Genomic DNA, 57,671 nt, shown 5'->3' on the forward strand with positions numbered 1-57,671 from the left:
GTGTCATCATAACGTTTGTAGTAGCTACTCTGGCGACACCTTCTGCCATCCCAATTAACTCTAACATTGGTTTTACAACTGAAGGATAATTACGAGAATAACCGGTAATAACAGCATCTGCATCACCTTCATTTACCATCATTGCAGCATAATAATTACGCTCGCGCATTTTCTTTTCTGCTGAATAGATGGTTACACCTTGTCTTTTTCGTTTTTCCCAATAGGCTTTTGCATATCGATTTTTACGCTCTAGTTCTTCATCAGACTTAGGGTCTATGATTTGTACATCAGCATCGAACTCAATTTCATCCATCAGCTTAACAATCGCATCTTTTCTACCTAGTAATATAGGAATAGCGACACCTTCATCATGCGTAATTTGTGCTGCTTTTAAAACATCTAATTGATCTGCTTCTGCAAAAACGACTCTTTTAGGGTTTGTTTTTGCTCTACTTAAAAGCATTCTCACCAATTTATTATCAGAACCTAAACGCTCTAACAACGAATTTTTATAACGGTCCCAGTCTTCAATTGGCTCTTGTGCCACTCCACTTTCCATAGCTGCTTTTGCTACTGCAGGTGGAACTTCTGCAATTAATCTTGGATCAAACGGTTTTGGAATTATATAATCTTTACCAAACGTTAAGCGAGTTTCTGCATACGCAATATTCACTTGTTCTGGCACTGCTTCTTTTGCTAATTTAGATAACGCTTTTACAGCTGCCATCTTCATTTCTTCATTTATTTTAGTAGCTCTTACATCGAGAGCTCCTCTAAAAATAAATGGAAATCCAAGAACATTATTAACTTGGTTAGGATGATCACTACGACCAGTTGCCATAATAATATCTTCTCTTGTATCAATTGCTAACTGATAATTTATCTCCGGAACCGGATTTGCCATTGCAAATACAACAGGATTAGCAGACATTGATTTTAACATCTCTGGAGTAACTATATCTGGTTGAGATAAACCAATAAACACATCAGCATTTTCCATAGCCTCAGTTAACGTATCTATTTTACGATCTGTAGCAAACTCGGCTTTTTGAGTTGTAAGGTTGTCTCTGTCATCTCTAATAACACCCTTACTATCTAGCATTACTATATTTTCGCGACGCGCACCACAAGCTTGATATAATCTTGTACAAGAAATAGCTGCTGCACCAGCACCACTAACTACTATTTTTACATCCTCAATTTTCTTTTCTGCAATCTCTAATGCATTTATTAATGCTGCCGCAGAAATAATGGCTGTTCCATGCTGATCATCATGCATTACAGGAATGTCTAATTCTTCCTTTAATCTACGTTCTATTTCAAAGGCTTCAGGCGCTTTAATATCTTCAAGATTAATACCACCGAAAGTTGGTGCTATATTTTTTACAGTTTCTATAAACGCATCTACATCTTCTGTGTCTACCTCAATATCAAAAACATCTATATCAGCAAAAATTTTAAAGAGCAAACCTTTTCCTTCCATTACTGGCTTAGAGGCTTCGGGTCCAATGTTTCCTAACCCTAAAACAGCTGTTCCGTTAGAGATCACAGCAACTAAATTTCCTTTAGCTGTGTATTTATAAACATTATTAACGTCTTTTTCAATTTCTAAACAAGGTTCTGCTACACCTGGTGAATAAGCCAAAGACAAATCGCGTTGCGATGCATACTTTTTTGTAGGTACTACTTTTATCTTTCCAGGAGTTGGTTTAGCGTGATATACTAAAGCTTCTATGCGTTTGCTTTGTTTGCTCATAATCAAAAAGAATTAAGCTACAAATATAAGTAAATGAATGTCGGCTGTAATGGTCAATACTTATAAAAATTGTTTAATTTTCTAGACCTATTTCAAATTCAATAAATGAAAAAGTTATTAATTTTATTTGTCTTTTTTGTAAGCTTAGCTGCAAGTGCTCAAACTTTAAAGAAATTTAAACTGATTGATAGCGCCACAAAAGAGGTCATTCCCTTTGCTAATATTCTTTTTAGTAAAACGGATTTTAAAGGAACATCTTCAGATATTGATGGCGTTTTTTACATTCCGTCTCATCTTAAAACGATAACGATAAGTTATGTTGGTTATGAGACCAGAGTTGTTAATGTAGCGCAATTAAGGTCAGAATTGATAGAACTGACCTCAAAAGTTAGTCGATTAGATGAAGTATTTATAGATAGTGAAAACCCAGCACATAGAATTATTAAAAATGTAGTCAGCAACAAAGCGCTAAATAATCCTGAAAATTTAAACTCATTTACATATATCTCTTACGACAAAATATATGTTGACATGGATGATACCAAGCCACAAAGTGATACTTTAAAAACGACACAATCGGCATTTAAAGATTCTTACTTATTTATAACTGAAACAATAGCCAAACACAAATATTTAAAACCAAGGTTTACTGAGGACAGTATTATTGCGACTAGAACATCTGGTTTTAAAAACCCTAATTTCGCTCTATTAGCGAACAGCTTACAACCCTTTTCTTTTTATAAAGAACATCTTAATTGGTTTGAAATAAATTATCTCAATCCTATTTCTAAAGGAAGCACCAAAAAATATAAGTTTCGTCTAAAGGAAGAATTTATAAAAAATAATGATACCATTTTTGTAATTTCTTTTGAACCTAAAGCCAATCGAAATTTCGATGGATTAGAGGGTTTACTCTATATCAACTCCAACAAGTATGCTTTAGAAAGTGTAGATGCTAGAACCGTAAATTCCGGTAAAGTTGAGTTTAAACTACAACAAAAGTATAGTTATATCGACGGGAATTATTGGTTCCCAGAACAACTAAATTTTGAAATTGTTATTGGCGAAGGGTTTGGTAGTTTTAAATACATAGGTAAAAGTTACTTGTCAGAAATTAAACCAAATGCGTCATTATCTAAAAAAGATTTCCCTTTAGTTTCTCTTACATTATCTAAAAATGTTGGTAATAAGAATTCTAAATATTGGGATGAATATAGAAAAGGAATATTAGATAAAAAGGAATTAAGAACCTATGTATTTATTGATAGCATTGGAGACAAAGTAAATTTAGACAAGGTATTGGCTTTACCTCAAAAGTTACAAAAAGGACGCTTCCCCTTAAAGTATATAGATATTGATTTACTCAACATTTTTAGAGCTAATAAACATGAAGACACAAGACTAGGATTGGGTGTCTATACCAACGATAATATTCTTAAAAATATTTCTTTCGGTGCCTTTGCTGGCTACGGAATTAAAGATAAAGAATGGAAATATGGTGGATCTATTGCATTTGATGTCCCAGGAAAAAAAGATATTTCTATAGCTTTAGACTATAAAAATACAATTAGAGAAGTTGGTACGTTCTCTGGTAATGAAATTGAAAACCCATTTAATCCTCGCAATTGGATTGCTCGTGAAATGGATGCTGTAGAAAGCATTAGTTTTAGAACTGACATGAAATTGTTAAGAAACATTAACTGGTTTATTGGCTTCAATACAGCAGAAATTAAACCGCTCTATGATTATACTTTTAACCAGAATAATATATCAATTACTAACTACAATAACACTGAAGTTAATATTGGTATTAGTTACCATGTCAATGAAAAATTAATCAATAATTTTGGCATTATAACTCGTCTACCAAGTAATGCACCAATTTTAAATTTAATGTATTCAAGAGGGTTAAATGGCGCCTTAGATGGAGATTTTAATTATAACAAATTAAAATTTACACTTGATGATAGTTTTATAATTAAAGGCATTGGGGAAACCACTTATAAATTAGATTTGGGTTATATAGATAGCACTCTTCCATTTGGTTTATTGTTTACAGGAGAAGGCACTTTTGATAAAAAACTACCATTTATCGTTGAGAATTATTTTCAAACTGTAAAGCCTTATGAATTCTTGTCAGATAGATATGCACATTTATTTACAACACATAATTTTGGTAGATTATTTAACAACAAGGGCTATTTTCAACCAGATGTATTATTACACAACAATATTGGGATTGGTAGCTTAAAAGCAGCTTCTGATCATCAGTTCATAGATTTCTCAACAAAGGAAGAGTTGTTTTTAGAAACAGGTTTAGAACTTCAAAATATCTTAAAAATCCCTTATTTAAATATAGGTTATTTAGGACTAGGGTTTGGTGCTTTTTATCGTTACGGTTATCATCATTTAAATAATTCTAATGATAACCTTGCATTAAAATTATCTTTTGGGTTTAGCTTTCGATAGAAATTATTTTAAAAACTTAATATTCCTTTCTAAACCAGAAAACTTAGTGCGTTTCACTGCAGATTTCTGAAATACTTTTTTAAACGTATCTTCTGTGATTTCCTCCCAATCCTTTTTAGTCATATCTAATAACTCAGGATGTGGATTAAACAAAGGTTCGTTATGCGATTTAGAAAAACGATGCATAGAGTAAAATTAATGCTAATCGCTACTTAATATTATACAGTTAACGTTTTAAAACTTCTCTAAACTGATAAAAAAAACGTTCTATCAATCTCAAATCTTCTGTAATAATTTCGGCTGAACCACGCATTTCATGTTTGAAGTCTATTTCCTTTTTATAAGAAGTTATCATTTTTTCAGGAAGATTAACATCAACAAAGTATAATCCGTCTTTATCTGGTATAAGAGATATATTTTTAACTGTTCCATTCAACACACCAAATTCAGTATCTGGATAGTTTTCTAGTTTTATATTTACACTTTGTCCTGCTTTAATTTTACCAGAATTTTGAGATGGTGTAGTAAGCTTCGCAATATATGAACTATTCTCACTCGGAATTATAGTAAACACTAAATCTCCTTGATTAACCGTTTGATTAATATTCCAGTAATTTAAGAAAGAAACCTTGCCATTAATATTTGAACTTAACACAAATTGAAATTCCCAATCTTTAATGGCTTTTTTGAGTTGATTAAATGATTGAATCACATTTTTAAGCAATATCATTTCTTCCTTAACACGATTGATTTCTGTTCCTTTTGAAGTCATGTTGGCATTACTAATTCCTTCTCGAATTTGGGATATGGAAGCTTCAAAGTTTTTATAATTACGCTCTGCTTGTGCGTATTGCAATTGCTTATTTTCATAGTCTTGTGCCGAAATCACACCTTTTTCGAATAATGTGGTTTGTCTGTTTAGATCTTTTAAATTGAATTCTAATTCTGTTTTATTAAGATCGCGTTGTGATTTTAGACTTTGTAAACGTCTGTTGAGTTCTGATATGGAATATCGATTTGCCAAAGCTTCATTAGAAAACGGTTCTAATTCTTTATTTAATTTATATTGAATATAACTATTCTCAAACAAGGCAAATTGAGATTCTATATCTCCTAAAAATAAAATGGGTAAACTATCTATTGGAAAGTAAAAAGATTTACTATTTACTGTAATAGTGTCTATTATAGATTTTAGCTTAAAAACATCTTTGTAATTGGCTGTATTCTCCAATATCGCTAGTGGTTGATTATCTATTACACTTTCATTATCTGTTACTAAAAGCGTATTCAATTTTCCAGTAATTTTCGCATATTCTTTCTGCGGTGGCACTTGGGTTGTTACCAACGCTTCAGAAGCTATAATATCTGGGTATTTTACAAACCAAGACAAAAACAATACCATCAATATTAAAGATAAGAACAACACATTTCCCCAACGTATCATCCAATGTGGTACTCTGGTAAGTATTTCTTGTACTTCTTCGCTTCTCAGCTCTATATTATCTAGTTTGTTTTCCATTTATTCCTTTTTGACCTATCAACAAGCACCACTAATGTCCCCTCAAGGGGACAATCCTCCGTTTCAACTTCCATCTTATGCCTTCAAGCTTCCCTCGATTAACCAAATAATTAATTTCCAAGTTCTAACTGATTCTTAACTAAATGAAAGTAATTTCCTTTCTGCTTCACTAAAGCATCGTGATTACCTACTTCCACAATTTTTCCTTTATCTAAAACTACAATTTGGTGTGCATTTTTTACTGTACTTAAGCGATGGGCAATAACCACAACCGTTTTATCTTCAAAAAAGGTATTAAGTTTTTCCATAATCACTTTTTCGTTATTAGCATCTAAAGCTGATGTAGCTTCATCAAAAAACAAAAAATTAGGGTTTTTATAAACCGCTCTAGCTATTAACAATCTTTGTTTTTGTCCTGTGCTCACGCCAACACCTTCCATTCCAATTTTGGTATTGTAGCTTAATGGTAAGTTTTCTATAAATTCTTTTATATTGGCAACATCTACCGCATGTGCTAATTTTTTTTTATCTACGTAATCTTCGCCAACCGCAATATTATTAGCAATAGTATCATTAAAAATATAGCCTTCTTGCATTACCACACCACACTGGTGCCTCCATGTTTTTTGAGATACGTTTTGCAAATCGTGATTACCTATTTTAATTTGTCCACTGTTTGGATCATAAAACTTTAATAGCAGTTTCATTAAGGTGGTTTTACCGCTTCCACTCACACCAACAATTGCCGTGACTTTATTGGATGGAATGGTTAAATCTAAATCTTGTAAAACCATTTGGTCTGAGCCAATATAACGAAATGATACTTTAGATAATTCTAAGTTAGCTTCTAAAGGAATGTCTGTAATCTTCTCAGTATCTTGTTGTTCTTCATCTTCTTTATTATGGATTTCCGATAAACGGTCTAAGGATATTTTAGCATCTTGGACTTCTCTAATGAAGTTAATGAGTTGTGCAATTGGCGAGTTTAATTGCCCAACGATATAACTAATGGCTAACATCATACCCAAAGTTATATCACCATCAATAACCAACTTTGCAGATAATACCGTAATTAGTATATTCTTAACCTCATTTATAAAACCTGAGCCTACACTTTGGTATTGTTCTAATGCCAAACCTTCTATAGAGACTTTAAACAAACGTGCTTGCACAAACTCCCAAGACCAACGCTTTTGTTTCTCTGCATTATGCAACTTTATTTCTTGCATACCATTGATGAGCTCTATGACTTTACTTTGTTCTTGGCTAACTTCTGAAAAGCGTTTATAATCTAAATCTCTACGCTTTTTTAAGAAAATGATAATCCATAAGAAATACAAAAAACTACCAAATAGAAATATCCCAAACAGAATTAGATTATAATATGCTAATACAAAACTGAATACCAATAAATTTACCATTGAAAACAACACATTTAAAGACGATGTAGTTAATATCTGCTCAATACGTTTATGGTCATTGATGCGTTGAAGAATATCACCTGTCATACGCGTGTCGAAAAACGCAATAGGTAAATTCATTAGTTTAATAAAAAAATCTGAAACTAAGGAAATATTAATACGTGTACTGAGGTGCAATAAAATCCAACTTCTAATAACTTCAATGGCTGTTCTACCAATAAATAACGCTAATTGTGCAAATAGGATTAAATAAATAAAATGAATATCTTGGTTTTCTATACCAACATCTACAATACTTTGGGTTAAGAATGGAAAAATAAGTTGTAGTAAACTGGCTGCTATCAAGCCGATTACTAATTGCCATAAAAAGCGTTTGTATTTGAATAGATATTTTGAAAGAAACTTAAAACCAAATTCTGTTTTGTCCTTGTCAAAATCTGTTTCGTAAAATTTTGCTGTGGGCTCTAATAATAATGCGATGCCCTCCTCTGTATCTTCTGTAGCGTTATTACCAATCCAATGTTTTAAAAATTCTTTTTGGTTGTATTTTAAGAGGCCGTGAGCTGGGTCAGAAATATAAAAGGTGGAAGTTTTAATTTTATAAATAACTACATAATGGTTTTTATTCCAGTGAAGTATGCAGGGGAGTGGGGCTTCTTTAAGGTCATTAATAGTTATTTTAACACCCAAACTTCTAATTCCTAATTTTTCTGCTGCATTACTTAAATTAAGTAAACTACTACCGCTTCGAATTGTTTCAGAAATGTTTCTAATGTATTGTACAGAAAGAGTCTTTTTATAATGCTTTGCAATAATTTTTAAACATGTAGGGCCACAGTCTTTAAAGTCCGGTTGTTTGTAGTGAGGAAAATTTTTAATCATTCTTTTTCACTAATTCTTGCATTTCATAATGTTTAATAGCTTTTTGTTTTAATGGACTTGTGCTCCACTCTTTCCCCTTATTTGCATAAGGGCTATAACCACATCTTAAAGGTTTAGAATAAGTATTTTTAGGATTTTCTTTATACGCCCTGAAATCTGTACTAAAATATCTAATCTCGCAGTCATTGCAAACATCAATTTGATCTTTGGTTATATTCCAATATTTTTTAAAGTTTTTGATTAACACCTCATAGAGATTAGTTTTTTCAATATGTCCAAAATTTTCTTTCATTGATGGACAGTTTTTAATAATTCCATTTTTTCTATTGAAACTTTACGATTTAAACAGAAATTATGTTTGCCTAGTTAAATTCAGCTTTTAGGGCTATATTGTTCTGATTCAATATGACAATTTCAAAGTCGGATTTATCTAAAACTAATGTAACTTTTTTATCATCAGTCTCTTGTATATCATAAGGAACGGCTTTGCCGATTTTCTCACCTTTTTTGTAGGCAAGTACCAAACATGGGCATTGGATATTTTCTTCAACAAATGATATTTCGACTTCTTTACGATCACCATACACCATCCATTGCGGACGATCGTACTTTTTACTTCTTGGATGGAAAACTGCTATGTCATACCTGAATGTGCCCATAGGAGGTAAATCAATAGAGGTTTTCTTTCGTTGCTGACCAAATAGCTCACCAGATTCATTGACAAAAACACTAGGTCTTTCTAGATCTGTAATCTGATAATACGAGTTTTCGTAATCCCTATTACCCTTTTCAGAATAAATTGTCTGATTTATGGTTAATGGGTCAATTCCTGTAAATTCCGTCAATCTCCCTGCCATCGCCCTTCCCCAATCCATGGAATTGTTAGGCATATCTCCTTCGTACACATGATCAAAACCGCAATGAATTAATATCTTTTCGTTAGGGTATCGATTTAGATAGGATTCAATATTTCTGGCTTGATTAATTTCTCTTTCTTTCCCATTAGCATGTCCACTGCTTTCGTACCCAAATATATTGAACCCCATATCAAAGGCAGTTCTTATTAAATTGCCAAATTGAGGTTCTTGTGTATAATACCCGGAATCAAGAATAGGATAACCATTGGCTTGCATAATTGAATCTGCATGAGGCGTATTAAAATATCCTTCCATTCCTAAGTGCTTAAAGCCTCTTCTTTTTAGTCCTTCAAGTAGTCGAGTGGTAAAAATTCGATGTTGGGGCATTTGATGAGCTTCATTTATGATGACTACTTGGTATTCTTCAGCTTCATTTAATATGTAATCTATTGCATTCATTGGTTTGTAGGAGCCAAAACTATCTCGTTGTTTCTGCGTAAGTTCAACTTCAATTGACTCTTTCGTATCCCAAAACTCATGCATCCTTTTTATGTTTCCGATTTTGGCAAATTCCCATGCTGTTCTATCGACAATTGTAGGAAAGGTATCCCAATATGAAGAAAAATTGTACGGCATCTCATTTGACTCTGTATCAAAATGAAAGTCAAACTCCACAAAATCTAACTTTTTCTGATCTTCGTTTTTCATATTACAGGCAATGCATAGCAAAAAAATAGCAATAATACATAAGTGTTTCATTAATTAGTATTTTTATGTCCTATAAGTTAAATATATTCTCCTTGACTAAGATAAATACACATTAGAAAATGTCTAAAAATATATTAAATTACATAAAATTGATGCACAGTCATGTTCCAGCACGTCTCTTATGATTGTTCTAAAACACCAAAAACTAAATCCATACATTTTGATAAGGATCAAAATTACAAGAATCAATTTTAAAATATTTACCCTCAATTTCTTTAATATTCGAATTGCTTAAACACTGATAGCGGTATTGACAATCTTTGCACTTTTCTATTTTATCGTTTTTAATATACCATAACTTCTTAAAAGATTCGTCTTTCAATAGGTCATGAAAAGATCGGGTTTTAAAATTTCCAAAAGACTCATCAAAGGCAAGATCATTCTTGAAGTTGCCTGCCTTATCAATACAAACTTTTAAATTAAAAAAAGGGTTATGATTTTGAGATTCCAAAAATACATCTTGAGTCGGATAAAAATGTTCTATTCCGTACTTGGATTTAATGCGTAAATCAAAAGAGTCCGAAATATACTCAACAATATCAAATTTATGAGGACTCTCCTCAAGCCACCACCTATCTTTGATTGTTTTATCTTTAGGGGCATCGTAAATTTTATAAACAATTCTCATATCATGCGTTACCTGTTTCAATTCTTTAAAATCTAAATATGGCCTTTTCATTATTACTTGTACCCATTTAGCACGACTCTCTTTAAATATCCCCAATAGTTTTTCAAATTCCTCATGATCGTAAACATCTTCACTTACTATTAGACAAAAAAATTGACAATCAAAAGATAATAAATTTTCAATCAAAGCTTCATAGAGTTGAAGAGATTTAGTATCAAGTTCAATAACAGAACTATATATCCTCTTTACGTTGTTAAACTTTATGTCTAACTGAGGGAAGTTTTCTGGTTCATGAGTGAAAAAGGCGAAATCATTATCAATTAAAAAATTAATGAGTTTAATTATTGGCTCTTTCCATTGTTTATGGCTTTCCAAAACCTCATCATATGTATCAATTAAAAACCGAGATTCATATAGCATAGCAAATTGTAGCGAAATATCAATGGTTCTACTCTTAAACAAATCATACACTAATGCTTGAGTTGCTCCTTTTACAATAAAACAATTGCCATGGAATCTAAAATATTTCATATTTAATATTCTATTATTTTCTTATAAGGGTTTCTTACGAACATGTCTGCATTATATATCTTACAAAATTCTACAGGTATCATGCCCTCACTAATATCTTTTTTAGATTGATCTTCCTCCACGGAGATCAACGAATAGTTCAAGGGCAGTTCATTGCCCTTTTTTAGTGTAAGTTTACTGTCTTTCATGAAATTGTATCATTTTTTTAGCAATATCATCAGAAATTTTGAAATTGCACGCGCTATTAATAAAACCATATTGTCCGACTGGATTAACCTCAAGGAAATAAGTCTTACCATCTTGCCCTATAATAAAATCCAAAGATCCTGTATTTAGACCCACGACTTTCATCAATTTTATGATTTGCGATTTTGTCTTACTATTTAGATTATATGGTACAATCCGGCTTGGGTTTTCCATATCCTCACGTCGGTAATCTACATGTGAGGTATTGTTAGTTTGAGATAAGATAGCAGCGGAATAACATTTTCCGTCCAAGAAAAAAACGCGGACTTCGTAAGCTTTTTCTATGTTCTGTTGAAAAAAAGCAGGAAAGCAATGTTCTGGAATCATTTCTACGTCTTCTACTGGTTCAGTGTAAGACTTCAATATGAATCCTTCATCATTCCCATTATAACTTGGTATTATTGCATACAAAGATTTTGTTATTATATTCTCGTTACATTCTTGAAAAAATTTAATTATCTCTTCTCTATCGCCTGAAACTAGTGTATTAGGTACGTCCATTCCCAATTCTGACGCTTTTATAAGCACATCCAGCTTGTTAACTCTATGATCAATTTTGCAAATGGTATAATTGGGATTATTTAGAACTATCTCATAAAACCTACTTTGGTGTGTTAGGTAATTAGTTTTGAGTAATCGAAAATACCTTGAATCTTTTTTGAAGTTTGGATAAACTATATCTGTTTCCACTAATTCCCTTTCTAAAAGAAGGCTTATTAGTGTAGGTATGGGCCTGCGATGATAGATAGCTAATTTATTTCCTTTTATAGAAAGTTCAGAGTTTATAGTAATTTTCAGGCTCCGAAAAAAACCTGAAAGCTCTTTAAGTTGCGTTTCGTTAAAATCTTCGTTATAGCGGTTAACCTCTTTGTCATAAAAGAGAAGTCGATCTATAATCTCGTTTGTCTGTTTATCATCTTTTTCAGAAAATATAATATACATATCTTGGTTAATAAATGATCAAAAATTATAAATAATTTTAAAAAACATTACACTATCTAGAATACTAAATTGACTGCTAAGCATCTTAAACCACAAGAAATAGTATCCAATTAATTAGCAGTCAACATAAGTAAGATTTATATAGTCAAAAACTACATAATTTACGCCATAGCTAATTCGTTGCTACTTCTGTCATCCCAACTCCAATCATCATCACACCCTCCATTACTAGCTGAAGCATGAGATGCGGTTTTACAGTCACTTGCTCCTCCTACAACTTGACTAATCTCGGTAATTTCACAAATCTTAAAATCGTCTAATTTAAATTTCATAATATTTAATTTTGATTTTACCTACTCTATTTAATGGCTTTTCGGTTAACGCCTATTTATTGCGCAATAAATATTTTTAATTTTGTTATATTTTACCTTTGAAATATTAATTAACAGTCTCAAATTCATTCAAATTGAATACATTTTTTGTGTTAAGAAATATTTAACCCTAAACCAGGACAGTACTGAATTTTATTCTTTATTTGTTCTGTAAATGTAGACATTGCAGCTTAAATAAAACTACATAAATCCTCACATAAAGTAAGCAAAAACGGAAATCTAAATAAACCCCTTAGCTCTAGCGGCCAAAACCAAATCACGGTCACTATTAGTATCCATACCAAACTTTACTTTCAAAAGACGTTTTCGCTTATCTATACCTGATTTAGATAGATGAATTAATTTTAATAAGTCATTCATCTTTGCGCCATTAGCAAGTTCTTTTAAGATAAGAATATCATAATCGTCCAGATTGATTTGATTTGAGGATTTTTGCTTAATGGCATTAATAATGGTCTGACTGTAATGTAGTTTATTGTTCAAGACATCATTAATAGCGGCTACAAAACCCTGAAAATTAACGTCTGCTTTATTAATAAACCCTAAAGGGTCAAACGCATTGAGTATTTGCCTTAACTTATAGCTATTGACATGCATAGTACAAACCAGAATTTTAGTATTTGGCAACCACTTTCTTATTAAGATACCTAAATCTTTACCACAACTTATTTTAAGACTCTTATCCATAGGTAAACTAATATCTAAAATTACCAAATCCAAATCTTGACTCGTAGTGTAATTTTGTAATTTATCATAAGCTGTTTTGCAACAAGTTGAGCTATGCGTTCTAAAACTCATAGTACCAGATTGATTAGCAATGAAATGTAATGCACGTTCAAAACCGTCAATAACAAAAGGATGATCGTCTATAATTAAGACGTTGTAAGTTTTGTGCATAGCAAAGTAGTTTAGGTCAAATTAGGGTTTGACAAGTTTTAACGATTAAGGATTCGTTACAATAAAGGGATAAAAAGCTACTAGAGGGTATTCAAAAATATATTTTTATTTTAACAAAAAAAATAATTTTACATTAAAAAAAAGTATTTTCTGACAACAAAATAACTTTTAATTACATTCTTTATTGTTCTTCAACAACATAATTAATCCTTCAAAAACTCAACATTCCGCCCCAAACCAGAAAACTTAGTTCGTTTCACTGCAGATTTCTGAAACACTTTTTTAAACGTATCTTCTGTTATTTCCTCCCAATCTTTTTTGGTCATATCTAATAACTCAGGATGTGGATTAAATAAGGGTTCGTTATGAGGTTTAGAAAATTTATTCCAAGGGCAAACGTCTTGGCAGATATCACAGCCAAACATCCAATCGTTAAATTTTCCTTTAAATTCTGTTGGAATATTTTCTTTTAGTTCTATAGTAAAGTACGAAATGCATTTGCTACCATCTACCACGTATGGTTCTGTAATGGCTTCAGTTGGGCAAGCATCTATACAAGCCGTACATGTTCCGCAATGATCCGTAACTGGTGTGTCATAGTCTAGTTCTAAATCAATAATTAATTCGGCAATAAAATAGAATGAGCCTACTTGTTGTGTTAAAAGGTTAGAGTGTTTTCCAATCCAACCCAAACCAGATTTTGCAGCCCAAGCTTTATCTAAAACTGGAGCAGAATCTACAAATGCGCGTCCTCCAACCTCACCTATTTCATCTTGAATGAAATATAACAGCGACTTTAGCTTATGTTTTATAACATGATGGTAATCGTTTCCGTAGGCGTATTTAGATAATTTATAAGAGTCCTCTCTTTGAAGCTCTGAAGGGTAATAATTTAACAATAGAGACACCACACTTTTAGAGCCTTCTACTAATAAGGTTGGATCTAAACGCTTGTCAAAATGGTTTTCCATATAACGCATTTCTCCATTGTTATTTTTATTTAACCAGCGCTCTAGCCTTGGTGCTTCTTCTTCTAAAAAGCCAGCTTTACTTATACCACAAGACAAAAATCCGAGACGCTTGGCTTCGGATTTAATTAACTCAGTGTATTTGGCTGTATTATTATGCATTAGGTGCGCTCTTCAAACTTTAAAAAAGCGTTTTTTGGTTTTAGTGTAATTAAAGGCGTTATTTCTATGGCTTCAAAATCTGGAATAATTTTATAGTTTGATACTAATTCCGAAATGGCAATTATCATCTCAAACATGGCAAAATTGTTTCCAATGCATTTTCTTGGTCCTGCTCCAAACGGAAAATATTGTGATGAAAACTTTCGGCTTCCTTCGCTAAATCGTTCTGGTATAAATGTGTCTGGTTGTTCCCAAAGTTTCGGATTACGATGCATCTCGTAAACTGAAAACAGTAAATTTGATCCAGCTTCAAATTCCATAGCATTAAATGTATCTGGTGCTTTATTTACGCGATCTATAAAGTAAGCTGGTGGATACAATCGCATAGCTTCTTCTATAACTTGTTGACAAATTTTAGACTTCGTTACTACATCCATTAAGTCATCCGATTCTTCTTCTATTACCTTACGTTCGTTATAAATTTTGTCTTGCCATTCTGGATGCAATGCTAATAATTGTGTTGCAAACGTTAATGCGTTAGATGTGGTTTCATGGCCTGCTGCAAACAAGATTAAAATTTCGTCTACAAGCTGCTCTTCTTCCATAGACGAACCATCGTCGTACTTTGCATCTAACAGCATGTCTAACAAATCGTGCTCTTTTGTTTTAGAAACACGTCTGTCGTTTACAATGCGTTTTAAAATTTGTCTAGCTTGGTCTGTTAAATCTGTATGCTTTTTAATTTCTCCACTTAAACTAAACCACCAACCCAAATAAGGTTGACGCAATTCCTTAACCAACATTTTTTGTGTTTCCTCAGTTATATTTTGAAGGTCATTAATATCTTGCTTTTTTACAGCGATACTAAATAAAGACTTTACGACAGTTTGAAATGCTAAATCATTAAGGATTGGAAAAATGTCTATTACAGAATTAGGTGTAATTCTTTTATATTCCGTTTGAATAGCATTTTCTATGTTATCTAATAGATTTACTAATTGTTTTTTATGGAATGCAGGTTGAATTAGTTTTCGTTGTTTTTTCCAGTGGTCACCTTCAGATGTTAGTAATCCTTTACCAACATACTTGACTAAATCTTCAGTTTGAATTTTAGATTTTGTGTAATTCTTCTGATTTTTTTGAAGTACATATTCTGCCAAAGACGCATCACGAACAAAAATCACACTATTATTAAATCCTATTTTTAATCGAAAAACATCACCTTGTTCTACAAAGTTCTGATGATGAAACGGCAGAGGATTCTTTAATATTTCTAAAGAATGTTTGAAGAATTTACTAAGTGGAACTGCTGGTATATTTTGTTCTTTTTTCAAATTGAGGCTTTATTTTAAAACAAACCTCCTTGCGTTGGTCCTTTAATTTTTCCTAAATGTTTGTACGCTTGTTCTGTTACTTCGCGTCCACGAGGTGTTCGCATTATAAAACCTTGTTGTATTAAAAATGGCTCGTAGACCTCTTCTACCGTTTCTGTACTTTCACTTACCGCTGTCGCAATTGTACTAATACCTACAGGTCCTCCTTTAAATTTTTCAATGATTGTGGTTAAAATCTTGTTATCCATTTCATCTAAACCGTAGGCATCTACATTAAGCGCTTTTAATGCAAACTTGGCAATTTCGATATCTATTTTGCCATTACCTTTTATTTGCGCAAAATCTCTAACACGTCTCAATAAAGCATTCGCTATACGAGGTGTTCCTCTACTTCTACCTGCAATTTCTATAGCAGCTTCCATAGTAATTGGCATATTTAAAATAGAGGCACTACGCTGTACAATAGTCGTTAATAATTCCGTTTTATAATACTGTAAACGACTACTAATACCAAAACGCGCTCGCATTGGTGCTGTAAGTAAACCAGACCTTGTGGTTGCACCAACTAAAGTAAATGGATTTAGATTAATTTGAACAGTTCTAGCATTTGGGCCAGACTCTATCATTATATCAATCTTATAATCTTCCATTGCAGAATATAAATACTCTTCTACAATTGGACTTAATCGATGTATTTCATCTATAAATAAAACGTCACGATCTTCGAGATTGGTAAGTAATCCGGCTAAGTCACCTGGTTTGTCTAAAACAGGGCCTGAAGTCACTTTAATACCAACATCTAATTCATTAGCTAAAATATGCGCTAACGTAGTTTTACCTAAACCTGGCGGTCCATGAAATAATGTATGATCTAAGGCTTCATTTCTAAGATTTGCCGCTTTCACAAAAACCAGTAAGTTTTCTAATACTTGATCCTGACCTGTAAAGTCTTCAAAAGTTAAAGGTCTTAATTTTTTTTCAACATCTAATTCTTCAGGTGTGAAGTTGTCGTTGTTTGGATTTAGGTTTTCGTTCATCTTTAGTTCCCTCGAAAGTTGGAATCTTATTTAATTAATATAAAGATTCTGAAACGAGTTCAGAATGACAACATAGTCAAAACAAATATAACGAAAAAGCCTTTCTGAAAACAGAAAGGCTTTGATATTGTGAATCTCTATTATGAGATTTATATTCTCTTGAGAATATTAATGTTGTAATTCCTCTTCTCCTTCTTTTAAAGGCACATTTTGAGGTACAAAATCTACATCATGTCCTGGCTTACTATAGTCATAAGACCAACGGTAAACATGAGGAATAGCTCCTGGCCAGTTACCATGTATATGCTCAACTGGTGTAGTCCATTCTAAAGTTGTAGACTTCCAAGGGTTTTGTTCTGCCTTTTTACCAAAAAACATACTTGCAAAGAAATTGTATAAATATACTATCTGAGCAACACCACCAATGATTGCAAAAATTGTGATAATGACGTTTGCATTAGCTAAATCATCAAATAATGGGAAGTTTGAATTTGTATAATAACGTCTTGGTAAACCTGCCATTCCAATAAAGTGCATTGGGAAGAAAACTCCATAAGCACAAACTGCAGTAATCCAGAAATGTAAATAACCTAAGTTTTTATTTAACATACGACCAAACATCTTAGGGTACCAGTGATAGATACCAGCAAACATTCCGTAAAGTGCAGATATACCCATTACTAAGTGGAAGTGAGCAATTACAAAGTATGTATCGTGTACATTAATATCTAATGCTGAATCTCCTAAAATAATTCCTGTTAATCCACCTGTAATAAATGTAGATACAAAACCAATAGAAAATAACATGGCGGGATTCATCTGGAGATTACCCTTCCAAATAGTCGTTATCCAGTTAAATGCTTTTACTGCCGAAGGTATTGCAATCAATAATGTTGTAAATGTAAATACAGATCCTAAGAAAGGATTCATACCTGAAATAAACATATGGTGACCCCAAACTATTGTAGATAAGAATGCAATTGCTAAAATCGAAGCAATCATCGCTCTATAACCGAAAATCGGTTTACGCGAATTAGATGCCATAATTTCAGACACTAATCCCATTGCAGGTAATATTACAATATATACTTCTGGGTGACCTAAGAACCAAAATAAGTGTTCAAATAATACAGGAGAACCACCTTGGTAGTGTAATACTTCACCTTGGATAAAAATATCTGATAAGAAGAATGACGTTCCAAAACTTCTATCCATTATTAATAATAAAGCCGCCGATAATAATACTGGAAACGAAATTACACCAATTACTGCTGTTACAAAGAATGCCCAAATTGTTAAAGGTAATCTTGTCATTGACATACCTTTTGTTCTCAAGTTAATTACTGTAACAATATAATTTAGTGAACCCAATAATGATGATGCAATGAAAATAGCCATTGACACTAACCATAATGTCATACCCATTCCAGAACCACCTGATGCCATTGGTAATGCAGATAACGGAGGATAAATTGTCCATCCTGCTGCTGCTGGTCCAGCTTCTACAAACAACGAAATAACCATGATTACACTAGACAAAAAGAATAACCAATAAGACACCATATTCAGGAATCCTGAGGCCATATCTCTTGCGCCAATTTGAAGTGGAATCAATAAATTACTAAAGGTACCACTTAAACCTGCCGTTAATACAAAGAATACCATTATTGTACCATGTATAGTAACTAATGCCAAATAAATATCAGCATCCATTACACCTCCTGGTGCCCATTTTCCTAATACTGCTTCAAAAAGTAAGTTAGGCTCTTCTGGCCATGCAATTTGCATACGGAACATAATAGACATCAGTACACCTATAACTCCCATTATAGTACCAGTAATTAAATACTGCTTAGCGATCATTTTGTGATCAATACTAAATATATACTTAGTTATAAATGTTTCTTTATGATGATGTACGTCGTGATCTTCTTCGTGACCGTGTGTATCTATAGTTGCTGACATAATCTCTAATTATCTTTTTCTTAAAAAAATTGTATTAATTTAATGAGTTTGGAAAGGTTTTCTGTTCTTTCAACCATGCATCATATTCCTCTTGTGTTTCAACAATTATCTTCATCTGCATGTTATAGTGAGACTTACCACATATTTTATTACATAATAAAAGATAATCGAACTCATAAACAAGATCTTGACCTGCTTCCTCTATTTCTGCCTTTCGTTCCAATCTTAAAGCATTAATATTTTTTACCTTTTCAACCATATCAGGACTCTGTCTCATATCTGCAGTTGTAATTGTAGGTGTAAAACCAAATTGAGTTACCATACCAGGTACACAGTTCATCTGAGCTCTAAAATGAGGCATATAAGCTGAGTGTAAAACATCTTGTGATCTCATCTTAAAAACAACTGGCTTACCAACTGGTAAGTGAAGTTCTGTAACGATAACATCATCTGCAGCATTAGGATCATCTTCATCGACACCTAATACGTTCGCACGATCAATATCAATTAATCTTACATTAGCTTTACCTAATACATTATCTGCACCACTGTAGCGAGCTTTCCAACTAAATTGTTGTGCATATAATTCAATTACCATAGGGTCTTCATCCTCATCGATATTCATAATATCATTCCACGTAAATAATCCATAAATAATTAAACCTGCTAATACAATTACAGGAATCACAGTCCATATAAACTCTAAAGTTGTATTGTCTGCGTAGAAAAGGGCCTTTTTACCTTTTTCTCCTCTATACTTATAAGCAAAATAATGCAATATAAATTGAGTTAAGGTTTGAACTATAAAAATGACAACCATTGAGATAATCATAAGATTATCTACCTCTACACCATGTTCTGATGCAGCGTTTGACATTAGAGGTAAATCTCCTAAATACCAAAAACTAAGAATAGTTATTAGATAAATAAAGATTAGGAATCCTATCATTAAATAGCCATTGATTTTATTATCATGGTCGTCTGCAACTTGAGAATTTGTTGTGCCAACCTGAGCCAAATCAAAAATCTTTACCATTTGCCATAAGGCAACAGCAACAAAGAGTACAATTATAATCGTTAATAAAGCAGTCATTATCGTTTCTGTTCTTATTTAAAATTAATAATGGAAATGTTCACTTTCCTTAATGAAAGGGTTTCCTTTTGCTAATAATGGGTATTTACCAAGTGCTGTAAAAACAACCAATAGAAATAGTCCACCAAATAATAAAATTGATCCAATTTCTGGAATTCCAATAAACCATCTATCGCCAACAGTTGCAGGCATAATCATATTGAAAATATCTATATAGTGACCACATAATATTACAACTCCAGCCATAACTACAAACCAAGGAATACGTTTGTAATCGCTATTCATTAATAATAATAAAGGGAATATAAAATTAAGTGCTAACATACCAAAGAATGGTAAGTTGTAATCTTGAATTCTTGTTACGAAGTAAGTTACCTCTTCCGGAATATTAGAATACCAGATTAACATAAATTGAGAAAACCATAAATAGGTCCAGAAAATACTAATACCAAACATAAACTTAGCTAAATCATGTATATGGCTATTATTTACAAATGTCAACAGACCCTTAGACTTTAAGTATATTGTAATTAAAGCTATTACTGTAATGCCACTTACAAACATACTTGCAAATACATACCATCCAAATAAAGTACTAAACCAGTGAGGATCTACACTCATTATCCAATCCCATGACATCATTGATTCAGTATAAATATAAAATACTAGGAAACCAGCAGAAATTCTAAAGTTCTTTTTGAAGTTTCTGTTATCATTAATATCAGCATTATCTTGAGCAACTGAAAATTTCCTCGCGAAGATACGGTAAACCGACCAACCAGCTAAAAATATTAAACCTCTAATCATGAAGCCAGTTTTGTTTAACCAACCTGCTTTTCCTTGAATAAGTGCATCATGTGCAACTACGTCTTCATCCATCCATATAAAAATATGACTATCGGCAAAAAACGCAATAAGTAAAACAATTAAACCACCAGGTAGAACATATGCAGTAATTCCCTCCATAACTCTAAATAAAACTGGAGACCAACCTGCCTGAGCAGCATATTGAATAGCATAAAAAGCTAATACTCCTAAGGCAATCATAAAGAAAAAGAATGCCGCAACATATAAAGCTGACCATGGCCTATTATGTATTTGGTGTAATACATGCTCTTCATGACTCATTGAATGATCTTCTTCTGCATGCGCAGCTCCATGAGCTTCCTCTCCATGAGTATCTAATTCATGATGAGTAGCAACATCTTCATGAGCTTTACCATGACCTTCTGTAGCATGTGCACCATGATGATCTTCGTTTGCTAAAAATTCAGTTATATTCTCTTTAGTGACACTACTAGCATCCATAAAGCCGTAACCTACTCCTAGCACTCCTAAGACTATTAAAACAATAGCACCTATTTTTAATCGATTTGAAATTTTATATTCCATTTATATAATCTTTATCTAAATCTTATTTTTCTAAATCAGCCTTTAGCTTTTCAACATAAGCAACCACTTGCCAACGTTCTTGTTCGTTCAATTGATTCGCGTAAGAACCCATAGTATTTTTACCATAATACAAAGTATGATAAATACTACCAGTTGTAATAGCTCTACCTACATCTGCATAACTAGGAACACCTAGTATCTTTTCGCGTTGAACCAACTTTCCTTTACCATCTCCTTTATTTCCATGACAAATACCACAGTAAATTTCATATAGTACTTTCCCTTCAGCATAATTTACTTGAAGTGAATCTAAAGGATTTTTAAGGTTTGCTTTCGCGAATGCATAACCTTCATTTGTGTTTTCTATCTCAAAAGGCATAAAATCACCTCTTGGAATTGATCCCTCAGCAGGTAATTGCGCCTCTAGTCCATTACCAAATGCATCAGATTCTTGGTAGGTTTCATAACCAACAGACTCATACATATTTGGCATGTATTGATAATTTCGACTAGAAGTCTTTTGGCAAGATACAAGACCTACCAATAGGACTAATACTGCGCTATATTTTAAGGATGTCTTCATATTAATGTGCATCTTCATCGTTATCAACAATATTTATCTCAACTGCTCCTGTTTCTCTTAACAGGTTAGTTAATGATTCTTCATTATTATGTACTGCAATTTCCATTAAGAAATGGTCATCTGTAGTTCTAGGATCTGGATTTTCAGCTTTTTTAAATGGCCACATTCTACTTCTTAAGTAAAACGTAATTACCATTAAGTGTGCCGCAAAAAATACCGTTAACTCAAACATAATTGGAACGAACGCAGGCATATTTTCTAAATAACTAAAACTTGGTTTACCACCAATATCTTGTGGCCAGTCTTTAATCATTATAAAATTCATCATTGTAATGGCCACTGTTATACCAACGCATCCATATAAAAATGCTGTAATTGCTAAACGTGTAGGTGCCAATCCCATTGCCTTATCTAGTCCGTGAACCGGAAAAGGAGTGTATATTTCTTCAATGTGATGCTTTTGTGCCTTTACCTTTTTAACGGCTGACATTAATACATCATCATCTGTATAAATAGCATGAATTACTTTCGAAGCTTCCATAGACTATATTAGTTGTTTAATAAGTTTTTAGCTTGTCCAGACCAATCATCACGTTCTGCTCTTCCTGGGAAAGAACCTGTAATTGAATCTAACAAATCATATTCTTTTTTCGTCATTTTACTTACCTGAAGGAAAGTATAAATACCTATACTGTTAAGAACTTCTTCCATTTTAGGACCAATTCCATTTACAGTTTTTAAATCGTCAGCTGTTTGTGTTGACGCATCAAATTTACCGATACCTTCAAATAAACTATTGAGCTTTTCATCATTACTACTTGGTAATTCTGCCGGCTTTTCTGTAGTTGTTGTAGCAGTCGATTTAAAAGCTACAGGATGCGATGTTCTAGCATCTGAACCTGTACCGACTAAACTATCGCCACGCTCTCTAATATTTTTGTATCGTTCACCAGAAGATTTCAATATTGTTTTAACCTCTGCTTGCGCAATAACGGGGAATGTACGTGAGTACAATAAAAACAATACAAAGAAGAAACCAATTGTTCCTATAAATATTCCGATATCAACAAACGTTGGAGAGAACATAGACCAAGATGATGGTAAATAATCTCTATGTAATGATGTTACAATAATTACAAAACGCTCAAACCACATTCCGATATTTACTACAATTGAAATAAAGAAAGAGAACATAATACTCGTTCTTAATTTCTTAAACCACATAAACTGAGGAGAGAATACATTACAAGACATCATTGCCCAATAAGCCCAAGCGTAAGGCCCTGTTGCTCTATTTAAAAATGCATATTGTTCATATTCTACACCAGAATACCATGCAATAAATAACTCAGTAATATATGCCACACCTACTATAGAACCTGTAAGCATAATTACAATATTCATTAATTCGATGTGTTGAACTGTAATATAATCTTCTAGGTTACACACTTTTCTCATGATGATAAGTAAAGTGTTTACCATTGCAAATCCTGAGAATATAGCTCCTGCCACAAAATACGGTGGAAAAATCGTTGTATGCCAACCAGGAATAACTGAAGTCGCGAAATCAAAAGATACAATAGTGTGTACTGAAAGTACTAATGGTGTTGCTAAACCAGCAAGTACTAAAGATACTTCTTCAAAACGTTGCCAATCTTTAGCTCTACCTGACCAACCGAAACTTACTAAAGCATAAATTTTCTTTTGGAAAGGTCTAACTGCTCTATCTCTTAACATTGCAAAATCTGGCAATAAACCAGTCCACCAGAATACTAATGAAACAGACAAATACGTTGAAATTGCAAATACATCCCAAAGTAATGGTGAATTAAAGTTTACCCATAACGAACCGAATTGATTTGGAATTGGCAGTACCCAATACGCTAACCATGGTCGACCCATGTGGATAATTGGGAATAAACCTGCTTGAACTACAGAGAAAATTGTCATTGCTTCTGCAGAACGGTTAATTGCCATTCTCCATTTTTGACGGAATAATAAAAGTACCGCGGAAATCAGTGTTCCTGCGTGACCAATACCAACCCACCAAACGAAGTTAGTAATATCCCAAGCCCAGTTTACAGTCTTGTTAAGACCCCAAACTCCAATACCAGTAGATACTGTATAAATAATACAACCTATTCCCCAAAGGAATGCTACCAAAGCAATACTGAAAACAATCCACCATGCTCTGTTGGCTTTGCCTTCCACTGGTCTTGCTACATCAACTGTAACATCGTGATACGATTTTTCTCCAGTTACTAAAGGTCTTCTAATAGGTGCTTCGTAATGAGACGCCATAATTATATACTTGTTACTTTAAATTATTTATGCTTTTGATGTGTTTCTCACCTTTGTTTGATAGATAACGTTAGGCTTTGTTCCAACGCTTTCTAACAAGTGATACATACGATCATCTTCTTTTAATGCTGCTATTTTACTGTCTTTATCATTGACATCTCCAAATATCATTGCGCCATTTCCACATGCTGCAGAACATGCAGTTTCAAACTCTCCATCTTTAACTAAGCGTCCATCACGTTTAGCATCAAGGATTGTTTTTTGAGTTTTCTGGATACACATAGAACATTTTTCCATGACACCACGAGAACGAACAGTTACATCTGGGTTTAATACCATTCGACCTAAATCGTCATTCATGTAATAATCAAACTCATCATTCTTGTTATATAAGAACCAGTTGAATCGACGTACTTTATAAGGACAGTTGTTTGCACAATACCTTGTACCTACACAACGGTTATAAGCCATATGATTTTGACCTTGACGACCGTGTGCAGTTGCTGCAACAGGACAAACTGTTTCACAAGGTGCGTGATTACAATGTTGACACATTACAGGTTGAAAAGCTACTTGTGGATTATCTGCAGGATTTTCCATTTCACCGAAACCTCCTAAAGATCCATTATCTCCAAATAAACCTTCAAAACCATCTTTCTTTGCATCATCAGCTTCAAATGAATCTTGATGAGAGTAATATCTATCAATACGCAACCAATGCATATCTCTACTTCTTCTCATTTCAGATTTACCAACAACTGGAACGTTATTTTCAGCGTGACATGCTATAACACAAGATCCACATCCAGTACAAGCATTCAAATCAATTGATAAATTGAAGTGATGACCAACCGAACGGTCAAACTCATCCCATAAATCAACATCTGGTGATGTTACTGGTGTCTCAACATGATTAAGTGATACTTGAGGAATTGCATTCCAATGTTTCTTATCCTTAGTATTGAATACTTCTAAAGTAGTTTCTTTAATGATGTCACCACGACCCATTAGAGTATTATGCAACTGAACACAAGCAAACTCATGTTCTCCAGCAGCTTTTTCAATAGTAACAGATTGTATTGTATTAAAATTTTGGTATAATGGGTAAGCATTAACACCGGTTTTCATTTCTTCTTTTAATGCCTTAGACGTTCTTCCGAAACCAAAAGATAATCCAACTGAACCTTTTGCTTGACCTGGCTGAATGATAACTGGTACTGTAACAGCTTCTGCTCCGTTAACCGAAACTTTAGCATAACTACCATTTAATCCACCATTAGCAACATTCCAGTTTTTTAATTCTAGTTTATCGGCATCAGCTTGAGACACTGTTAAGTAATTATCCCAAGTTGTTCTTGTTATAGGATCAGGAAATTCTTGTAACCAAGGGTTATTAGCCTGCTGACCATCTCCCATTCCCGTTTTTGTATAAAGTGTTAACTCCATACCATCAGAAACTTTAGTTTTAGCTAAAGCTCTTGCCGCAGCTCCTCCAGTCAATACTGAAGTTACGTCAGCATTATTAGTTCCTGCATTATTTACTGTTGTAGACGACGTAGTTGTTACATATTCGTCTTTATCTTCATCTTTAATACCAACACCTACAGCTACGTCATGTATTACGCCACCTAAAAATGTTCTATCTTTTTTATCTTTTAATTCAGTCGAAGACGTTTCAATAGTTGTAGAAGATCCACCAACACCTTTACTACTTCCAGCAGAACGTGTTACAAATACACCATCTTGAACGGCTTTATTGAACGAAGCGCCATTTAAAATGTCTTTTGTCCATACTGATTTTAAATAATCTCTGTAAGAACCTGTAGTTCCTACCCAACTCATAAGTATTTCTTGAAATTGTTTAGTATCAAACAACGGACGAATAGTAGGTTGCATCATAGAATAATGACCTGACTTCAATTCGTAATCTCCCCAAGACTCTAAGTTGTGAGGTGCAGCAGCAATATATTGACAAACTGATGAAGTTTCATCTTGCTTCATTGAAAAAGCAACTGACAATTCTGTTTTAGCTAATCCTTCTTTAAAATCTGAAGCATTAGGTAATGTATACACCGGATTTACACCTGCCATAATAAGTGCTCCCACTTTACCAGCCTTCATATCGGCCACTAATTGAGATACAGCTTTGTCGCTACCTTGTCTTGTATTAATAGTTGTATTAGGATCAAAAGCAACACTTCTAAGGTGTGCATTAATTTCTAATACTGCAGTCTGCGCATTAACATCTTGAATGCCTGTAACTACAACAGCATTTCGTCCAGCTAAACTAATTTCTTTAGCTGCTGCTTTTACCGCTGCATTTAATCCATCAGAAAGTTTTACACCTCCTGCAGAATTACCTGTTACTTCACTATATAATTTAGCTAAAGCTAATTTTTGTTCGCTTGGCGTTAATGGTACACGCTTATCAGCATTAGCACCAGTTAATGACATATTAGATTCAAACTGAATATGTCTAGACATTTTGCCATGATCAGGAATACGCTTTGTAGCATATCCAGATTCAAAACCTCCACCTTGCCAATCTCCTAAGAAATCTGCACCAATAGAAACTATAGTCTTTGCTTTAGAGAAATCGTAGTTAGCCATCCCTCTTTTACCATACTTCGCCTGATAAGCATCTAATGTAGCAGATTCAGAAATTGCATCATAAGCAACATGTTTTACATTACCATACTTAGCTTTAAATTCTGCTATTAATTTATTAGTAGAAGGACTAGGCATTGATTGTGTCAATAACACAATGGCTTTACCATTTAATCCTTTTAAAGTTGTTGTTGTTTCAGATAAAAAAGTACCCCAAGTTATTTTAGAACCATCTTTCATTGGTGCTTTAACTCTAAGGTTATCATACAATCCTAAAACTGAAGCATTCACTCTCGCATTAGCTATACCATTGGTAGCCGCATCAGTATTGTTTTCAATTTTAATAGGACGTCCTTCTCTAGTCTTTACTAAAACACTAGCAAAATCAAAACCATTAGCTATTGTAGTAGCATAATAATTTGCAACACCTGGAATAATTTCCGTTGGCTGAACAATATAAGGTATCGATTTAATCACAGGTCCTTCACAAGCAGCTAACGAAGCGGCAGCAGTACTAAAACCAACGTATTTTAAGAAATCACGACGCGAAGTTGACGAAGACTCTAAAGATTCTTTATCTCCTAAAAACTCATCTGTTGGAATTTCTTCCACAAATTCATTTTGTTGTAGCGCCTCAACAATAGAGCTATTTTCGTTTAGCTCTTCAACACTTTTCCAGTATTTCTTGTTTGATGACATAGTGTTTATTTATGATTTTTTTGACTTACGACCTACTCTAAATAAAAGCTTTTAAATGAAGCTTGTCGTATTTCTTTAAATTTATTCTATTTAATTAATAATGACACTTACCACATTCTAAACCACCCATTTGTGCTGCAGTTAACTGCTCAACACCATACTTTTTAGATAGTTCCTCATGAATTTTAGTGTAGTACTCGTTATCCTTAACTTTTACATTAGTTTCTCTGTGACAGTTAATACACCATCCCATAGTCAATGGCGCATGCTGATACATAATCTCCATTTCCTCAACTGGACCATGACATGTCTGACATTCTATACCACCAACAGTAACGTGTTGTGAGTGATTAAAATAAGCAAAGTCTGGTAAGTTGTGGATACGAATCCATTTCACAGGTTGTGCTTCTCCAGTATAAGCTGTACCATCCCATCCTACTGCATCATATAATTTCTGAATTTCAGCATCATAATTAACTCCAAACTCTTCACCTTCAGCTAAAGTTTCTGGTGCTACTTCTGAAATTGATTTATGACAGTTCATACATACATTTAAAGAAGGAATACCTGAAGTTTTACTAACTCTTGCAGAAGAGTGACAGTATTTACAATCTATACCATTATCACCAGCATGTATTCTATGTGAATAATGAATTGGTTGCACAGGCTCGTAACCTTGATCTACACCCACTTGCATTAAATAACCGTAAACAAAGTATCCACTAGCTAACAAAAAGAAGATTGAAGTCACTAATACCAAGAATTGATTTTGAGCGAAAGCCTTCCATATTGGTAGTCTTTTATTTTCCGTTACAACATCGATACCTTTAGCATCTGCGAAACGATTTAAAGTACGTCTCACTAACACAAGAGCCATTGCCAATAATGCAAACAACAATGCCAAAGCACCTAGAATAAGATTATTTGAAACCCCTCCTTGATCCACAGGTTCTCCTTTTGGACCATCTACCACAACAGGAGCAGGAGCTGGAGCAGCAGTATAAGCTAAAATATCAGAAATATCTTGATCACTTAATTGCGGAAATGCCGTCATAGCAACTCCATTATACTCATTGTAAATTTTATTAGCATATGCATCCCCAGCTTTGATAAGCGATGAGCTATTTCTAATCCATGCAGAAAGCCATTCTCTATCTAAACCTTCCTCATCAGCTAACCTTGCCTCAACATTACGTAAAGCAGGACCAGTCATCGGCTTATCTAATTTATGACATGCAGCACAATTTGAATTGAATAGCGATTTACCATTAACTGGATCACCTTCTTGAGCTATAAGTGTAGTTGAAAACGTAAGTAAAAGTACAATACAAAGACTATATATCTTTGAGGTTAAACCACAGTAAATCACCTGTTTCATATTATTAGTTGGATTATCTTCTAAACTTTGGTACGATTTTTTCATTAAAAATGTAAAAAAAGATCTTTATAAAAACTCAGGCAAAAGTAACATTTAAAGTCGATTTTGAAAATCTTAGAGAACTGTTAATATATAATTTATACCAATTCTAAATAATGTAAATGTAAAATTTTCATGTATGAATTTTCGTTATTTATATATCGACAACTTGAAGCGCAATTAATTACAATTAGAATGTCTATAATATTTCAGAATAATTTCTGTGAATACTTTACATTTGCAATAAATACTAATCCATGAAAATTAACAATAAAACCATTTTTCTTATAATTTTAAGTCTATCGTTAGGATTATCATTAAACGCTCAAGAAGGCGAAGTTAAGGTAAGCCAAGACAGCGACATAGACAAATTATTAGAGTACAAAAAAGATATTAAAACGTCTAAAACTTATACTATTCAAGTGTATAACAGCACAGATCCTGATAAGGCAAAACGCGAAAAATCTAACTTTCTTAATTCTTTTGGTGAGTGGAAAGTAGAAATTGTTTGGAATACGCCTAATTATAAAGTTTGGGTTGGTAATTTCGCAACCCGATTAGAAGCTGATCGTGCTTGGGCCAAAATAAGAAAGAAATACATGAATGCTAATGTTATTCAGCCTCGATTAGATTAAGTATTCATTTGAGCATATAAAAAAACCGACAATTTCTTGTCGGTTTTTTTTATATCAATACGTTGCTTTTATTTCAACTTTTTCTTGACTTCTACTTCTTGGAATGCTTCTATAACATCGTTAATTGCTATATCATTATATCCTTTAATCTGCATACCACAATCGTATCCTTTTGCAACCTCTCTTACATCATCCTTAAATCGTTTTAAAGCCTCAAGAGAACCTGTATGCACTACAACACCATCTCTAATAATTCTAATACCAGAATTTCTAAAGATCTTACCATTCATAACCATACAACCTGCAATATTACCAACTTTAGATACTTTGAATATTTCTCTAATTTCAGCTGTACCAGTAACTTCTTCTTTAACCTCTGGAGATAACATACCTTCCATGGCATCTTTAAGATCGTTAATAGCTGCATAAATAATTGAGTACGTTCTGATATCAATTTCTTCCTTATCTGCAATCATTCTTGCATTACCTACAGGACGAACATTAAATCCTACAATAATAGCATCTGATGCTGTTGCTAATAACACATCACTTTCTGTGATGGCACCAACACCTTTATGTATAATATTAACTTGAATTTCTTCAGTAGATAACTTCTGGAAAGAATCTGTTAATGCTTCTACAGAACCATCTACATCACCTTTAAGAATAATATTAAGCTCTTGGAAGTCTCCAAGTGCAATACGTCTTCCAATTTCATCTAATGTAATATGACGTTGTGTTCTTACAGATTGCTCACGTTGTAATTGTGTACGTTTAGTCGCAATTTGTTTAGCTTCTCGCTCGTCTTCAAATACATTGAATTTATCACCTGCCTGAGGTGCTCCGTCTAAACCTAAGATAGATACTGGTGTTGCAGGACCAGCTTGAGCAACATCGTGCCCTCTCTCATCTTGCATGGCTTTTACCTTACCACTATTTTTTCCTGCCAATACGTAATCTCCAACTCTTAAAGTACCTGCTTGTACTAAGATCGTTGACACATATCCTCTACCTTTATCTAAATAAGCTTCCACAACTGTTCCGCTTGCCGCTTTGCTAGGATTAGCTTTTAATTCTAATAATTCAGCTTCCAGTAATACTTTTTCAAGTAATTCCTTAACACCTGTTCCCATTTTAGCAGAAATATCATGTGATTGAATTTTTCCACCCCAATCTTCTACTAAAAGATTCATTTGTGCCAACTGCTCTTTTACCTTCTCAGGGTTAGCATCTGGCTTATCAATTTTATTTATTGCAAAAACAATAGGTACTCCTGCTGCTTGTGCATGAGAAATTGCTTCTTTAGTTTGTGGCATTATAGCGTCATCAGCAGCTACTACAATAATTGCAATATCTGTTACCTGAGCACCACGAGCACGCATCGCTGTAAAGGCTTCGTGACCTGGTGTATCTAAGAAGGCTATTTTTTGACCATCTGACAATTCTACACCATACGCTCCGATGTGCTGAGTAATTCCACCAGATTCACCAGCAATTACATTTTCTTCACGTATATAATCTAATAATGATGTTTTACCATGATCAACGTGTCCCATTACAGTAACGATCGGTGCTCTTGGTTCTAAATCTTCTGGTTTATCCTCTACTTCTTCTATTGATTCTTCAATACCAGCTGTGATAAACTCTACATCGTAACCGAATTCTTCAGCAACTATAGTTAAAGTTTCTGCATCTAGTCTTTGGTTCATGGTTACCATCATACCTAGAGACATACATGCTGAAATAACTTGTGTTACACCAACTTCCATCATAGTAGCAATTTCACTAACAGTAACAAATTCAGTTACTTTAATAGTTTTACTTTCTGCTGCAGCAATTTCTTGATCGATTTCAGATTGTTCTCTGTGTTGATCTCTTTTATCTCTTCTGTATTTAGCACCTTTACCTTTATTAGATTTACCCTGTAATTTCTCAAGAGTTTCTCTAATTTGTTTTTTCACATCTTCTTCAGTAGGCTCTTCCTTAACAACTTTTGGTCTCGTATTACCTCCACGTCCTTTTCCTCCTCTTCTATTATCAAACTTAGGTTTTCCTCCAGAGTCATTGCCTCCTTTACTAATTCTACGTCTTTTACGTTTATTAGCATCACCACCTGTTGATTTTTCTTCTTTCTTCTTTTTAGGCTTATTGAATTGCGATAAATCAATTTTCTTACCAGTAATATTAGGTCCTGATAATTTTTTGTATTGTGTTTTAAGTGTTTCTTCTACAGGCTCAGATGGCGTTGTTGCTTCTGGTTGCTTTTTAGCCGGTGCTTTAGTTTCGGTTTTTTCAACTTTATCTGTCTTAACAACCTTTTCTACTTTAGCTACATCTTCAACCTTTTCTACCTTCTTAACCTCTTCCTTTGCTGGCTTTTCTTCAACCTTAGGCGCTGCCACTTTAGGCTCTTCCTTTACCTCAGGTTTTTTAGGTGTTTCCTTTTTCTCTACTTTAGCCTTTTTATCTAAGTCTATCTTACCAACTTGTTTTGGCCCACTTAATTCAGCTTTTGCCTTAACGATTGATTCTCTTTCGGCTTTTTGCTTTTGCTTTTCTTCAATTTCGCGTTCTCTTTGTTCACGAAGCTCTTCTTTTTCCTTAAGTTTTGCTTCACTAACCTCTTGAGCTTTTTCACGTTTAGATGCATCCGTCTGAAATTCATCAGAAAGCGTATCATAAACATCTTGCGAAATTTTAGTATTAGGACTTTTCTCTATCTCGATACCTTTGGATTCTAAAAAATCCACAGCACGATCTATAGAGATGTTTAATTCCCTTAATACTTTATTTAATCTTGTCATTTGAGCCATAAACTGCCTGTAAAATACTTAAATATATGTTATACCAATTCAACTTCAAAATGAATCCTAAAATTCATTAAAAATTTAACTGATATTTAATCTTCAAATTCTTCTTTTAGAATTCTGATAACGTCTAAAATCGTTTCTTCTTCTAAATCTGTACGTTTCACTAAATCGTTAACGTCTTGTTCTAAAATACTCTTAGCTGTATCTAAACCAGCTTTACTAAATTCTGATATTACCCAACCTTCAATTTCATCAGAGAACTCTTTTAATTCAACATCTTCCTCTGCACCTTCTCTAAACACATCAATTTCGTAACCTGTTAATTGACCAGCCAAACGAATGTTGTGACCACCTCTACCAATAGCTTTAGACACCTCTTCTGGTTTTAATAAGACCTCAGCACGCATGTTTTCTTCATCTAACTTTAATGAAGTTACTCTAGCTGGACTTAAAGCTCTTGTTACAAAAAGTTGAACATTGTTAGTATAGTTAATTACATCAATATTCTCATTTCCTAATTCTCGTACGATACCATGAATTCTAGAACCTTTCATACCCACACAAGCACCTACAGGATCGATTCTATCATCATAAGAATCTACTGCTACTTTTGCTTTTTCTCCTGGAATACGAACTACTTTTTTAACCGTAATTAAACCATCGAAAACTTCTGGTATTTCTTGCTCAAATAATTTCTCAAGAAATATTGGAGAAGTTCTAGACATTATAATTGCTGGTTTACTTCCCTTTAATTCTACACTTTCAATAATTCCTCTTACGTTTTCTCCTTTTCTAAAGAAATCTGAAGGAATTTGTTTGTCTTTAGGTAAAATAATTTCATTACCATCATCATCTAACAAGATTATTGCTCTATGGCGAATATGATGTACTTCTGCTGTATAAATCTCACCTTCAAGCTCTTTAAAGTGCTTGTAAATGTTTGTATTATCGTGCTCATGAATCTTAGATATTAAGTTTTGTCTTAATGCTAAGATAGAACGTCTTCCAAGATCAATTAACTTCACTTCTTCTGCAACGTCTTCACCTACTTCAAAATCTGGTTCTATTTTCTGCGCCTCTGTTAATTCGATTTCTTGGTTTGGTTCTTCAACCTCACCATCAGCAACAACGATACGATTTCTCCAAATTTCTAAATCACCTTTATCTGGATTTATAATGATATCAAAGTTATCATCATCACCATATTTCTTCTTCAATGCATTACGTAATACATCTTCAAGAATAGCCATTAGCGTAACTCTATCTATTAATTTGTCGTCTTTGAATTCTGAAAATGACTCAATTAACGCTACATTTTCCATAATTGATATGAATTAAAATTTTATTTTAACTTTTGCTTCTTTAATATTTTGAAAGGCAACAGTTGCCGTTTTAGTTACTGTTACTTTTCCTTTACCTACCGGTTTTGGCTCTCTTGCTTTCCAGCTTAGCACCACTTCTTCGTCATTTACCTCTTTAAGCTCACCCTCAAAATTCTGACTATCTAAAGTTTTAACTTCTAAGCTTCTACCAACATGTTTAGTATATTGCCTAGGCAACACTAATGGTGTTGCAGCACCTGAAGATAATACCTCCAATGAAAAATCGTGTTCTTCTCTATCAATGTTGTGTTCTATTGCTCTACTTATAAACATGCAATCCTCTACTAAAACTCCATTATCTCCATCGATAATAATTTTAATAGCATTATCACCAGAAATTATAAAATCTATTAAAAATAAATCTTGCCTCTCTTCTAGTGCTGTTTCTAATAAGTCTTCTACTATTTTCTTAAACATTTTTTGATATAAAAAGAGAGGACTTTTCGTCCTCTCGCTTATTCATTTTTAGTAAATAACTGTGCAAATATACGACATTTTTATTAAATTATCCAAGCTTCGTAATGTGGAATTATTTTCTTAAATTTATTACAACTAAATAAACCAATTACATATGAACAAAATATTAGTTCCAACGGATTTTTCGGAACAAGCCGGAAATGCATTAAAAGTAGCTGCTATGCTCGCTAAAGCGCATAATGCTGAGATCTATTTATTGCACATGATGGAGATTCCATTGCAACATAATGACCAAGGTAGTTCACAAAGTGATATTCCTGAAACCTTATTTTTTATGAAATTAGCTCAGAAAAGATTTGAAAATTTAATGGCTGAAGACTACCTAGAAGGCGTTACTGTGCACGAAACTGTAAAGGCAGATGTGACATTTAATGAAATTAAAGATTCTTGCAAGGAATTTGATATTGATTTAATTGTAATGGGCTCGCATGGCTCATCAGGTCTTATGGAAATGTTTGTTGGTTCTAATGCCGAAAAAGTAGTAAGGACTTCTGATGTACCTGTATTAGTTATTAAGAATGAACATGAAAGCTTTGAAGTATCGGATTTTGTGTTTGCTTCAGACTTTAAAAATGACAATAGAGAAACCTATAAGCAAGCTGTTAAATTCGCAAAAGCTTTTGGTGCAAAAATTCATTTACTTTTAGTTATTACTTCCAGTAACTTTATGACAACTTATGAGGCTAATGTTAGAATAAAAGATTTTATTTCTGGACAAGATTTTGACAACTACACTATTACCATTCATAACGATACGACAGTAGAACACGGCATTCTAAATGTTTCAAAAGATATTGATGCAGATTTAATAGGAATAAGCACACATGGTAGACAAGGTATTGCTCATTTCTTTAACGGAAGTATTAGTGAAGATTTAGTTAATCACGCCAAACGACCAGTAATTACTTTTAAAATTTAGAACTAAGAACATGTATATAAAAACAAAAAATCCTAATCAGTTTTGATTAGGATTTTTACATTTTAGTTGGCCTACTAGGTTTCGAACCTAGACTCTTCGGTACCAAAAACCGATGTGTTAGCCAGTTACACCATAGGCCAATCTCTCAATTGAGGCTGCAAATTTAATACAAAGTTTCATTTAGACAAAAAAAAATGACAAAATTATTTAAAATACTTAACGTTAACTTAAAACTGTAGGGTTTTAGGTAATAATTAGTAAATTCGCCAGCATTATTAAGCAAGGTTTTCATGACAGATTTTAACTTTAAAAAGTGGAACAACATCTTAGGATGGTTTGTTTTTGCAGTAGCAGTTGTAGTTTACGGACTCACAATAGAACCAACCGTTAGTTTTTGGGATGCTGGAGAATATATTTTAACTTCATCAAAACTTCAAGTAGGTCATCCACCTGGAGCACCATTGTTTCAAATGTTTGGAGCTTTTTTCTCCATGTTTGCTTTAGAGCCTTCGCAAATTGGAATGATTATGAATATGATGAGTGGTGTTGCTAGTGCATTCACTATTCTATTTATGTTTTGGACCATTAGTTTATTATTGGTTAAACTCGTAAAATATCAAAAAGAAGATAGCCCAAGCAAGGCTTATGCTATTTTAGGAAGTGCTTTAGTTGGTAGTTTAGCTTTTACGTTTACTGATTCATTTTGGTTTAACGCCGTTGAAACTGAAGTATATGCGATGGCTACGTTAATAATGGCCGTATTATTTTACTTAGGACTTCGTTGGGAGCAAGAAATGAACCAACCTAGAGGAAATCGTTGGTTAATACTTATTGCTTTTGTAATTGGTTTATCTTTTGGTGTTCACTTTATGGGTTTACTTACCATACCAGCAATAGGGCTTTTATATTATTTTAAAAACTACAAAACCATTACGGTCAAAAATTTTATTATTGCTAACATAGCTTCTGCAGCTATTCTACTCTTTATTTTTAAATTATTATTGCCTTCTACGCTTAAACTTTTTGGTTACCTAGAAGTGTTCTTTGTAAACTCTATTGGCTTACCTTTTAATTCTGGTACAATAATTACTGGGTTAATGGTTATTGGTTTATTCTATTTTGGACTGAACTATACAAGGAAAAAAGATTACAAACACGTGAACACCTTAGTACTCAGCTTAATGTTTATTTTTATTGGTTTTTCATCTTGGATGATGTTACCAATTCGAGCAAATGCGCAAGTTGTTATTAATGAAAATAACCCTTCAGATGCTAGAGAACTTTTAGCCTATTATAATTTAGAGCAATACCCAGAAACACATCTTTTCTATGGTCCTCAATTTACTGAAGCCTATTCTGGTGCAGATAAAGACGAACCTTTTGTTGACGACAAGAAGAATTTTGAAAAAGACGAAGAAAAAGGTGAATATGTCATTATCAATGACTGGGAAAAAAGTAGACAAAACTACAACCATGAGCATGCTTCTATTTTACCTAGAATGTGGAGTTCAGAACATGCTGAAAACTATATGATGTTTACTGGTTTAATAGACTTTAAAGCAGATCCTTCCTTACAATCTCGTGCTTATAATGAAGCGATGAATGCGGGCTTATCGGAAGAACAATCTTCTCAATATGCATTGCAAGAAAAACAGCAGATAGATCAATTAGTTAATGACTTTAAAATGCGTGTTGCCAATCATGAGATTGATTATGAAGATTACCATCAGTTCTTAAGTCGATATGGCCAACAATATTTAGAGATTGAAAAACCTTCATTTTTTGATAACACAATGTATATGTTTCAATACCAATTTGGTTATATGTATTGGAGATATTTTATGTGGAATTTCACAGGAAGACAAGACGATATACAAGGAAGATATACTCACAAAAATGGTAATTGGATTTCGGGCATTAATTTCATAGATTCAATTCATATAGGAATGTCTCAAGACAACTTACCAACTGATGTTTTAGAAAATAAATCTAGAAACACTTATTATTTTTTACCACTCATTTTAGGATTAATTGGGTTTTTCTTCTTGATGTATTCAGATTTAAAACGTTTCTGGGTTTTACTAGTATTCTTTCTACTAACAGGACTAGCAATTCAATTCTATACCAACATTAGACCTTTTGAGCCTCGTGAAAGAGATTACTCTGTGGTTGGTTCTTTTTACGTGTTTGCAATCTGGATTGGCTTTGGCGTATATGCCATTTATGATTTATTAAAATCTAATTTTAAAACGAAGCTATTAGCACCAATCGTCACTTTAGTTTGTATAGTATTGGTACCTGGTATTTTAGCTGCCAACAATTGGGATGATCACGATCGTTCTGGGAAATATACCACAAACTCTATGGCTCGCAAATATTTAGAATCTTGTGCACCAAACGCTATTCTATTTACTATTGGAGACAACGATACTTTTCCGTTGTGGTATTTACAAGAAATAGAGGGTGTTCGAAGAGATGTTCGTGTTGTAAATACAAGTTTATTTCAAACCGATTGGTATATAGACCAAATGAAGCGTAAAGCTTATGATAGTGACCCAATTCCTTCGCAGCTTACACACAAGCAATATAGAGGCGGAACCAGAGATGTGGTTGCCTACAAAGAGATTAATGAGAGTATTGCAAGAGACACATTAGATATTAAACAATTTATGGATTTTGTATCGAGTGAGAAACCTAATACAAAACTAAAATTCGTGGTTGAAAACCAAGGTGATGACCCAAGTCGTTACCCAAAACACTTATTAAATTCTAATTACTACCCTTCTCGTAATATTAGTATACCAGTTAATAAAGAAATGGTTTTAAAGAATGGTATCGTAAAACCAAAAGATGCTGATAAAATAGAAGATTATTTATTTACAAGAATAACTGGAGGCTATCTGTATAAGAACCGACTTTTAATGCTAGATATTCTTGCAAACAATAATTGGGAACGACCAATTTATTTTACAGGTGGTGCTTTTGGTGCAGAGGACTATGTTTGGTTAAAAGATTACCTACAATTAGACGGTATGTGTTATAAACTGGTACCAATAAAGACAGCTGTTGACCAAGCGAATCCTTATGACATGGGAAGAGTAGATCCTGATTTAATGTACGACATGGTTAAGAACTGGGAATGGGGAGGAAGTGGAGAAGATATGTACTATGACATTGAAACTCGAAGAAATGGTATTACGTATAGAGGAAATTTGGCACGTTTAATAGAACAACTTATTAATGAAGACCAATTGGAGAAAGCAGAAGAAATTGCAGACATAGCTATGGAAAAAATGCCTGTAGATAAGTTTGGTTTTTACTCTTTACTTGAGCCTTATGTTAGCGCATATTATGAAGTTGGAAACAAGGACAAAGGCCGTATGCTCTATAAAGATGTTGCTAAAAAATATCAAGAAAACTTAGCCTATTATAGTAGTTTACCATTAGAAGACCAAGATAAGGTTGTAGGTGAAGATATTTACTTAGATATTCAGCGCTATCGATCTTTAATAGATATTTTGGTAATATATAATGATCAAGAATTTGCCTTACAAGAAACGAAGACCTTTAATAGCTACCTTAGCTTATTTGATGATTTAATGGCATTATATGGTAATGACACATCACAAGACATACCTAATGATATAGATATTCAGCGCGCAATTAAAGATACTATTGATAAAATTGCTCCTGAAAATTAAAATGGTATGCAAATTATTCCAGCTAAAACACCAGACTTTGTAAAAGCATTGTTCCCAAATTTTATCTGGAATATTAACACCAAGAACAAGGAAATCTATTTAACTTTTGATGATGGCCCAACACCAGAAATTACAAATTGGGTTCTAGATCTGCTGAATAAGTTTAATGCGAAAGCCACGTTTTTTTGTATTGGTAGCAATATTGATAAACATCCTGATATTTTTAATACCATAATTAAAGAAGGGCATTCTATCGGCAACCATACTTACAATCATTTAAAAGGCTGGAAACATAAAACGAAAGTATATCTTAATGATATTGAAGATACTCAAGCTTTAATTAATAGAAACATTTCTTTAATTGCTAATAAGGATGCTAATTCCCTTTCACGTGTAAAACTATTTCGCCCTCCATACGGCAAGTTTAAGTCTAAACAGAGTAAACTCATTCAAAATATGGGTTATAAAATTATTCTTTGGGATGTATTATCTTATGACTGGGACAAGTCTATTTCTGAAGAAGCTTGTTTAAATAATGTGATTACAGCAGCAAAGGAAGGTAGTATTATTGTTTTTCATGATAGTATAAAGGCTTTTCCAAATCTAAAATATGCCCTTCCTAAAGTTTTAGAGCACTTTAGTAATCAAGGCTTTAGATTTAAAAGAATTAACGAAGCTGAATAGATTAAGCAAATTCTTGAATAATTTCAATAAGTCTATTGGTGTTTTCCTTTCCACTATGACGCCATTTCATTTCGCCATTTTTATAGATAATAAGTGTTGGTAATCCTTTTACACGCAAGGCTTCTGCGAGTTCTTGGTTTTTATCCACATCTATCTTTATTACTTTGGCCTTATCTCCTAGCGCAGCAGCAACATCACGTAATATAGAATGCATGGCTGTAGATTCTTCATTCCCTTCGGTATAAAAATCCAAAAGAACAGGTATTTCAACATCTATTAATTCTCCAAATTTTGACATATGCTATCAGTTTTAGTCAAACAAATAAGTACTTCAAACAACTAATTTTAAAAGCTTATCGGTTTTAATAAAGTACGTTCTATTATAAAAATACGGAATTCTTTACAATTAAGCACTCTTAGATTCTTTTTTGAGTTCAATAACTGTGATTTCTGGCCAAATACCTACGCGTCCTGGATAACCTAAATAACCAAAACCTCTATTAACGTTGATGTGCTGACCAAGTTCTGTATAAATCCCAGCCCATTGTTTGTACCTCCATTTTGCAGGACTCCATTTTATCCAACCTGGTATTTCAATTCCAAATTGCATGCCATGCGTATGTCCACTGAGTGTTAAATGATAATGATTAGGATCTTTTAGAACTTCTGCTTCCCAATGACTTGGATCATGAGTCATTAAAATTTTAAAATCATTTTTTTCAATTAGCTTGGTTGCTTTGTTCAAGTCGCCCGCTTGTTTAAATCCACCTGTGCCCCAATTTTCTACACCAATTAATGCTAATCGTTCTCCATTTTTTTCAAGATAACGGCTTTCATTCAGCAATAAATCGAAACCAATATCTTTTTGAATTTGTTTTAAGTCTTCTAGATTTTGAGATTTTTCTTCTGGCGAATTCCAATCCACATAATCACCATAATCATGGTTTCCTAATACCGAAAATTTACCATCCTTAGCTTTAAGTTTGCTAAAAGATTCTTTCCATGGTATCATTTCAGAAGCTTTATTATTTACCATATCTCCTGTAAACAATAGCACATCAGATTTTTGTTCATTTATAAGATCTATTGCATATTCTATTTTCTCTTTATTATCAAAACTACCAGAATGAATATCACTGATTTGAGTTAGTCTGTAACCGTCAAAAGCTTCAGGTAAGTCATCAAAATGAAGCGTATAATTAAGTACTCTAAAATTATATTTTCCACGATACATGCCATACAACAATGACGAAAACGGAATAGCAGCCAAACCTAATGCTATTTGGCTAACAAACTTTCTGCGCGATGGCAAATGGAAATTAGCATCTTTAGTGGTTAGCTTTTCATATAAACCAATGGCAGATCTTATAAGGTCTTCACCTAATAATATTGGCACTAAAACAACATTAAAAGCCATAAAAGTGAGTAAAAAACCGAAAGCATAACTTTTCTCTAGTGTTAAAGTTCGTCCTTCACTGCTAATTGCAAATTGATACAAGAAATTACTTACGACTATAAAAGCGACTATAAAAAATACGTAGTAAACCCAAGTTTGTTTGGTTACTGTTTTTATAGCTTGAAAACCATAAATAGTTAATACTAAAAAAAGAACAGCAAATATTATCCAACGAATCATGTAAATTATTTAAGGTCACAAATTTAACGATATGTAATTCTAGTTATCTTATGAAAGTGTTAAAGGTTACTACACATTGAAGAAATTAAGTCTTAACGTTTTCGTTATGTAGCGTCCTCAAAATCTATTTAATAAACTGAATAGCAACTAATACTACATTTTAAAATACCACAGAAAATATGTAAATTGTAGGAAACTAACTAATAATTCCTTGCTATCTTGAAATATTTTTACTTCATTTTATTGCTAAGCCTCTCCTGTGTTTTACATTCTCAATCAAATTCTAATCAACATAAAATTATAGATTCCTTAATTAACATTGTAGACACTTATAATGATGATTTTGAAAAAATAAGAGTGCTTACCAGTAATGCAGGTCAGCTTCGATACTCTAAAGATACACGTGTTTTAATTGATAAGGCCATTAAGATTTCTAAAGCAAATAATGACAATAAACAATATGCAAATTCTTATTACTCTTTAGGGAATTTCTTCTTTTATAATAGCCAGCTAGACTCTTCCGATTATTATTTAGATAAATCCATAACTTATGTTAATGATGAAACCATGCCTTTTTTACGCGCTACGAGTTTAATGACAAAAAGTGGTATTTATATAAAGCAAGGCAACGTTCCGTTAGCTCTTGCCACTGCATTAGATTCAAAACAAGCACTAGATAAAATTGATACTTTAAAACTAGATGAATCTCAACAACGAAAGTTTAAAGGAGAAAGTTCTGTACTCAATAATTTATTAGCCAATTTTTATAATCAAATGGAAGAATTTGATAAAGCTTCTGTTTACTACGATAACGCTTACGAAGCATCATTAGCTCTAAAAGCTTATATAAATGCAGGCATTATTATTTCTAATAAAGGTGACATGCTCTTAAATCAAGGCTATAATCAAAAGGCCTTAGAACATTTTGAGGAAGGAAAAAAATTCAAAGAAAAAGGAAAAGCTCCTTTACGCTTTTTAATGAGTTCATATTTAAATATAGGGAATGCTCATTCTAAATTAAAGAATTACGAGGAAGCATTATCAAATTTAAATGAAGCGCATAATTACTATGAAAAAGCAGGTATTACAGAGAACTTAACTATTGCTAAAAATTATTTAGGCAACCTTTTTATTGAAACAGAAAATTACGACTTAGCCATTAAGAATTGTAATGAAGCTAAAGACATTGCTTTAAAAGTTGGAAATATAGAATTAACCTCTCAAGCTTGTGAATGTCTTGCTAAAGCCTATAAAGCTGCTGGAAAATATGATTTGGCATTAGAAAACTACGAACTCTACACTAAAACCAATGATTCAATTTTTAATGAGAAGAACATTAAAAAACAAACACAGCAAGAAATGCAGTATGAGTTTAATAAAACAGAAGAACTTAATGCTGCAGCGCTTCAAGCTAAGGAAAAACAAAGCAAACTATATTCTTATTTAGCAGCATTAGGCTTATTATTGGTTTTAGTTTTGAGTTTCTTCTTTTACAAAAATAAAAAGCAGAGCATTAAATTGTCTAAACAGAAAAAATTGTTAGAAGCATCGGTAGACGAAAAAAATATATTGCTCAAAGAAACGCATCATCGTGTAAAAAATAGTTTTCAGATTGTGTCTAGTTTATTGTATTTACAATCTGAAAACGTAGAAGATAAAGAAGCCAAAATTGCTATAAAAGAAGCCGAAAACAGAGTCCGTTCTATGGTCTTAATACATCAAAGACTATACAATAAAGACGAATTAATTGGAATAAATACTAAAGATTATTTTAATGATTTGGTCACTGATATTTTTGAAAGTCATCAGTTTAAAACTCAACCAATTTCTTACGAACTTGACATTGAACCTTTAGTTTTAGACATTGAAACCACAACACCCATAGGACTAATTTTAAACGAACTTATTGTCAATACACTCAAACATGCCTTTAATGAAGTTACTGAAGAAAGTAAAATACATATAGAATTCTACAAACAAGATGAGAACTTAATCCTTAAAGTTATAGATAACGGTAAAGGATTTGAAGGCGAAATAAAAAACACGTCATTTGGTATTACACTTATGAAAGCCTTATCTAAAAAACTTAAAGCATCCTTAAATTATCAATCCGAAATGCAAAAAGGTACTACAGCAACGTTAATAATAACAAAATACAAATTACTTTGAAAAAAGCATTCACTAAAAAAAGTATTATACTCACTAAAAAAAAATAATATTAAAATATTGAATCTGTAGTTTAAATTTCTAAAATAATTATAATTTGAAATCCCTTAACATTTATATTGTTGAAGACGAACCATTAATTGTATCTACAATTGAAGTCGCCTTGCGTAAACAAGGTTTTTGCGCCATTGGAGATGCAGAAGATTTTACAACTGCTTTGCGTGACATAAAATTATTACAACCAGATTTAATTCTTATTGATATCCAACTCAACGGAGAAAAGGATGGTGTGGATCTCGCTACAGAATTAGATAAAAAGAACTTGCCCTATATGTTTCTTTCTTCCCAAACGGATCCCAATACTATTGACCGCGTAAAGTATGTAAACCCGTTAGGTTATATTGTTAAACCATTTACCGAAACTAGTTTAAGAACTAATATTGAATTAGCTTGGCATAATTACAGTGAATCTAAGCAACATTTTATTGTCATTAAACACGAAGGCAGATTACATAGAATAAATCAAAACTCCATTAGTTATCTAAAGGCCTTTGACAATTATTGCTATATCATCACAAATACAAAAACTTATTTAGTTCCGCATACTTTAAAGCACATTTCAGAGCAACTAAAAGGAGACAACTTTATAAAAGCACATCGTTCTTACGTGGTAAATTTAAACCACATTCTTAGTGTTGATAAAAACACTATTACACTTAAAAATGATAGTATTCCTGTAAGTGCGTCGCAAAAAAGCTTAGTGGTAAGTAAACTGAAAACTTATAAATAAAATTTTACTCCATTCACTAAATAAAAGTGAGCATTCACTAAAAAAACTCTTTTACCAATAGTTATAAAAATAGCTTTACACTGCTATTAATTAAAGATATACCATCAATTAAAAGATGGTAATCTGACGTAAAATTTAACTAAAATGAAAGTATGTTTTTATGCAATTGTGTCATTGTTTATGGCATCATTAAATGCTCAAGATACTGTAGATTTCACAAAAAAAGGACGAGATTGGTATGTTAGTAAGTCTACTGGGTCAGGTAAACTTGGCACAAAAGAACAACCAGCCAAAGACTTAGGCAATATTATCTACTTATTAAAACCAAACGATATTATTCATATTGCAGAAGGCGTTTACAAGAGCAAAGGTAAGAGTGGTTCAGACGAAATAAATGTTCCTGTTCAAATTTATGGCGGTTATGATGTTACATTCACCAAACGTGCGCCTTGGACAGATCACAAAACCATATTTATGGGTACAAACGAATACAAAAAACTAACAACACCTCGGCTTTACATTCGTACAGACCAACAACGCGCTAAAAACGGACAACTCGCAGAAGGCGGATTAATAATAATCGATGGTATCATTGTAGACAATGGACCTAGAAATCGTTATCATCATGATAAGGACTTAGCCATCCGCAGAAAAGCAAGTCCTAAGAGCCAACAAAATCCATCACCAGAATCTGGCGGTATCGTTGTTGTGGCAAGTCATTATATGAATGTTGGTGTGCAAAATTGTGTCGTTATGAACACAGCACCAACGGAAGGCGCCATTTCCGTACGCGTAAAAAAAGGAGGAAAAGGTTACATTCGCAATAATTTATCAATAAATAACACAGGTTATGGTATCCATGCGCGCACAGGATATGTTGGCAATGACCCAAAATTAGTTCCGCAATTTGTCATTAGTAATAACACGTCTTTATTTAATTGGAAACACGATCCTGTTGCCTCATATGGAGGGAACGCTTTGGCTTTAGATAAAGAATTAACTGCCACTATAACCAATAATGTTTTTGGCTTTGGACACTTTGGTGGCATTTACAATAAAGGTGCAAATATTGTGCTGAGTAATAATCTCTTTACAGGAAACTCTAAGTACGATTATAAAGAAATAAACGACGAAATGATTGTAGATGATATTGTGGACGAAGCCGAACGTATAGATGCAAGCTCAACTGGAAATAGCACTGCTCTACTGCAAATTTCGGTAGCTGAACGTTGGGCCAAAATCTATGGTAATCGTAAGGAGTTAAGCAGAGAAGCTGTTGACGCCTCTGTAAGTGCCGCAAACTCGGGTGCAAATCAATTGCGAGGCATGCTAGGTCTTAATCTTCAAGGCAATACTACTACAATGGATGCAGAAATATTTTTACCACGTCTTCAGATTGACGAAGCCATACCTGTAGGCCTTAAAAACTGGAATGGCATTGGCTGTGCAACACCTAGATATAAATAAATCAATTACAGTAAAAGAATATAATATATCAGAAAGACAAGACTAGTTGATTTCATTTATAAATCTATCAATTACAGTTCTGCAATTAACGCTTATGCATGCAACCAAGCTAGAGATGTAGCAGATAAACTTATTGAGGCTTGAGAAAGAGAAAAATCTAAGCGCAAACAAAAATCAATCAAATTCTCTGCTTCTGAGACAGTTCAAATTGTAAAAAACAAACGGAACATTATTGCAAGAATTAGTACTACGAAAATGGAACCTCTAAAATGTTTCTTAACAAAAGCACAGTAAAATATTACTCAATAAAAAGCTTATAATCGAGGTTGAAATGTATTCACTAAAGAAAAAAAACCGTTTACTAAAAAACAATGACTAAAACAATGGTTTTGAGCTAGTTTTACGAAGCTATTAATCAGTCATTACGCTTTTTAAAACAACTTCTCTACAGATTATATACCTTAAGTTGTTTTGAAGCGGACTTCTCAAAACATATAAATTATGACCGTTCTAAACCTACGTATAAGCTTATTGTTTTCTGTTATTATTTTTACCATAAATGCCCAAGTAGGTATAGGTAACACAAACCCACAAGCTACACTAGACATTGAAGCGACTAGCCCTACAAGTCCTGCTAACAACGATGGTATTTTAATCCCTCGAATGAGTGTTTTTCCTAGTGCTCCAGGCACAACTAGAGATGGTTTGCTAATCTTCTACACTGGAGCTTCAGCATCTGGCAAAGGGTTTTATTATTGGAATGATGGTACAGGTTGGACATTCCTTACTGGTGCAAAAAATATAAATGATCTTGAAGATGGAAAATCTGACACTGATGGCTCACAAGATGGATCTTCTATATTCCTAGGTATCAATTCAGGAGCCTCAGATGATAGCTCAGATAATAGAAATGTGGGTATTGGGTATCTCGCTTTAGAAGACAATACTATAGGTTCACAAAATACAGCAATTGGTTACAACGCTCTTTTAAATAACACGGAAGGAGATTCCAATACAGCAATTGGCTCGGCAAGTTTAGATGCAAACACAACAGGCATTTGGAACACTGCTGTAGGACAAGGCTCACTTACCAACAATATTAGCGGATCCTATAATACAGCCTTAGGAAGAGGCTCACATGTTAGTAATAATTCTGGAAGTTCAAATGTAACTATTGGAGTTTGGGCATTGGGTAATAGCGCCTCAGGTAATTTTAATACTGTTATTGGTTCGGAAGCTGGAAATGCTTTATCCGGAGAAAGTAACAATACAATCATAGGTAGAAGAGCAATGAACTCATACTCCGCAGGAGGCGAAAATGTAGCCATTGGTGCTGCAACCGGGTATTATGGTAACGGCATTCAAAACACGTATATTGGAACTTCCGCAGGCAACAGTGTAGGCACAGGAGAAAGGAATGGGAGCGTTTTTTTAGGCTATGCCGCTGGTTCTTTAGAAATGTCTAGTAATAGATTATATATAGAAAATAGCTCGAATATAACACCGTTAATTTACGGTGAATTTGATAACGATATTCTTCGTGTCAATGGAGAATTACAAATAGGAGATCCTACTGCAGGAGGTTATAAATTACCAACAACAGATGGCGCGAATGCTAGCGAAGTATTAACAACTGATGGTAATGGCACACTTACATGGTCTACTCCAACGGCTACCGAATTAGATGGTGACGTAACTAATGAGCTTCAAGATCTCACTTTAGTTGGCGACGAACTACAAATCTCTAGTGGTGCACCTGCAAGTATGCGCGCTTTTATAAACCCTAAATATCCAGATGGTTTTGAAAATATAGATCCTATATCACGTGGTAGTCTCGCAACTTTATCAGGAAGTCCATACACTGTGCCTACTGGTAAAAATTTATACATTACGAATGTTTTTATGCCATATATATCAGCTCAATTAATAGTTGATGGCATAACCGTTTTAAGAGGACGACAAAATGCAAATAATTATCAAACATTGACTAGCCCTATTATAATAAGTGCTGGTAGTGTTGTAGAATCTGGTAACACAACGATTATCAATGGTTTTTTAGTAGATGCCTATTGCGAACCAGCTACATTTAATACCTCTTTCAATGTACCTTCTGATAAGATTTTTGTACTTCTCAACTTTTGCCCAGTATCGCCGTCAACAAGTAGTTACATACGAATTTCATCACGCACAGTGTACAGAGGAAATGGGTTATATACTGCCAATCCATCATATTCATCATTTTTAAACCCAATATTTGTGGACTCTGGAGAAACCGTCATGCCGGATGGAGTTGTAAATGGTTATTTTATAGATAAGTAAAAGTATTAATTTTTTAGTAATAATTATTATGTTTTTGAGCCTGACTACGCCATGGCTATGTCAGATAATAGAAAAAGCCGCTGTAGGGAGCGGCTTTTTTTCTTTCACTAAAACCACTTCACAGTAATCCTAGCCAACTTCTCTTTAAAACTAGTGTAAGGTGGAAACAACAATTCTGTAACACCAAACGTGTGTTGTTTTAAAACCGATCGTTCATTACTGAACGCTTTAAAGCCAAAAAATCCATGACTTTTGCCAATACCGCTATTATTTGTGCCTCCAAACGGTAAATTGTGATTTGCATAATGCAACACACTATTATTAATACAAGTCCCACCTGCTCTTGTGTTATTCATTATTTTCTTAATATTGGCTTTACTTTTACTATAGATGTAAAGTGCTAAGGGTCTCGATTTTGAATTGATATATGCAATTCCCATATCTAAACTCTCATAAGTTACAATAGGCAAAATAGGCCCAAAAATTTCCTCGTTTAGCAATTTTGCTTCAGGTTTTAAATCTGAAATGATAGTAGGTTCTATATATTTAGTCGCGCTTTCTGTTTGTCCTCCGACTTCAAATTTGGCTTCAAGTATTTTTGCGTTTTCGAGATAAGCATTTAATCTTTTAAAGTGCTTGTCTGTGACAATTCTTCCGTAACTATTTGACGCTTTCGGATTATCAGTATAAAAGGTTTTAAGCCATTTTTTACAAGACTCAATAAATTCTACTTTCACACTTTTATCAATCAACACATAATCTGGAGACACACATATTTGGCCTGTGTTCAAAAACTTTGCCCACATTATTTTCTTTGCCGCTTTATCAATATTTGCTGTTTTATCTACGATAGTAGGCGACTTCCCTCCTAACTCTAAAGTTACCGAAGCTAAGTGATTAGATGCTGCTGACATCACAATTTTACCCACTTGTGGTGAGCCTGTAAAAAAGATATGATTGAAAGGTAATTTTAATAATTCAGTAGAAACCTCAACTTCGCCTTCTACTAAAGCCACCTCATGTTCAGTAAAAACGTCTGCAACTATTTTAGCCATTAACGCTGAAGAATTCGGTGTCATTTCCGAAGGCTTTATAATCGCAGTATTTCCTGCTGCAATTGCAGAAACTAATGGACCAAACGTAAGGTTGAAAGGAAAATTCCATGGCGAAATTATTAAACAAACACCTTTGGGTTCGTACGTAATGTAAGAACTAGAACCCAACATAGATAATGGTGTGTCTACACTTTGCTTGCGCATCCATTGCTTTAAATGTTGCTTTGCAAATTTAATATCTCCTATTATAGCAAAGATCTCTGTGAGCTCGGTTTCTACTACTGGCTTGCCTAAATCTTGTTGTAAGGCATTTTGTATTTCTATTCTATACGTGGATTCAATTGCGGTTTTTAATGCATTCAGTTTCTGTATACGTTGTTTATAAGTACTATTCCCAATGTTATATTGATTCTGATATTGCTTAGAGAATAACTTAAAGTATGGATTATTTACAAATTCTTTCATAAAAAAGTACTGTTTACAGGTCTTTGAAGCTGTTTTTGTGTCGTTCGTCGATAGTTAAAAAATTAACGTGTTTTTCATCCTATAAAATTCAACTTTTAGCACAAATAACACTGATTCTAAAGGGCTAACGAGCCATTTTACGTATTTAGTCGATGATATTTACAAATAGAATCCTGTTATCCATTTATCGACCTGTTTCATCTAAAAATTTTAGTCACATTTAGAATCATCCGTTTCTTTGACTCGAAGTTAAAACAAATTAATTTCTTACTATTATGAAAAAAGGTTTAGTCATCATATTATTTTTAACAATGTCTCTAGCAGGTTTTGCTCAGCAAGATGCAGTTACTAACAATGAAACTGAACTTATTGAAACTGTTAAAGTTGAAAAAGTAGAAGCGAAAACAATTAGTATTTCTGCTGAAGTTAAGGCTAAGGTTTTAAAAATGAATCGTAAAAAGAGTAACGAAATTATCAGTATTAAAGCTTACAGAAAAAGTCTTCAAATTAAAGTTAAGACAGTAAAGCTTTGTTAAGAAAATGAATTAAGACGCTATTAACTATATTTTATTAAAAGACCGAAACTTATGTTTCGGCTTTTTTTTTGATTATATCAGAAACTACAATGAATAATTTATTTATAAAGCACTGATTTATAAATTATAACAAAAAAAATCACTAATTTAGTATCAGCTATTAATCATTGATGACAAATAATCTAAACATTTATTTTTCTAGATTAAGTACTACTATTCTCTTCCTACTATTGTGTTTAGTCAGTTTTAATTCTAGTGCACAAAAACTAACATTTTCTCATTTAGGTCTAAAAGAAGGTTTACCACAAGAAACTATTATTTGTATTACTGAGGACAAAAAAGGCTTCTATTGGTTTGGTACTTCAGATGGTATTGTGCGCTATGATGGTCATGATTTTTATATACCTCAGCCAGATAAACATTCAGGATTAGATATTGGTGGTTTTAGAATTGGTGCTATTTTAGCTAAAGACAATAACATATATATTGGTACTGGTCAAAATGGACTAGTAGCTTACAATATAAGTACTGAATCTACTACACAGCTTGGAGAACCAAACACTAATTGTACACGATTAATTGACTACAAGGGCTTAATAATCGCTGCTAATGCGGACAATGGTATTGGTATTATTGAAAACAACACATATCATAAAACTCATTATTTTAAAGATTATCCTAAAAAAATCACAGGTGTCTCGGTAATGAATGATCAACTTTATATTGGCAACCTTGATGGCGAAATTTATGTTGCATCCTTAAATGGTATAGGCGATTCTGGTTACGACTTATTCTTTAAAAAACTAACGACTATTGAGGCCAGCATTAATAACTTAAAAACAATTTCAGATACATTATGGATTACTACAGATAGTGGACTTTACAATTTAACTAACACTAATTTAGAGGCAAAACCTGTTCAACTTATTGAAAACCAAAGTGCCGTTAAGTATAATGTAAATACACTCATTTATGATAACAGCAGTTATTATATAGGAACAAATTCTGGATTATTAGTGGCAACATATAATAATAAAGACCTAATTGTAAATACACACTACAGAGCTAATAAAAAAGAAAACTTAAACACCGTTTCATTTGATAATATTAATGATCTGTATGTAGACAATAATGGCAACCTAATGATTGGAAGTTTTAATTTAGAAACCACTTCTATTATTAAAGATGCCGTTTTTAAAAACCCAACGCACGTTTTTAATGTAAATGATCCTTCCGTATTTGCTGTTATTGATACAAAAGATTATCTATTTACAGCAACCTCAAGCGGACTGGTTATTTCTAGTAATAACGATCAATCAATATTTAAGGTTTTTCCTAATCATAGAGTAAGAGGTTTTGTAAAAGATACCCATAATAATCTTTGGTGTGCTACTGGTAAAGGCCTATTTATCTTAAATCTCAACACATTAGATATAGAAAACCCAAATTTTATTGCAGTTCCTTCTGAAACCGATTACGCTAATCATCTCCCTTCTCATAACATAAGAAGTATTTTTAAAGATTCTAAGAATACTATTTGGGTTACCTCCTACAATAAGGGTTTTAGTAAATTTATTGGAAATGTTGAAAGTGAAAACTATGACTTTTTAAATTATAGTGCAGAGCAATTTCCTTCAAGACTAACCATTTCAATGCTTGAAGATCATCAAGGCATTTATTGGATGACAACACAAAAGGGACTAAGTGCTTTTAATATTAAAGACAACAAATTTAACCTTATAAAAAACTATGATGAAACTAACGGCCTAGCAACTAGAGGTGTTCTAAGTGCTTTTGTAGATAGTGACAAAACATTATGGATTGCGACCAGAAAAGGACTAAGTAAATACAATAGAGAAACAGACTCGTTTACATCTTTTGGTAAACGCGATGGTTTAACTAACACTTTTATATATAATATTAATGAAGACAATTTAGGGAATTTATGGCTTTCTACTAATGGTGGACTTTTTAGATTTCATAAAAACACACAAGAATTTACCAATTACAACCCTAAAGATGGTGTACAAAGTACGGAGTTTAATCTTGGAGCTGTTTACAAAAACTCAGGTAATGAAAATCTTTACTTTGGAGGCATAAATGGTGTAAACATTTTTAATCCTAATGATATTAATAAGTTAGATAAAGAAGGTCAACTTAGTTTTACACAACTAAAAGTTAAAGATACGCTTGTAACTCCGAGTGAAACTTCAATTTTATCTACAAGTATTATCAATGCAAAACAAATTGAAGTTAACCATAACGATTTTCCTATAAATTTAAGTTTTTCTGGATTAGATTTTAGACCCAATAGCAATGTAAAATACGTTTATAAACTATTACCAGACGACAAGGATTGGAATGCTTTAGACTACAAAAACTATATTCAACTTCTTACCTTATCTCCTAAGGAATACACATTGCAAATACAAGGTAAATCTAGAAACAACTTATGGCAAAAACCGCCTTTAGAATTAAGAATAAATGTAAAACCACCATGGTATAAAAGTAATTTAGCATACCTATCTTATCTGTTGTTGTTTTTAGGTATTGTTTACGCTTTTTATAGAATTAGTTTGCAACGACAAATTGCAGGTCAAGAATCTAAACGCTTACAAGAGTTAGATGATTTAAAATCGAGATTCATTACCAATATTACCCACGAGTTTAGAACACCACTTACCATAATACTTGGTTATCTTGGTAATTTAAAAGAACGATTTTCTGAAAAAGACGATGTCAATTCTTCATTAAATACTATTGAACAAAACAGTAATAGTTTACTGAATTTAGTAAATCAAATGCTGGATTTAGCGAAGTTAGAAAAAGGACAACTCAACCTCAACTTAATTCAGAATGATATTGCAAGCTATTCAAAATATATCGTCGATAGTTTTTTAAGTATTGCTTCAGACAAGAAAATAGATTTAAAATTTAACGCTGATCCAAAGAAAATCGTAATGGATTATGATGCCGAAAAATGGCGTCAGATTCTTACCAACCTTATTTCAAATGCCTTAAAATTTTCTCCAGAAGATTCTCAACTTCAAATTAACTTAAAACAACAAAACAATACACTTTTGGTTGAAGTTGCAGATCAAGGCTATGGCATATCAGAAGCAGAGCTTCCTTATATTTTTGATCGTTTTTATCAAGTAGAAAATACCGAACATAAAGTGTCTCAAGGTACAGGCGTTGGTTTAGCGTTGACAAAAGAATTGGTAGCATTGTGTAAAGGCACAATAAAAGTGCAATCTAAAATTAGTGTTGGTACAACGTTTACGCTTCAATTGCCTATTACTAATAACGCTCTTCATCAAGATTCAGATCTCAAAATTAATCCAATTTCAATCGGAACCGTTGTGCCAGATTTAGATGACGTAATTATTGATGACGATGCTAACACCGTTTTAATTGTAGAAGACAATGCAGATATGGCAAGTTACATTGCCTCTTGCTTACAACCAGATTATAAAGTGAGCTTCGCAAAAGATGGTAAAGCAGGGTTAGAATGGGCTGAAACTAACATTCCAGATATTATAATCACTGATGTTATGATGCCAATAATGGACGGTTTTGAGTTGACGCAAAAACTACAAGCCAATACCAACACCAACCACATTCCTATTATAATGCTAACTTCTAAAGCCATGCAAGAAGATAAGATTGAAGGCATTACAAGTGGTGCAGATGCGTATTTAACCAAACCGTTTCAAAAGGCAGAATTAAAACTCCGTATGCAAATGTTAATTGCTAAGCGGAAAAAGCTTCAGAACAACTATGCAGTAAATACGGTTGTAGAAAAAACCGAACAGAAAAAACCAACAACAGACAAAAAACTCATCTTTTTAAATTCAGTTATAGATGCTATTCATCAGCATTTAGATGACTCTAATTTTGGAGCCACTGAACTCGCAAAATTTATGCTAATGAGTGACTCGCAACTCTACCGAAAACTAAAAGCTATTTCTAATACAAGTACAGGAATTTTTATTAGAAAAGTACGACTAGAAAAAGCTAAAGAATCACTAAAAACCACCGATTTATCCATTTCCGAAATTGCCTATGCCTCAGGATTTAACGATCCTAATTGGTTCAGCAAAGCTTTTAAAGACGAATTTAACCAAAGCCCAACTGAATTTCGTAATTAACTGATAATCAATATTAATACATTCGTTCTGACAAAATAATACTTGTCATTTTTCTTCATTTTGAAGAAATACTACCCTCTTTTGAAAAAATAATCAAGACCGTTTTTTAAGTATAACAATAAGTTTGTGAAGCTATTAATCATTAACTCATTGTATTATGAAAACTTCAACACTTCTCGTTGCTTTACTCATTATTAATTCCAGTTTTTTAGCTGGTCATATTTCCATACAACTCATTGGAAATATTAATCCTTTTATTCTTGGTGGTTCTGAACTCGTTCTTGGCATCTCTTATTATATCCACACCATTTTTAGAGATGTGAGAAATGCCTTTGACGTCGATGTAAAATTATAATCTTAATAAATATTCAAAATCCAACATTATGAAAAACATTACAATCACCATCATATTACTTACGCTTTGCTGTCAACTTTATTCACAAACTACAGCGATTCCAGATGCCAACTTTGAGCAAGCTTTAATTGACGAAGGAATTGACACCAATGGACTTAACGGAAATATCTTAAATGTTGATGCAGAAAACACAACATCTTTAATTTTAACTAATCGAAATATTTCTGACGTATCAGGTATTGAAGCTTTTACCAACCTTACCACATTATATCTTAGCCAAAATAACCTAACTACTTTAGATGTCACTAACAATTTACTATTAGGTAACCTTGTATGTTGGGATAACAATTTATCGAGTATCACTTTTGCAGCTAATACACAATTGTATAATCTGGCTTGCGAAGAAAATAATTTAACAAGTTTAGATGTTAGCAGTCTCACTAGCCTATCAAATTTATATTGTGGTGATAACGCCATTACAACTCTAGATGTTTCTGCAAATACGGCATTGTTAAAATTAGATATTTACAATCTAGCATTAACAGAATTAGATTTATCTAGTAACAATAATTTACAAGATCTGTACTGCGATAATAATCAGCTAACAACGCTAAATCTAAGTGACAAACCTAGTTTTAAAAGATTGTCTTGTAAAAACAATGCCTTAACTGAACTTAATATTAGTAATGGCAATAATACTAATGTCACTTTATTTAGAACGGACGGTAACTCAGAACTTAATTGTATTACTGTAGATGACGAAGCATACAGTACTTCAAATTGGGCAAATATCGATGATCATACTAGTTTTAGCGTTAGTTGCGATGGGTCACTTTCTACAACCGAAATTAATAATGACACATCTATTTCAGTTTACCCAAACCCAGTAAAAGACCAATTAAACCTGTCTTTTCCATCTACAGTAGATTCAATTGTAATTTTCAATAGTCTAGGAGAATTGGTTGCCAAAACTTCAAATGAAAACCACATCGATCTCACAGATTTAAAAACAGGTTTATATGTGGTAAAAATTCAAGTTGAAAACAAAACCATAACGAAGAAAATCCTACACGACTAATCTCAATTGCACAACCTCAAAAATCCAATTATCATGAAAATTATACAATACACAATTATACTTTGTCTAACTTCATTCGCATGTTTTGCTCAAGTAGGTATTGGTAACACAGACCCTAAAGCCAGTTTAGATATTACAGCATCAAACCAAGCTGCACCTGCAAATACAGATGGTATTTTAATACCACGAATAGATGCATTTCCGTCAACAAACCCTACTGTAGACCAAAAAGGAATGTTGGTTTATTTAACAACCTTTGATGGCACTAATCCTAGTGGGTTTTATTACTGGACTGGCGGAGCATGGACAACTACTAAGAACATTTATACCTCATCTAATGGCATAATTGAAAGCAGTAAGAATTTTCGCTTAGGAGGCTCACTTACTAGTGACACTGCTATAAATTTTGATACGCGTTCACTCACTTTCAGAGTCGGTACTTCTTCTAGTAGTTTTAATGTAAGTTCTAATGGACCAACTGTTTTTAGAATAGGGAATGGTTATTCTAATAATACTACATTTGGGCAAGACACGTATTGGAAAGACGGTTCTACATCTGGCACAACATTAGGTCGGTTTTATGGTTCTAGTTCAGGAATTTTTGAACTCTATAATTCAGGATCTCCTTCTGTTCGCCTAATAACTTCAGGAACTTCTTATTTTAGCAATTGTAACTTAGCTATCGGAACAACTGGTAGTGGATCTTCCTACAGGTTAAATGCACATGCATCATCTACTAATTATGTCGCTAATTTTCAACAATTAGGTACTGGTAGTTCGGCTGAAGGAGTAAGCATCAGATTAACAGATATTTCACCTATGACAAACCATAGATACTTAAGCTTTTTTAGAAATGAAACTATCGAAGCTGGCAAAATAACAGGAAACGCATTTGGAAATGGTGTCAATTATTCTACAACCTCAGACCGTCGTTTAAAAATGAATATAGAAAACATAACTAATGCGCTAGGTGTTTTAGACCAAATACAACCTCAACTCTATGAATATATATCATTTCCAGGCCCTAAAGAATATGGCTTTATAGCTCAAGATTTGCAATTAGTATATCCGCAAGCGGTTTCTGGCTCTCCAGACTCAGACCCTTATAAAAACCCTATGATGGTAGACTACGGTAAACTAACACCTATACTCACAGCTAGTGTAAAAGAATTATACCAAGAAGTCTTAAACCTAAAAAAAGAAAATGAAACTTTATTAGAAAGATTAAATAATCTAGTACAACTAGAAGCACGCTTATCTGCTTTAGAACAACATAATTCAACACCGAATTAACCCATAATTGATTGTCTTCAATTATATTTTTATTAGATTAAAAAGTCGGTGTAGGGACCGACTTTTTTTTTGTTTATTATTTGATAATTCATTCTTTCATTTCAAGACTTAAGTTTTGTAATTTTGAAACTACTGTCCTTTAAAGCAGAGTCGAGAATTATTTTTTAAACTTCCGTTAATTTAGAAGACCTTTCGACTGAGCTCAAGGAGATAACACAATTCAAATTTAATCACAATATCATTTTTTGTTTAGGTTCGCTTAAACGTAAAATGATGATTTTTTCAGCTAATGCGAAAAAGAAAAATTAAACATAGACATAGCTACGTTTCATTTTTATTTTGAAGCAAAAATGAAAAAAGGGCATTTTACAAATGCTCACTTAAATAAAAAATGATATAATATGTCAGACCAAAAACGTCTCTTTCTAGTTGATGCCTACGCACTAATTTTCCGTGGCTATTATGCTTTTATAAAAAACCCAAGAATTAACTCCAAAGGAGAAGATACCTCAGCCATAATGGGTTTTATGAACTCACTTTTAGATGTAATAAAACGCGAACGACCAGACCATTTAGCCGTTTGTTTTGATAAAGGCGGAAGTGCAGATCGTGTAGAAATGTATCAAGAATACAAAGCCAATAGAGATGAAACGCCTGAAGGTATAAAAACAGCGGTTCCTTATATTTATGAAATCCTAAAAGCCATGCACATTCCTATCATGGTAAAGGAAGGTTTTGAAGCAGATGATGTTATAGGAACTTTGGCAAAAAAAGCCGAAAAAGAAGGCTACAAAACCTATATGGTAACACCAGATAAGGATTTTGCACAACTGGTATCTGAAAACATCTTTATGTACAGACCTGTTTTTGGAGGTGGTTATGAAAC

At 33.1% G+C, this 57,671-nt stretch carries 41 protein-coding genes, 1 tRNA gene and 1 pseudogene (1 of these 43 only partly in view); 15 read left to right on the forward strand and 28 right to left on the reverse strand.

Annotation, left to right across the window (positions count from 1 at the left end; genetic code table 11):
- A partial coding sequence (locus ACJBCC_RS14480; protein WP_407557590.1) for an NADP-dependent malic enzyme occupies window positions 1-1,756 on the reverse strand: 1,756 nt, incomplete at its 3' end.
- Between the two features lie 105 nt (window positions 1,757-1,861).
- On the opposite strand from ACJBCC_RS14480, the gene ACJBCC_RS14485 reads away from it, so the two are divergent.
- The gene (locus ACJBCC_RS14485) at window positions 1,862-4,225 is read left to right on the forward strand and encodes a DUF5686 family protein (protein ID WP_299098681.1); all 2,364 of its coding nucleotides are present in this window, start codon (window positions 1,862-1,864) and stop codon (window positions 4,223-4,225) included.
- 3 nt (window positions 4,226-4,228) lie between these two features.
- Here the strand turns inward: ACJBCC_RS14485 and ACJBCC_RS14490 are convergent.
- From ACJBCC_RS14490 to ACJBCC_RS14585, 20 genes and pseudogenes are all read right to left on the reverse strand, one after another.
- A pseudogene (locus ACJBCC_RS14490) lies at window positions 4,229-4,408 on the reverse strand (tRNA epoxyqueuosine(34) reductase QueG); the annotation flags it as partial.
- A 43-nt stretch (window positions 4,409-4,451) separates the two neighbouring features.
- Entirely contained in the window at window positions 4,452-5,744 is a 1,293-nt protein-coding gene (locus ACJBCC_RS14495; RefSeq protein ID WP_299098679.1) for an HlyD family secretion protein, read from the reverse strand.
- A gap of 110 nt (window positions 5,745-5,854) precedes the next feature.
- Entirely contained in the window at window positions 5,855-8,044 is a 2,190-nt protein-coding gene (locus tag ACJBCC_RS14500) for a peptidase domain-containing ABC transporter (protein WP_299098769.1), read from the reverse strand.
- On the reverse strand, window positions 8,040-8,339 hold the full coding sequence (locus ACJBCC_RS14505; protein WP_299098677.1) for a hypothetical protein: 300 nt from the start codon (window positions 8,337-8,339) through the stop codon (window positions 8,040-8,042). The genes ACJBCC_RS14500 and ACJBCC_RS14505 overlap by 5 nt, the downstream gene beginning before the upstream one ends.
- 70 nt (window positions 8,340-8,409) lie before the next feature.
- The gene (locus tag ACJBCC_RS14510) at window positions 8,410-9,612 is read right to left on the reverse strand and encodes a hypothetical protein (RefSeq protein WP_299098675.1); all 1,203 of its coding nucleotides are present in this window, start codon (window positions 9,610-9,612) and stop codon (window positions 8,410-8,412) included.
- A 205-nt stretch (window positions 9,613-9,817) separates the two neighbouring features.
- On the reverse strand, window positions 9,818-10,831 hold the full coding sequence (locus ACJBCC_RS14515) for a hypothetical protein (RefSeq protein WP_299098673.1): 1,014 nt from the start codon (window positions 10,829-10,831) through the stop codon (window positions 9,818-9,820).
- Window positions 10,832-11,005: 174 nt separating this feature from the next.
- On the reverse strand, window positions 11,006-12,019 hold the full coding sequence (locus tag ACJBCC_RS14520; RefSeq protein WP_299098671.1) for a hypothetical protein: 1,014 nt from the start codon (window positions 12,017-12,019) through the stop codon (window positions 11,006-11,008).
- Between the two features lie 161 nt (window positions 12,020-12,180).
- Window positions 12,181-12,351 (reverse strand): hypothetical protein, encoded by a 171-nt coding sequence (locus ACJBCC_RS14525; protein WP_299098669.1) that lies wholly within the window; start codon window positions 12,349-12,351, stop codon window positions 12,181-12,183.
- A 279-nt stretch (window positions 12,352-12,630) separates the two neighbouring features.
- Entirely contained in the window at window positions 12,631-13,308 is a 678-nt protein-coding gene (locus ACJBCC_RS14530) for a response regulator (protein ID WP_299098667.1), read from the reverse strand.
- 203 nt (window positions 13,309-13,511) lie between these two features.
- Window positions 13,512-14,438, reverse strand: a complete 927-nt coding sequence (queG, locus tag ACJBCC_RS14535; protein WP_299098665.1) for a tRNA epoxyqueuosine(34) reductase QueG — start codon at window positions 14,436-14,438, stop codon at window positions 13,512-13,514.
- Window positions 14,438-15,772 carry a cytochrome P450 gene (locus tag ACJBCC_RS14540; protein ID WP_407557591.1) on the reverse strand — a complete coding sequence of 445 codons (1,335 nt, stop codon included), beginning with the start codon at window positions 15,770-15,772 and terminating at the stop codon, window positions 14,438-14,440. The genes queG and ACJBCC_RS14540 overlap by 1 nt, the downstream gene beginning before the upstream one ends.
- 14 nt (window positions 15,773-15,786) lie before the next feature.
- Entirely contained in the window at window positions 15,787-16,809 is a 1,023-nt protein-coding gene (gene ruvB / locus ACJBCC_RS14545; RefSeq protein WP_299098661.1) for a Holliday junction branch migration DNA helicase RuvB, read from the reverse strand.
- Between the two features lie 168 nt (window positions 16,810-16,977).
- Window positions 16,978-18,774 (reverse strand): cbb3-type cytochrome c oxidase subunit I, encoded by a 1,797-nt coding sequence (locus ACJBCC_RS14550; protein WP_299098659.1) that lies wholly within the window; start codon window positions 18,772-18,774, stop codon window positions 16,978-16,980.
- Window positions 18,775-18,808: 34 nt separating this feature from the next.
- Window positions 18,809-19,867 carry a cytochrome c oxidase subunit II gene (locus ACJBCC_RS14555; RefSeq protein ID WP_299098657.1) on the reverse strand — a complete coding sequence of 353 codons (1,059 nt, stop codon included), beginning with the start codon at window positions 19,865-19,867 and terminating at the stop codon, window positions 18,809-18,811.
- Window positions 19,868-19,891: 24 nt separating this feature from the next.
- Window positions 19,892-21,259: a quinol:cytochrome C oxidoreductase gene (locus tag ACJBCC_RS14560; protein ID WP_299098655.1), complete on the reverse strand. Its 1,368-nt coding sequence runs from the start codon at window positions 21,257-21,259 to the stop codon at window positions 19,892-19,894.
- 22 nt (window positions 21,260-21,281) lie between these two features.
- Window positions 21,282-21,842: a cytochrome c gene (locus ACJBCC_RS14565; protein ID WP_299098654.1), complete on the reverse strand. Its 561-nt coding sequence runs from the start codon at window positions 21,840-21,842 to the stop codon at window positions 21,282-21,284.
- A 1-nt stretch (window position 21,843) separates the two neighbouring features.
- Window positions 21,844-22,383, reverse strand: a complete 540-nt coding sequence (locus tag ACJBCC_RS14570; RefSeq protein ID WP_299098652.1) for a DUF3341 domain-containing protein — start codon at window positions 22,381-22,383, stop codon at window positions 21,844-21,846.
- 8 nt (window positions 22,384-22,391) lie between these two features.
- Window positions 22,392-24,143 carry an NrfD/PsrC family molybdoenzyme membrane anchor subunit gene (nrfD, locus tag ACJBCC_RS14575; RefSeq protein ID WP_299098650.1) on the reverse strand — a complete coding sequence of 584 codons (1,752 nt, stop codon included), beginning with the start codon at window positions 24,141-24,143 and terminating at the stop codon, window positions 22,392-22,394.
- Window positions 24,144-24,170: 27 nt separating this feature from the next.
- Window positions 24,171-27,449 (reverse strand): TAT-variant-translocated molybdopterin oxidoreductase, encoded by a 3,279-nt coding sequence (locus tag ACJBCC_RS14580; RefSeq protein ID WP_299098647.1) that lies wholly within the window; start codon window positions 27,447-27,449, stop codon window positions 24,171-24,173.
- A 94-nt stretch (window positions 27,450-27,543) separates the two neighbouring features.
- A complete protein-coding gene (locus ACJBCC_RS14585; protein ID WP_299098767.1) occupies window positions 27,544-28,827 on the reverse strand; it encodes a c-type cytochrome in 1,284 nt (427 codons plus the stop codon).
- A gap of 296 nt (window positions 28,828-29,123) precedes the next feature.
- Between ACJBCC_RS14585 and ACJBCC_RS14590 the strand changes: the two genes are divergently transcribed.
- Window positions 29,124-29,501: an SPOR domain-containing protein gene (locus ACJBCC_RS14590; protein ID WP_299098645.1), complete on the forward strand. Its 378-nt coding sequence runs from the start codon at window positions 29,124-29,126 to the stop codon at window positions 29,499-29,501.
- Window positions 29,502-29,569: 68 nt separating this feature from the next.
- On the opposite strand, the gene infB is transcribed toward ACJBCC_RS14590, so the two are convergent.
- The 3 genes from infB to rimP all read right to left on the reverse strand — a co-directional run bounded on the left by infB (window position 29,570) and on the right by rimP (window position 34,110).
- Window positions 29,570-32,314: a translation initiation factor IF-2 gene (gene infB / locus ACJBCC_RS14595; RefSeq protein ID WP_407557592.1), complete on the reverse strand. Its 2,745-nt coding sequence runs from the start codon at window positions 32,312-32,314 to the stop codon at window positions 29,570-29,572.
- Window positions 32,315-32,400: 86 nt separating this feature from the next.
- Window positions 32,401-33,633, reverse strand: coding sequence for a transcription termination factor NusA (gene nusA / locus ACJBCC_RS14600; protein ID WP_299098641.1), 1,233 nt, complete (start codon window positions 33,631-33,633; stop codon window positions 32,401-32,403).
- A gap of 12 nt (window positions 33,634-33,645) precedes the next feature.
- Window positions 33,646-34,110, reverse strand: a complete 465-nt coding sequence (gene rimP / locus ACJBCC_RS14605) for a ribosome assembly cofactor RimP (RefSeq protein WP_299098639.1) — start codon at window positions 34,108-34,110, stop codon at window positions 33,646-33,648.
- Window positions 34,111-34,264: 154 nt separating this feature from the next.
- Between rimP and ACJBCC_RS14610 the strand changes: the two genes are divergently transcribed.
- Window positions 34,265-35,089: a universal stress protein gene (locus ACJBCC_RS14610; protein ID WP_299098637.1), complete on the forward strand. Its 825-nt coding sequence runs from the start codon at window positions 34,265-34,267 to the stop codon at window positions 35,087-35,089.
- A 66-nt stretch (window positions 35,090-35,155) separates the two neighbouring features.
- On the opposite strand, the gene ACJBCC_RS14615 is transcribed toward ACJBCC_RS14610, so the two are convergent.
- A tRNA-Gln gene (locus tag ACJBCC_RS14615) sits at window positions 35,156-35,229 on the reverse strand.
- Between the two features lie 150 nt (window positions 35,230-35,379).
- On the opposite strand from ACJBCC_RS14615, the gene ACJBCC_RS14620 reads away from it, so the two are divergent.
- Window positions 35,380-38,790, forward strand: coding sequence for a DUF2723 domain-containing protein (locus ACJBCC_RS14620; RefSeq protein WP_299098635.1), 3,411 nt, complete (start codon window positions 35,380-35,382; stop codon window positions 38,788-38,790).
- Between the two features lie 6 nt (window positions 38,791-38,796).
- Window positions 38,797-39,474 (forward strand): polysaccharide deacetylase family protein, encoded by a 678-nt coding sequence (locus ACJBCC_RS14625; RefSeq protein ID WP_407557593.1) that lies wholly within the window; start codon window positions 38,797-38,799, stop codon window positions 39,472-39,474.
- 1 nt (window position 39,475) lies between these two features.
- On the opposite strand, the gene ACJBCC_RS14630 is transcribed toward ACJBCC_RS14625, so the two are convergent.
- Window positions 39,476-39,772 (reverse strand): thioredoxin family protein, encoded by a 297-nt coding sequence (locus ACJBCC_RS14630; RefSeq protein ID WP_407557594.1) that lies wholly within the window; start codon window positions 39,770-39,772, stop codon window positions 39,476-39,478.
- Window positions 39,773-39,880: 108 nt separating this feature from the next.
- The gene (locus ACJBCC_RS14635) at window positions 39,881-41,110 is read right to left on the reverse strand and encodes a metallophosphoesterase (protein WP_407557595.1); all 1,230 of its coding nucleotides are present in this window, start codon (window positions 41,108-41,110) and stop codon (window positions 39,881-39,883) included.
- Window positions 41,111-41,329: 219 nt separating this feature from the next.
- Here ACJBCC_RS14635 and ACJBCC_RS14640 point away from each other — a divergent pair, with 219 nt between their 5' ends.
- From ACJBCC_RS14640 to ACJBCC_RS14655, 4 genes are all read left to right on the forward strand, one after another.
- On the forward strand, window positions 41,330-43,279 hold the full coding sequence (locus ACJBCC_RS14640) for a histidine kinase dimerization/phosphoacceptor domain -containing protein (RefSeq protein WP_407557596.1): 1,950 nt from the start codon (window positions 41,330-41,332) through the stop codon (window positions 43,277-43,279).
- 94 nt (window positions 43,280-43,373) lie between these two features.
- Window positions 43,374-44,066, forward strand: a complete 693-nt coding sequence (locus ACJBCC_RS14645) for a LytR/AlgR family response regulator transcription factor (RefSeq protein ID WP_407557597.1) — start codon at window positions 43,374-43,376, stop codon at window positions 44,064-44,066.
- A gap of 144 nt (window positions 44,067-44,210) precedes the next feature.
- Window positions 44,211-45,533 carry a hypothetical protein gene (locus tag ACJBCC_RS14650; RefSeq protein WP_407557598.1) on the forward strand — a complete coding sequence of 441 codons (1,323 nt, stop codon included), beginning with the start codon at window positions 44,211-44,213 and terminating at the stop codon, window positions 45,531-45,533.
- Window positions 45,534-46,034: 501 nt separating this feature from the next.
- Entirely contained in the window at window positions 46,035-47,852 is a 1,818-nt protein-coding gene (locus ACJBCC_RS14655) for a hypothetical protein (RefSeq protein WP_299098622.1), read from the forward strand.
- A 107-nt stretch (window positions 47,853-47,959) separates the two neighbouring features.
- On the opposite strand, the gene ACJBCC_RS14660 is transcribed toward ACJBCC_RS14655, so the two are convergent.
- Entirely contained in the window at window positions 47,960-49,372 is a 1,413-nt protein-coding gene (locus ACJBCC_RS14660; RefSeq protein WP_299098620.1) for an aldehyde dehydrogenase family protein, read from the reverse strand.
- Between the two features lie 275 nt (window positions 49,373-49,647).
- Here ACJBCC_RS14660 and ACJBCC_RS14665 point away from each other — a divergent pair, with 275 nt between their 5' ends.
- From ACJBCC_RS14665 to polA, 6 genes are all read left to right on the forward strand, one after another.
- Window positions 49,648-49,908: a hypothetical protein gene (locus tag ACJBCC_RS14665; protein WP_299098618.1), complete on the forward strand. Its 261-nt coding sequence runs from the start codon at window positions 49,648-49,650 to the stop codon at window positions 49,906-49,908.
- A gap of 170 nt (window positions 49,909-50,078) precedes the next feature.
- A complete protein-coding gene (locus tag ACJBCC_RS14670) occupies window positions 50,079-54,059 on the forward strand; it encodes a response regulator (RefSeq protein WP_407557599.1) in 3,981 nt (1,326 codons plus the stop codon).
- Between the two features lie 157 nt (window positions 54,060-54,216).
- Window positions 54,217-54,414 carry a hypothetical protein gene (locus tag ACJBCC_RS14675; RefSeq protein WP_299098614.1) on the forward strand — a complete coding sequence of 66 codons (198 nt, stop codon included), beginning with the start codon at window positions 54,217-54,219 and terminating at the stop codon, window positions 54,412-54,414.
- A 28-nt stretch (window positions 54,415-54,442) separates the two neighbouring features.
- Window positions 54,443-55,492 carry a T9SS type A sorting domain-containing protein gene (locus tag ACJBCC_RS14680; RefSeq protein WP_299098612.1) on the forward strand — a complete coding sequence of 350 codons (1,050 nt, stop codon included), beginning with the start codon at window positions 54,443-54,445 and terminating at the stop codon, window positions 55,490-55,492.
- Between the two features lie 33 nt (window positions 55,493-55,525).
- On the forward strand, window positions 55,526-56,785 hold the full coding sequence (locus ACJBCC_RS14685; protein ID WP_299098610.1) for a tail fiber domain-containing protein: 1,260 nt from the start codon (window positions 55,526-55,528) through the stop codon (window positions 56,783-56,785).
- Window positions 56,786-57,186: 401 nt separating this feature from the next.
- Window positions 57,187-57,671 carry the 5' end (the start) of a DNA polymerase I gene (polA, locus tag ACJBCC_RS14690; protein ID WP_407557600.1) on the forward strand. It continues 2,365 nt past the right edge of the window, so 485 of the gene's 2,850 nt are visible here — the first part of the coding sequence; it begins with the start codon at window positions 57,187-57,189; its stop codon lies beyond the right edge, outside the window.

The sequence above is a fragment of the Winogradskyella sp. 4-2091 genome (genome assembly GCF_045765065.1).
Classification (GTDB): domain Bacteria; phylum Bacteroidota; class Bacteroidia; order Flavobacteriales; family Flavobacteriaceae; genus Winogradskyella.

Excerpts from the sequence above, each read along its gene's own strand:
- ACJBCC_RS14485 (WP_299098681.1), top strand. The coding sequence starts at position 1,862 with ATGAAAAAGTTATTAATTTTATTTGTCTTTTTTGTAAGCTTAGCTGCA.
- ACJBCC_RS14495 (WP_299098679.1), bottom strand. The coding sequence starts at position 5,744 with ATGGAAAACAAACTAGATAATATAGAGCTGAGAAGCGAAGAAGTACAA.
- ACJBCC_RS14505 (WP_299098677.1), bottom strand. The coding sequence starts at position 8,339 with ATGAAAGAAAATTTTGGACATATTGAAAAAACTAATCTCTATGAGGTG.
- ACJBCC_RS14510 (WP_299098675.1), bottom strand. The coding sequence starts at position 9,612 with ATGAAAAACGAAGATCAGAAAAAGTTAGATTTTGTGGAGTTTGACTTT.
- ACJBCC_RS14515 (WP_299098673.1), bottom strand. The coding sequence starts at position 10,831 with ATGAAATATTTTAGATTCCATGGCAATTGTTTTATTGTAAAAGGAGCA.
- ACJBCC_RS14520 (WP_299098671.1), bottom strand. The coding sequence starts at position 12,019 with ATGTATATTATATTTTCTGAAAAAGATGATAAACAGACAAACGAGATT.
- ACJBCC_RS14525 (WP_299098669.1), bottom strand. The coding sequence starts at position 12,351 with ATGAAATTTAAATTAGACGATTTTAAGATTTGTGAAATTACCGAGATT.
- ACJBCC_RS14530 (WP_299098667.1), bottom strand. The coding sequence starts at position 13,308 with ATGCACAAAACTTACAACGTCTTAATTATAGACGATCATCCTTTTGTT.
- queG (WP_299098665.1), bottom strand. The coding sequence starts at position 14,438 with ATGCATAATAATACAGCCAAATACACTGAGTTAATTAAATCCGAAGCC.
- ruvB (WP_299098661.1), bottom strand. The coding sequence starts at position 16,809 with ATGAACGAAAACCTAAATCCAAACAACGACAACTTCACACCTGAAGAA.
- ACJBCC_RS14550 (WP_299098659.1), bottom strand. The coding sequence starts at position 18,774 with ATGTCAGCAACTATAGATACACACGGTCACGAAGAAGATCACGACGTA.
- ACJBCC_RS14555 (WP_299098657.1), bottom strand. The coding sequence starts at position 19,867 with ATGACTGCTTTATTAACGATTATAATTGTACTCTTTGTTGCTGTTGCC.
- ACJBCC_RS14560 (WP_299098655.1), bottom strand. The coding sequence starts at position 21,259 with ATGGAATATAAAATTTCAAATCGATTAAAAATAGGTGCTATTGTTTTA.
- ACJBCC_RS14565 (WP_299098654.1), bottom strand. The coding sequence starts at position 21,842 with ATGAAGACATCCTTAAAATATAGCGCAGTATTAGTCCTATTGGTAGGT.
- ACJBCC_RS14570 (WP_299098652.1), bottom strand. The coding sequence starts at position 22,383 with ATGGAAGCTTCGAAAGTAATTCATGCTATTTATACAGATGATGATGTA.
- nrfD (WP_299098650.1), bottom strand. The coding sequence starts at position 24,143 with ATGGCGTCTCATTACGAAGCACCTATTAGAAGACCTTTAGTAACTGGA.
- ACJBCC_RS14580 (WP_299098647.1), bottom strand. The coding sequence starts at position 27,449 with ATGTCATCAAACAAGAAATACTGGAAAAGTGTTGAAGAGCTAAACGAA.
- ACJBCC_RS14585 (WP_299098767.1), bottom strand. The coding sequence starts at position 28,827 with ATGAAACAGGTGATTTACTGTGGTTTAACCTCAAAGATATATAGTCTT.
- ACJBCC_RS14590 (WP_299098645.1), top strand. The coding sequence starts at position 29,124 with ATGAAAATTAACAATAAAACCATTTTTCTTATAATTTTAAGTCTATCG.
- infB (WP_407557592.1), bottom strand. The coding sequence starts at position 32,314 with ATGGCTCAAATGACAAGATTAAATAAAGTATTAAGGGAATTAAACATC.
- nusA (WP_299098641.1), bottom strand. The coding sequence starts at position 33,633 with ATGGAAAATGTAGCGTTAATTGAGTCATTTTCAGAATTCAAAGACGAC.
- rimP (WP_299098639.1), bottom strand. The coding sequence starts at position 34,110 with ATGTTTAAGAAAATAGTAGAAGACTTATTAGAAACAGCACTAGAAGAG.
- ACJBCC_RS14610 (WP_299098637.1), top strand. The coding sequence starts at position 34,265 with ATGAACAAAATATTAGTTCCAACGGATTTTTCGGAACAAGCCGGAAAT.
- ACJBCC_RS14620 (WP_299098635.1), top strand. The coding sequence starts at position 35,380 with ATGACAGATTTTAACTTTAAAAAGTGGAACAACATCTTAGGATGGTTT.
- ACJBCC_RS14625 (WP_407557593.1), top strand. The coding sequence starts at position 38,797 with ATGCAAATTATTCCAGCTAAAACACCAGACTTTGTAAAAGCATTGTTC.
- ACJBCC_RS14630 (WP_407557594.1), bottom strand. The coding sequence starts at position 39,772 with ATGTCAAAATTTGGAGAATTAATAGATGTTGAAATACCTGTTCTTTTG.
- ACJBCC_RS14635 (WP_407557595.1), bottom strand. The coding sequence starts at position 41,110 with ATGATTCGTTGGATAATATTTGCTGTTCTTTTTTTAGTATTAACTATT.
- ACJBCC_RS14650 (WP_407557598.1), top strand. The coding sequence starts at position 44,211 with ATGAAAGTATGTTTTTATGCAATTGTGTCATTGTTTATGGCATCATTA.
- ACJBCC_RS14655 (WP_299098622.1), top strand. The coding sequence starts at position 46,035 with ATGACCGTTCTAAACCTACGTATAAGCTTATTGTTTTCTGTTATTATT.
- ACJBCC_RS14660 (WP_299098620.1), bottom strand. The coding sequence starts at position 49,372 with ATGAAAGAATTTGTAAATAATCCATACTTTAAGTTATTCTCTAAGCAA.
- ACJBCC_RS14665 (WP_299098618.1), top strand. The coding sequence starts at position 49,648 with ATGAAAAAAGGTTTAGTCATCATATTATTTTTAACAATGTCTCTAGCA.
- ACJBCC_RS14670 (WP_407557599.1), top strand. The coding sequence starts at position 50,079 with ATGACAAATAATCTAAACATTTATTTTTCTAGATTAAGTACTACTATT.
- ACJBCC_RS14675 (WP_299098614.1), top strand. The coding sequence starts at position 54,217 with ATGAAAACTTCAACACTTCTCGTTGCTTTACTCATTATTAATTCCAGT.
- ACJBCC_RS14680 (WP_299098612.1), top strand. The coding sequence starts at position 54,443 with ATGAAAAACATTACAATCACCATCATATTACTTACGCTTTGCTGTCAA.
- ACJBCC_RS14685 (WP_299098610.1), top strand. The coding sequence starts at position 55,526 with ATGAAAATTATACAATACACAATTATACTTTGTCTAACTTCATTCGCA.